A 57,671-nucleotide genomic window follows, 5' to 3' on the forward strand; every position below is an offset into this window, starting at 1 on the left:
CTCTACTTAGGCGAGCCACGGAGAACGCTTTAGCTATCACAATCAAGGGAAACGTAGTCAACAGGTATGAATGAATTGATCCCCAACGGGGTAGTGCCCATTAGCACAAAAAAAATAATAGAGCACACACATTTGCGTAGTTCCCTCCCTTCCCACCGTAATGGGGGAGACTAAAGGTGGGTCAGTGTGCTGCCTATATAAAATTGCTACAAACCTTATTTTCTCTTGTAGACATTATGATAAAACTCATCATATCTCACCCTATTTCACTACTCCAATTTTACAATTAGAAATTAGGTGGCAGAATATTAGCTACTAGTTATAGATATTTTGTGTATCTTTGGGGCTGAAGAGCAGAACTATCTTAGTCCTGCTGATTTGTGACGAGAGATATATTAGAAGTTTAACCCATAAACTGAAACCACATGACAACTACAGTTAAAGGCACGGTAGTAGTGGATCAGGTACGCTGCAAGGGATGTAATCTATGCGCCGTAGCTTGTCCAACTGGTACTTTGGCAATGCACCCCACCGAGATCAACGACAAGGGGTATCATTTTTCTTACATGGCAACCCCCGACACCTGTATAGGCTGCGGTAATTGCGGCTTGGTATGCCCAGATGGTTGTATCACCGTATACAGGGCTAAGAAGTAAAGAAAACAACCTAATAAAAAGGATATGAAAAAGGAAGTAAAACTGATGAAGGGCAACGAAGCCCTTGCACATGGTGCCATCCGTGCTGGTGCGGACGGCTACTTTGGCTACCCTATCACTCCTCAGAGCGAGGTGCTAGAGTGTTTTATGGAGGAGGAGCCTTGGAAGACTACCGGTATGGTAGTACTTCAAGCTGAGAGTGAGACCGCATCTATCAACATGGTATATGGTGGTGCAGGTATCGGTAAGAAAGTAATGACTACGACCTCAAGCCCTGGCTGGTCGCTTATGCAGGAGGGTGCTAGCTACCTAGCCGGCGCTGAGCTTCCTTGCGTAGTAGCCAACGTAATGCGCGGAGGTCCTGGTCTCGGTACTATCCAGCCTAGCCAGGGAGACTACTTCCAGGCTGTAAAGGGTGGTGGTCACGGAGACTATCACTTCCTAGTCCTTGCTCCTAACTCAGTACAGGAGATGGCAGACTTTGTAGGTATCGGTTTCGACCTTGCCTTCAAGTACCGCAACCCTGTAATGATTCTCTCCGATGGTGTTATCGGTCAGATGATGGAGAAGGTAGAGCTCCCAGAGCAAAAAGCACGTCTGACAGACGATGAGATTCGTGCTAAGTATCCATGGGCAGCTATTGGTCACGATGGTGACCACAGAGCTATCATCACTTCTCTAGAGCTTCAGTCTCAGGTGATGGAGGAGAACAACCATCGCTTCCAGGCTAAGTACAAGGAGATGGAGGAGAACGAGGTACGCTATGAGGAGTTCCAGACAGAGGATGCAGAGTATATCATTGTAGCATTTGGCTCTAGTAGCCGTATTGCTTCCAAGGTGGTAGAGCTTTGTCGTGCTGAGGGTAAGAAGGTAGGTCTCATCCGCCCAATCACCCTATGGCCTTTCCCAACCAAGCGTATCGCTGAGCTAGCTAAGCAGGCTAAGGGCTTTATCAGTGTCGAGCTCAACGCTGGACAGATGGTAGAGGATGTACGCCTAGCTGTAGATGGCAAGGTGCCTGTATACCACTACGGACGTATGGGTGGTATGATCTTTGCTCCAGGCGAGATCAAGGACGCTATGGCAAAGAGCTTCGGCTGGTAAATAGAGAAGGAGGCTGTGGCGTATGCGAAACAATAATAGCTTAGACCAACTACTCACCGTAGTATTTATGCTACTGGCGGTAGCTTCGATTGTGCTATTCTTTGTAGTGGAAGATCGCACTTGGTTTTACCGTCTTGGCGGTATTGCTGTAGCCGTAAGGCTATTCCAATACATTTGGAGATGGGTATCCAACCGCAAGAGACGCCAGAAGAAAGCTTCCGAACTAGATATTTGACCAAAAATAGATGAATAACCATGGATAAAAAGCAACAAATCATGGGCGAGACCACTGCTGATGTATCACAGTTGATCAAGCCTGAGAACTTAGTATACGAGAGACCAAAGCTGCTCACCGATGCGGTGATGCACTACTGCCCTGGCTGTAGCCACGGTGTCGTTCACAAGCTCATCGCTGAGATTGTGGAGGAGATGGGCATGAAGGATCGCACCACAGGTATCGCACCTGTAGGTTGTGGTGTATTCGCTTACAACTATATCGATATCGATTGGCAAGAGGCTGCTCACGGTAGAGCACCTGCCTTGGCAACCGCTGTAAAGCGACTAGCTCCAGACAACCTAGTATTTACCTATCAGGGCGACGGTGACCTCGCTGCTATCGGTACTGCTGAGACTATTCATGCAGCTAACCGTGGTGAGAATATCACTATTATCTTTATCAATAACGGTATCTACGGTATGACTGGTGGTCAGATGGCACCTACTACCCTTGTAGGTATGCCTACTACTACCTGCCCTAATGGTCGTAATATTGAGCTCAATGGTTACCCACTGAACATTACCAATCTCCTTAAGGAGCTTCCTGGCGTATGCTACCTGACTCGTCAGAGTGTACAGAACCCAGCTAACATCCGTAAGGCTAAGAAGGCAATCCGCAAGGGCTTTGACAATTCAATGGCTCGCAAGGGGACCTCTATCATAGAGATAGTATCTACCTGCAATAGCGGATGGAAGAAGACTCCTGAGGCTTCTAATAAGTGGATGGAAGAGAATATGCACCCAGCTTATCCTCTTGGAGACCTAAAGGATATCTAATCACCTACAAATTGAGTAATCATTATTATGAAAAGTTACGAAATAGTTATTTCAGGTTTTGGTGGACAGGGAGTGCTCTCTATGGGTAAGATCCTAGCCTACTCAGGACTTATGGGTGGCAAGGAGGTAAGTTGGATGCCTTCATACGGTCCAGAGCAGCGCGGTGGTACAGCTAATGTAACTGTAATCATCAGCGACAACCAGATCAGTTCGCCAATCCTCAATGAGTACGATGTTGCTATTGTGCTCAACCAACCATCAATGGACAAGTTTATGCCAATGGTAAAGAAGGGTGGTATCCTTATTTACGATAGCAACGGTGTAAGCCATGTGCCAGAGCGCGACGATATCAACGTGTACCGTGTAGATGCTGTTGACGAGAGCGTGAAGATGAACAATACCAAGGTATTCAATATGATCGTACTTGGAGGTCTCCTCAAGGTGGCTCCAATGATTGATACTTCATTTGTAGAGGCAGGTCTCAAGAAGACCCTTCCTGAGCGCCACCACAAGTTGATACCGCTTAATATGGAGGCTGTACAGCGTGGTATGGAGATTATCCAGCACGTGCGTGTAGCAAAGTAAGCAAAGTGATAACGGCACCCTAAAGGTGCGTTATTAATAAGCAACAGGAGACGGCTATGCACCCCCTTAGGGAGCCCTGCGTAGCCGTCTCTTATTGTATTCATATCACACTCCCTAGACCATGGCACATGAGGGCAAAGCAGTCATCATTTTTTGGTAAGTTTGCAGGGATAATATATTAAATGGTGAAGTATGAGCAAGGTGAATAAAGGGCGCACTAAGCCAGTAGAGAATAGGCGGGGGCGCTCCTCGGGGCAGCCTGTTGCTGTGGGAGGCTCTATCAAAGAGCGGACAAGTAGATTCTTTCGTGGTTTATTCGGTAAAGAGCGGATGGTTCCAGTAACTATCGGCGCCCTCTTCATGGGGTTTGCTATCTTCATGCTCTACGCTTTCTTCAGCTATTTGCTTAATGGCGCAGCAGACCAGAGTATCTTGCTGGATCAGAATCTTACTTCTATCGAGGCGCAGTCCGAAGCTATGGAGGGCGGGAATGGCGTAGTAGGCATGGGGCTCATGCACCAGATGGTCAATGAGTGGGTAGGCTTTGGCATCCTCTCTATCATCGCAATGCTGATAGGGGTAGGGGTAGGGCTACTCGGAACAGCCAGAGTCAATTACCCTAAGATTATTATCTTCTCTGCTATAGCCACCTTTTGGCTATCCCTCTTCTCTGCCGCAATCTTCAGAGGTATTGCTGGTTGGTTCTTCTTCTACCCAGGAGGCATCCTAGGTGAGACCATCTACCAATGGCTATACATGCGCATAGGGCTATTTGGCACATGGCTACTGATTATCCTCGTGCTATTCCTTACGCTCTTCCTATTCTTTAAGAGCATTCGCCGTAAGTACAACACCTGGGCACAGCACAAGCGAGATGGTATAGAGCAGGGCGCCGAACCACAAGCCAAGCGACCCAATAGGGCGTGGCTGAATTTCAAGAAGTGGTTTAGAAATAAAGAGACAGGGAGTGCAGATGATGACGAACTACTCCTAGTGCCACACAGCGAGGAGGAAGAGCTATTCGACGAACCGGCAGCGCCTACCACGCCAGTAATCACGCTCAACGAAGAGAAGGTAGCCCCAGTAGAACCAATAGTAGTTCGTCCGACTAGACCAGTCACCATGGTCGAAGGGACAACCGATGGCATCGATATTCAGGTTACAGACAACCGGAATATGGATGATGAAGTAACCACAGCTGAGCTAAGAGCACAGCAGCTTGTAGAAGAGCAGGGCGAGTACGACCCTCGCCTCGAACTCTCAAGATTCGAGATGCCCCACGCTGATCTACTCAAGAAGTACGACCAACAGACAGACGGGATTGATATAGAAGAGATAGAAGAAAATAAGCGACTCATCACCAGCACTCTAGAGAGCTTTAGAATCGGTATCAAGTCCATAAATGCCACTGTTGGTCCAGCAATTACCCTCTACGAGGTAGTGCCAGAGGAGGGGATCCTCATTTCGCGCATCCGTAGTCTCGAGGATAATATCTCTATGAGCCTTTCCGCTATGGGCATTCGTATCATAGCACCTATACCTGGCAAGGGAACCATAGGTATGGAGGTCCCCAATAAGAATCCTCAGATTGTAAGCATGCGCTCAGTAATTCTCTCCAAGAAGTTCTCAGAGAGCACAGCAGCGCTACCAGTAGCGCTAGGGCGCACAATCACCAACGACGTATTCGTCTTCGACCTTGCCAAGACACCCCACCTCCTTGTTGCTGGTGCCACTGGTCAGGGGAAGTCAGTTGGGCTCAACGCCATTATTACTTCACTACTCTACAAACTTCATCCTGCCGAACTCAAGTTTGTGATGATCGACCCCAAGATGGTAGAGTTTAGCCTCTATAGTCTTATAGAAAAGCACTACATGGCGAAACTTCCCGGTGAGGAGCAAGTGATAATCACCGAGCCCAAACGCGTACAAGGCACTCTAGAATCGCTTTGTGTGGAGATGGACGACCGCTACGAGCTACTCTCCAAAGCGCATGTGCGCAATATTAAGGAGTACAATCAGATGTTTAAGCAGCGCCGTCTTAATCCCGAGAAAGGGCACAAGTACCTCCCCTATATCGTGCTCATCATTGATGAGTATGGCGACCTCATGCTCACAGGTGGCAAAGAGATAGAAGCGCCTATCACTAGACTAGCTCAGAAGGCTCGCGCGGTAGGTATCCATGCTATTATCGCAACACAAAGACCTATGGCGTCTATTATCACTGGTGCGATTAAGGCCAACTTCCCAGGTCGCTTGGCATTCAAAGTATCCTCTGGTATCGACTCCAAGATAATCCTCGATGCACAGGGTGCCAATCGCCTCATAGGTAGGGGCGACTGTCTCTTCACTACGGGTAACGATCTCACCCGTGTGCAGTCCGCCTTTGTAGATACCCCAGAAGTAAATGACCTTGTCCGTTTCATCAGCGAACAGAGGGGCTTCCCAGAGGCTTATCCACTACCAGAAGTGCTACCAGAAGGGAGTGCTGGTGCGGGATTAGCTACAGGGGAGCTAGACCCTAATGACCGAGACGAGCTCTTCGAGTCAGTAGCAAGACGTGTCGTAGCGGATAAACGTCCGGCCGCCAGTTACATCCAACAGATATTCGGAGTAGGGTACAACCGCGCATCTCGGCTTATGGTACAGCTAGAGTATGCAGGCATCATTGGCCCAGCCGACGGCAATAAGCCGAGAGAACTATTGGTAACAACGGTAGAGCAGCTAGATAATATACTCTACCCAAACAATTGACGACGTATGAAACAGTGCAAATACTTCTCGCTGATAGCCCTCGCCTTAGTCGTATTACCACTACAGGCACAGGAAACTATGCTCAACAAAGCAAAAGCCCACCTCAATGCCACTAAGGGACTACAGATAGACTATCAACTCACTATCGGTGACGACTCTAGCACAGGCAGCTACTATGCGCTTGGCAAAGCCTTTTATCTCGAGAGCCAAGAGCTAAAGGCGTGGCACCAAGATGGCAATCTCTGGGTGTATATCGCACAGAATAGAGAGGTCAACCTCTCACATCCAGTGCAGGAAGATCTACAAGAGCTAAACCCGCTCCTGAACCTCGAGCGTATCTCCAGTAAGACCTTTACCCTTACCCAGAGCCAGTCCGGAGCACTAACCACGATAAAAGCTGTCCCCAAGACCCCAAAGGGCGAGGAGATAGAGTGGCTCACCCTAGTAGTCCACAAGGATGGAGAACCTCAGACACTTACTCTAAAGCAGAGGGGCATGACCTTCCCCGTCCACCTCAAAGTCACTAAGTTCGTAAAGGGAACTACCGATGCCATGAAGCGCAAAGGCTTCTTTAGCTACGATGCAAACAAATTACCAGGTGTATCAGTTATAGATTTAAGATAACATACCAACAGTAAAACATATTGATAATAATGGACAATCTAAAGACAAAGGTGCTGATTATTGGAGCTGGCCCTGCAGGATATACTGCAGCCATTTATGCCTCACGTGCGAGCTTATCTCCGATGCTTATCGAGGGTATGCAGCCAGGCGGTCAGCTTACTACTACCACAGACGTAGAAAACTTCCCAGGCTACCCAGAGGGAATCAACGGCTCACACATGATGCTTGATATTCGCAAGCAAGCTGAGCGCTTCGGCACCGATATGCGCGTGGGCGAAGTTACAAAGATAGACTTCTCCAAGCGTCCATTCCATGTAGAAGTCAATGGCGGCGAATATACCGTGGAGGCAGAGTCTGTTATCATCGCTACAGGAGCCAGAGCTAAGTATCTAGGTTTGGAGGACGAAAAGAAATACATGGGCATGGGGGTAAGCGGGTGTGCTACCTGCGATGGCTTCTTCTACCGTGGTAAGGATGTTGCCGTTGTAGGAGGCGGCGACACCGCTTGTGAAGAGGCTCTATATCTATCGGCTATCGCAAAGAAGGTATACCTAATCGTGCGTCGCGACGAGCTTCGTGCCTCTAAGGTAATGCAGGAGCGCGTACTCAAAGCCGAGAATATAGAGGTACTATGGGAGCACCAAACAGAAGGTCTCTATGGCGACAACGGTGTAGAGGGTGTTCACCTAGTCAAGCGCAAAGGCAAGGAAGACGAGAGCCACTACGATATCCCTGTACACGGCTTCTTCCTAGCTATCGGACACACCCCTAACGTGGGCTTCCTCGACGGTCAGATTGAACTAGACAACCAAGGCTATATCGCCACCAAGGACGGTATGCCTAATACCAATATCCCAGGTGTATTTGCCGCTGGTGACGTAGCTGACCCACACTTCCGCCAAGCTATCACTGCAGCAGCAAGTGGCTGTAAGGCAGCCATGACGGCAGAGCGTTGGCTAGGAGAAAATCCGCTATAAGCGCCAATACACATTACACAGATAGATAATACTGAGCCAAGAGAGACATTTCCCCTGTGGAATAACCTCTCTTGGCTCAGTTATTTCCTGCACATAGAGGAAAAGCTAGGGTTGGTTTCCGTCATGGCATTCAGCCCTAGTTGTCTTACCTTCTAGCTAGTAGGGAACAAGGGAATCCTATGTAAGTTGGTTATTCAATAAGAATATAGTACATTTGTAATACATATTATTTTAGTTGCTAAAGTCCAATTCCATTTTTAACAAGTAGTATATTAGTAGTTACGCATGTATATATTTGAACCCATATCGGCATCTGATATACAGAAAAGCCTTTCGGCAGATTGCCGAGCACGGAGACTGGAAAAAAACATGTCCCAAAAGAGGCTTTCCCAAATTAGTGGAGTGCCACTCGCTACGCTACAGCGCTTTGAGCACACAGGAGAGATTTCCTTGTCGAGTTTTCTAAAAATAGGGAGAGCTTTGGGTTATGCCCAAGAACTCTTAGAGGTAATGAGCAAGCCAAAGTATGAGAGTCTCGACGATATGGTACGAATCAATAAGAACAAGGAAAGACAGAGAGGAACCGATGAAAAAGATTGATGTTATAAGTGTGCTATATCATGACAGATTGGTGGGACGACTAACCATGGGCGCCAACCATTCCTGTCTTTTCCAATATGACAAACAGTGGATTACCGAAGGATTCTCTATCTCACCTCTTAAGCTGCCCTTAAATTCAAATCTGTTCGAGGCGAGCTATCTTCCTTTTCGAGGCAACTTCGGGGTTTTTGAAGATAGTATGCCCGGAGGATATGGAGAGTATCTCCTTCAAAAAGAACTGAGCAAATACGGAGTAAGCTACCAAGCATTAGATCCCTTGCAAAGACTTAGTATTGTTGGGGCATCGGGTATGGGCGCTCTATGCTACGTTCCTAATAACGAAATAAATATCCCCAACAAACTTATGAGTCTTGACGATTTACAGAGAAAAGCACTCGATGTACTGTCGGAAAAGACTGATAAAGAAGCAGGGTGGCTCTATGTACAAAGCGGAAACTCGGGAGGAGTACGCCCTAAGGCACTCATAAAAAACGAGGATGGTAATTGGTTAGTTAAATTTAGACATACCTATGACTCAATAGATTCTGGAATTATTGAGTACCAATATAATATGGCGGCGAAAGAAGCGGGAATCATAGTCCCTCGCTTCAAATTATTTGAGAATCGCTTTTTCGGCGTAGAACGTTTCGATATTTCGCCAGATGGAGATCGTATTCACATGGTAACGGCTAGTGGTCTATTGGATGAAAGCATTAATCCCCCAAAGATGGACTACAAAACGCTTCTCTCTCTTACTGGATACATAACCCAAGATCATAAGGAGGTAGAACAACAATTCAGAAGAATGGTATTTAACTACTATGCGGAAAACTTCGATGATCACGCCAGAAACTTCTCTTTTCTCTTTAAGGAGGGACGATGGAAGTTAGCACCAGCTTACGATATGACGCACGAAAACCCTCTTGGTCAGCATGCTACCACTGTGAATTATAAGTCGAATCCAACAGAAGAAGACTTAATAGAAGCAGGGAAATTGGTGCAGATGAGTAGCGCCCTCTGTATGGACATCATACAGGAGGTAAAACCCATTGCTCTTAATCTATTAAAGGGATTGAAGGCAAAGAAGCTAGTGCGATAACCGCTGTCTCGCTCGTACCCCAACTAGCGACCTATCCCTCACAACCTTTCTACCTAAAGTAGATGACCATTTAATATATACTAATCCACCAATTTAATATATACTAGTCAATCTATTTAGTATATATTAGTCTGGTGGGTTAGTATATATTAAATGGTCACGTACTCTAGGAAGGCAGTTCAAGGGGTTAGGCGAGAACGCCCAAAGAGAGCATATGTAACGGTTGGCGACTACCTTTGGCGTTTATAGTAGGGGATATGCACTTTGAATCTAGGGTGGTGCAACACCACTGTTTGACTCTCTTCTCTAACTTCTTCAACTTTAAGGTGATAGTGATTATCCTTTATTTTAGTTGGTTTCCCAAAGTTTTTGATATCAAGTTCGATTATATCTCCCTCCTTAGGATCGAAGATTTGAGGTGTTATTTGTAATGATGATGCCTGAAATTGGTAGGAGATAGTACCTCCATAAAGAAGGGTGCTATTGTGCAATGTTACGCCAAACCCTGCCTTCTCCACCATAGTAACACATCTCAATATTTCGTTACTACTGTAGTATTTACGATCAGTACCGTATACCCCTGGAGAAATTATTTTATCCGCAGGTTTTATCCGCACATGAAGAGTGGCGCTCTCGCCAGTATCTCCTGTAGCTACAACATCCACTTCTCCTTCATTCAAACCATGCAGCTCCACGATACCTGTACCCCCGTTCCACCGCATAAAGAGCACCTCATCAGAATCAACCTTAGAGAGCTTCACATTCTCTCCTCCTCCGGTCAATCCTACAAAAAAGGCTCTATCATTAGGACAAATCTCTATATCCTTATGGCTAAAACTCAAAGTAGGTACTACAACACTGATTTTAAGCTTCGCCTTCTTATCGTGCGAGATAACCGTAGCAAACGTTTCACCCTCTAGTATACCCTTAATCCTTAGCGTATCCTTGCTGATAGACGCCGTAGCTATACGCGAATTATGGACATTAACCTTGTACTTCCCAGAGCCTCCCGAGAGTAGTATCTTGCGCTCCACTTGACGATTAAGCGCTACTTCACTTAGCATCTCATCTCCCCCAATTTTAATGTCCGTTATTGGCACCAGCACCTCATGCTTACAAGCAGAAAAAGCAATCAGCAGAGTACTCATATAAAGCACAAACAGATAAAATCTATTAGTAGTCATACGTCTCATATTATATATATATCAGTCAGTAACATTTACCCTGTAAGAGAGCTTCCACTTATTGCCATCCTTTTCGTCTATAATGATTACGAGCCAATGAGTACCCTTATTAGGAAATACAATCCAACTATCCTTTGGTTCAAAAGGTTTACCATCTATAGTATAAGTAATCACAGCATCATCAGCGGCAATATCATTAAAATAGGCATTGATTCTACGGGAGCTCTTACCACTCTTTTCAATCGTACGCAAAAATGGGGTTCGGGTAGGATCTGTTCGTTCTCTAACAAGAGACTTAGTTTTTAACGTCTCAATCGAAGAAAAATCCGACATCTTTCCATCACATAGAGTCCGTACCTTAAGTGAAATAGAGGTGTTGGGAATCAGGTGTTCCAGCATACACTTATTCTCCTTTACCACCTTATAGAGCTTGTATTCATCATCAGTGGTATTCTTTACCCATACTTCCCACGACCTGATAGAATCCCCCGATGCATCCCAAGTAATGAGTGCTTCTCTCTGGAATATCTCAGAATCTTTAATCATAATCTTGGTAGGTGGTAAGAGTGGCTTAGACGTAGTGTCTTGCTGGATATATAGTTCTCCTCTACCAAGAGCATCAGACACAGTAAAGCAGGACTCCTCATTTACCCTCTTCTCCATGTCTTTCTTCTTCCCCTCAATGTTCTGAATTGATGCCAACTGATTTGGCATACTCCACTGCTTAGGAGAAAAAGAGGAGAACTCCTCAAATCCCTCATTGGCAATAAGATTTGCGTGAGCTTCTGCCCTATGGCTTGCCAAGAATGAGAGCACCGATAGGAAGCCCAATAATTTATATGTTATCCTCATAATTCGTTACTTCTTAATTTCATCCAACGTCACACCTATCCTGCTCGCTAGGTTAGTAGCTGCCCACAGCAAAGAGCCCTCCCGCTCCGCACTATCCAATAGCCTTTCCTTATCCCATAGTCCATTGCCAGAGCGCATCCCTTCTAGGAGCCCCTGTACCTCCTCCCGTTTGAAGAGTGGAGAACCATCGGCTTTTCGCACAAACTGCGCAGCATAAATCAGTCCATAACCCTGCGAAAGAAGCTGAAAAGCATACTTAGGTCGTTCTCTTAGATTCGTCATCGTATTGGCTCCTACGAGAGCATGAATAGCCCTAATCACTACTACTCTACCTAGTTCCTCCCTGATAATCCGAGCCTGCTCACGTATATCATCATAGCGGAACGTTTCCATCAGCATACGTCCTTCCACAAAAGCCCTAAAGATCCTATCACTACTCTTTCGGAGGGCAGGGATACCCTCCCCCTCAGCCCAAGGTCTCCAGTACCTGTAATAACCATAAGCCAAATCCCAGTGGTGCTCTAGAGCAGTATAATTATGTCCTGCACCTAATACCAAATTATCGTGATTGCTTTGGAGTGTATGATTAGCAAGAAGGTCATCATCAAGGTGTAAATTGAGTATCTTATCTAAGTAAATAGCTCCCATTACTCCAAATCTGAAAAGCTCGGCGACTACCAATCCTTTCTCCCCTACAAAAGCTATATTCTTATCTCCGATATTCACTCCCACATACCCCCCTTTTCCTACTTCCGCCTCTTGGAGCCTACGCTTATAGGGGACCTCAGCTCCATAGCCCGACAACTGAGCACTCGTCTCTATCAATTCATCCATATACCTCTGCACCTCCGACCTGAAAGGCTGCGCATAAGCCGAACCTGCAAGCTCGGAACGAGGTTTGAGACCAAACTCTCCTTCAGTAAATAACTTTTTAGTATCCGTATAGCTCTCTTCAGTCTGGATTTGGGCTGAGCGCATCTTCTGCTCATAAATATAATTGATAGGCGTACTAAGCAACTTACACTCCTGAATATCTACACTGCTTCGTCCATTCCGTACGAAGCGATACTCAGGCTCAGCAGAAATTGGCAAGACATAAGCACTCTCCACAACCTCTCCCGTTTTGTGCCCACAAGCACCAGCCAGCACCCATACCGCTAGCACTAGAATATACCTTATCTTCTTATTCATCTGTTTGAAATACATTACACCCCCTTAGGGCAAAATCATAAATTCACAGTAAGGGTTCTTCAGCCTATAAATTCCCTCCTCGTTCTGGTACAAATGCACAGCCAATGGCAATACTTCCACCACTTCATCTTTAGAGACAGCCTCTATCTTCGCCTCTACATGTGAATTTCGTGGACCTGAACCAGTTACAGAAAGGTATAGAGGGAAACCCGAACGCACCTTGAAGGTTACACGATACTCATCAAAATTCTTCATCTTCGGAGCGTTAGTATTATTCTTGGAGTCTTCTCCCTTGTCACATACGACTTGTACTAGCTGCTTATGCTCATTGATATATGATACCACATACTTAGATTGAGGTTTCTTTGCCCTGCTACCATCCCTATCACTCTCTTCGAAAGAGCAACTCATGGTTATTGTATACTCTTCTCCCGATAGATTATCCTCCTCCCCAGGGTAAGTATAGGCTTCTAGTGCCAAATCGGGGTCGCAAGGGCGCACTACGATATTACCATTCATCTGTTCAGGAGCCTCTATCCCAGTAAAAGGGAAAAGTGTATCATAATCCTCAGGCTCCACCTCTTCGCACTGCTTATTACAGGCATACAACGTTGGTACTAGTATCATTAGTAGTAGCCATCGTCGTAGTATTATACCGTCTCTCTTTTTCATTACCTTCAGTAGTATGTATTATATCAATCGCGCTTATTATCATAGATCTCAGCAATCATTCCGGTAGGTTCTCCATCGGGAGCCAAATGCTTGCTCACGTACCGCCAACTACGAGTCTTAGGATGATACATACGTACTAATTCGCATACGAAGTGATCGCCCACACGCTCAAAGTCGCAGAAGACTTCATTTTTACTATACCTAATTCCTGGTCGAAATGATAGTCCTCGATCTGTACCTGTATAGCCTGAACCTAAGCCAGTCAGTTCGATTTGCACATCGACCAAACTTGCATTGTATATGAATACACGATAGCGTCGATCCTTACTTTGCTTAAGCCATTTTTTAAAGTTGCTCTCTTGTGCAATTATATAGTTACTCCCAAAGTATTCTCGATCTCCTTTGTGAATTCTTAGCTGAGGATAACGCATCCCTTCAAAGCAGTTTCTATTCTCCACCGATTTCTCTACCGCATGTGTCATTTCCTCAGGCGAAGTCACCCGTTCAAACCGAATAAATGTCTTCGATTTCGTACTATACATAGGGGTTTCGAAGACCAAGCGATCATCTATATCCTTGAATCGGAAAAGAAAGTCGGACGAAGCCTGGTAGAGGTCGTTGACCAGCTGATGGAGGTACCCATACGAAGTAAAACTAAGTTGCACACCTGAGACTTGCTTAAGCTCATAGGCACACACACTTGATGTTGTAGCCGATTTGCTATCAAAATCTGACCGCATCTCTACACGCCCTTCGGGGTCGAACTTCATCCAAAAGTAGTGACCTCCTACACCATAATCCTGCGAATAATCTTTTTTGGTAAACTTTTCCAACGGATTGGCAAACAGCAGAGAGTCTGTATTGGAGAAATAGGTTACCTTCCAACCATAGGGTGCTTCCACCAACTCTGATCTAAGATCCGATATGCTCTTCGCACTACGCTCTGCTGGTGTCTCAATGAATACAGACTGCTGTGTACAGGAGCCGAGTAAGCAAAATGCCCCAAGCCACACAGATACTATGTTAATCTTATATCTCATGATTCTTTTTCTTTTTCTTCCTTGGATGTATACAACTTCATTAGCTTATGGGCAGAGCGTTGCATCTGCACCAGATTAACTCCTAGGTTTTTTGAGTAATAGTTCCTGACAAACTCTAGTTTCTCTGCCAGCTCTTTGTGTGCTTGCTTAGCCTCCTCCATAACCTTCTGCTTTTCTTCTTCATCATATCCGGGAGGGGGTGTATTGGCATTCTTAAGAGCTTGCTTAAGCTCTCGAGGCGTATGCAAAAGTGATACACTTACCATTTCCGCAAAATCATCCGGTGCAGATAACAAAGCATTTAGTGTGATGCAGCCATACCTATTTGCATATTTGCTAATCTTCCAAATATCATTTCGGTTTTTAATAGTCGTCTGCACCTTAGCTAAGTAGTCGGCAGTAGAGTAGTGGTATCTATGAGAGCTAATGGATAAGAATACATCCCTATCATAAGGAAAAAGCTCAGAGAGTCGATGTGCGAACTGATGATGTACGCTCCTCATAAGTGCGTATACCTTAGTTTCATCTTTGGCATCGAAGTCATTTACGTTATAAAGGTGCATTTCCGTACCAGTAGCAGCCCTATTAGCAAGGTGTTCAAAGCCATAAAAGTCTATATTCTTCCCACCATACAGATAGAGCTTAATAGGAGCTTTGCCAAACAAATACTTACTGCCACCAAAGGTGTCTTGGCTGTAAAGGTCTATCCAGAGCCTCTTGGCAGTCTCTAATACTTCCCTTACCTTATCCTCTTTGGGCGGGTAAGTGTAGCTTCCCACCTCAGCCGCATTTCGATCCCAGTGATAAACCACCTCTATACCATATGGTAATGTAAGCGTCTCTTTAATCCATTGATCTAGATCCGTATGGCTTCGTAGCACCTTATTCTGCTCCACGGCACTCACCTCTGAGAGCTTATCCCTAGTACAAGAAATAGAGAGTAGAGCACTCAAGAGTATGAGCCCTAATAGTCTTTTATTCTTTATCATCATACCTTTATATTGTTTCATAAGATTTATCGAATATTAGGCTCTAACCCCCTATTAATAGCCTCCACAGGGATTTGTAGGAGCTTTCGGGGATCCTCCTTGAGTAGCGGTCTGTATAGTGCACTCTTGGAGTCTCGCTTTACCGGCATATAGAAACGACGAATATCGAACCACCTCATGCCCTCATGTACGAACTCCTTCTGGCGGAAATCCGTGATAATCTTGATGAGCGCTAGTTGCTTGATGGTCATGCCATAGAAGGGGGTGTAGATATCGTAGTTCTTACTATCTGTCCAGGTATAATCCGTCCGCCCACAGGTGAGATCTATCCCAAACTTTGAGCGGAGGTAGACCAAGAGATCATCTATAGAGCGCTCGTATTCCCCTAACATTGCATACGCTTCCATCCTATTGAGCATCACCTCATCGGTAGTTAGAAGCACATTGGTTACGTATAGTCCCCTGGGCTTGCTCCCTTCATGACCATAGATCGATAGTTCATCGAACTTTGCCACATACTGTCCGTCACTTATTGGAGCAGTACTATGCCTGAAGAGATATGATTGATACATATTGAGGTTCTTTGCGCTGTTACAGCTCTCTATACCCTTCTTATCGAAAATATATCTCATCCCGTGAGTAGTTATACCGTATTTATCTGTGGCTATACTCCTAGCCCATCTCGACTCAGTAGCAGTCATCAGAAGGTTTGCAGGCTCTTCAGTACTGGTGTAGAGCCTATATAAGCGCCCTCGGTCGTTAGAGAGTTTCTCCGCATACCCTTTCCAGCTCCTCAAGACTTGACCTGGGTCGTAACCCAATACATAATTGGCATAGGCGACTACTGTCTTCCATTCCCCCTTCATCAGATAGAAGCGACTAGCAAAGGCGTACGCAGCCTTCTTATTGAAGTGGAACTTTGGGTGCTGGTAATACTGATCATTAACCAGCGAAATACCTCTCTTTAGATCCTGTTCTATGTGAGCATAGACCTCCGCTACCGTACCACGGTTATACGTGACCAAAGCGTGCTTTTCCGGCTGTATACTATAGGGGATGCCAAGTGCCGTTTTCGACTTACCAGGACTATAGGGCTCCGACCATATATTTACGAGCATGAAGTGTAGGTAGGCGCGCAATAGAAACGCCTCTCCATACAGCGCCTTCACCCTATCGCTCTTGGGGTACTTGGCCAGTAGTTCAAGCGCTTTATTGGCTTGGGCTATACCTCTATAGCAGGCATTCCAGTAGTTGAGCGGAGTATCCAAGTCTTCGTGGTCATAGTCCTCCCAGAAGTACATCGCCTCATTGAGCCTCGTGTGCGACCCATGGACACGTTCGCTCACATTATCGGTCCGCGCCTCTAGAAAAGCAAAGTAGCTAGCATCGGGATACGCACCAGCCAGTAGCTCAGCTATCTTTTCCTCACTATCTATATCCACATCCAGCGATGAATTGGGGCTTTGGCTCAAGAACTTCTGGCAAGAGCTGAGTGCTATAGTTACTATTAGCAGAATAAATATCTTCTTTATCGGCATAGTTGCAGGGGATTAGAAAGAAACATTCAATGTCATAGTCAGCTGCCGTGGTGTAGGCAGAGAGACCCCTCCAGAACGGTAATACTCAGGGTCTTGGTTCTTCAGCTTCTTATCGGCATAGATAAGGAAAGGATTGGTCATATTTACCCTTAGACCAGCACTCTGTAGCTTCAGCTGTTCGGTAATACTATGAGGGAGCGTGTATCCGAGGGATATATTCTTCATACGTACAAAGCTCCCGTCTGCCACTCGTACCTGAGAGTAGTTGTAGGTGTTATAGGCACGCTCAATATTCTCGGTGCCTATCTGTCGTATCAGGTCTTGAGATGGGAGGGTAGGCACATCGGTCTTCAGCTCGTCGCCTGGATTGAGCCAACGGTCATAGTATCCCTTGGAGAATACATTGAGATCTGCGAAGGAGGGGTCGAAGGTCGGATTGAGCCTAATCTTATTCCCTGCCTGCATGGTGATGAAGAACGATAGTTCCCAACTCTTATACCTCAAGGTGTTGGAAAGCCCACCGATATACCTAGGCTCTACTGAACCGTGATAGATGAGGTAGGTCTTAGAGTACTGAGCATCGAGGAAGTCAGCCCCATGCACGTGGGCATACTCGCTCTTATTGGAGGGATACAGACCGAAGTCAAAAGTAGGGAGACCATCTCGGCTGAGTCCTTGGAAGTTGAAAGAGAAGAGCGACCCTCTAGGGAAGTCTACTATATTACCTCTTCCAGCACCCGATACCATATCGAAAGTATTCGGGGTATTGAGCAAACGGGTTATCTTCTGGTCCATAGCACTAAGCGTGAGGCTTGTAGACCAAGAGAAGTCCTCAGTATCTATATTCTTAGAGTGAATCATAAGCTCTACCCCTCTTGTGCGCATGTCTCCGAAGTTGGCATACTTGTAGTATTGCCCACCTACACCCGAAGTACGTACTAGGTCGATGAGGTCAAACGAATTGCGTTGGTACACATCGATAGTGGTATTGATTCGTCCTCCGAAGAGCTTAAGGTCGGCTCCTATATTTAGCTCATACATCTTCTCCCAAGTGAGATCCCTATTCTCCAAGTGTAATATCCTAAGTGCGTTCTCTCTATCGCCAATATTGTACCTATTGGTAACAAAGTTTTTATACACCGCTGTAGAGTTGATTGCCTCCTCGTTCATCTTAGCAGTAAGACCATAACTAGCCCTAAGTGCTAGCCCTGATATAGCGGTGAAGTCCTGCATAAACTCCTCCCTATCTATATTCCACTTCGCCCCGATATTCCAAGTGGGGAGCCAACGTGATACAGCAGACTTCCCTGCCGTATTTGATCCCTCGTAATTGAGGATGGCATTCAAGATATACTTATTCTGATACCCATAGGTAGCGCTTCCCGAAAATGTGACCCCGCGCTCATAGGTATCGAGCAAAGAGAAGTAGCTCTCCCCCTCATTGGTCAGCTTCTGGAAGATCCGGGCATCGGTAAAGATTTGATTCCCTCTGTCATACTGTATGCCATAGCCTTGGAAGGGATTGATGCGCCTATCGGTAGAGCGCACCTCGGTAAAGGCGAAAGCTCGCACATCGTGTGCCCCATACCGCTTGTCCCACTCTACAGCAAAGCGCCCCAAGTAGCTCTTTAGCGAAGTCTCGACCTTATTAAAGATACCACCGTGTGACAGTGCCACTTGTGGCTGAAGTAAAGGATTGTCCTTATCCTTCAGGAGGTAGATGTTTTGCTGCGCCACCACGGGCGTCTCATTCGCCCGAAACGCTTGTATTACATTCGAACGCTCCTTAATGAAGTGCGCGGTACTAGTATTCGCCTGTCGCACCACCCCTAGGGCAGTCAGCTTAAGTTCGGGCATTACGGTATATTCCACCTCACCCTGTACCTTGAAGTCCAAGACATCTGTCTGCATATAATTATTGTCGTACTCATTGAGGATATTAAATGGCGCCCAATTATTACGATAGTAGGCTAGTGAACCATCGGCATTGCGTGGCGAAAGTGTGCGGCTCGTACCCACCGCATAGGAGAAGGGGTTGATATCGAAATCTCGCTCAAAGGCTCCTATTACCACGTTCTTCCTTTGTGTAATCGTGCCTGGTGCTTTCTGATGGCGCATATTACCCTGTGCCGATAGGGTTGTCTTGACCTTATCACCCCAGTGAAATACATTCTTGAGGTGGGCAGTAAGCCTGCGCACACCATCGGCACGCGTCCACCCTTTATCGTTATAGAACCCTACCGAAGCATAGGTCGAAGAGTGCTCACCGCCCGAGGTAAAGCTCACGGTATGGCTGTGGATAGGACGGTAGGTGAATAGTTCCCTAAACCAATCGGTATTGGCATACTCGCGCTCCTTTAAGAATGCCAGCTTCGCCTCCTCCGTATTCGGCAAATAGAAGGTACCTGTCTCGGGATTAATCGTACTCAGTGCCTTGTACATCTGATAGTACACCCCACTACGCCTACCATAGAGAGCGTCACTAAAGCCAAAGTAGCCCTTCTTCTCCATCTCCATATACACCGACATGGTCTCTTGGGAATTGAGGAGGTCAAACTGTGCGTACTTGGGCATCATCCTAGTACTCAGCTCATAGGTATAGGAGACTCTGTTGGGCGTATTGCGCCTACCCGACTTGGTGGTAATGACCAGCACGCCATTGAGTGCACGGGCTCCATAGATAGAGGTCGCTGAAGCGTCCTTAAGCACCTGTATATCCTCTATATCGGAGGGATTGAGACCAGCGACCGCCGAACTAATCAGCGTCACAGCATCACCCGAAGCCAATTGATCTAGTGTAAGCGATACTAAGTCCTCATATACCGCACCATCGATTACCCACAAAGGTTGCACGTTACCCATAATAGAGGCTCCACCTCGGATATTAATGCGTGGTGCGGAGCCAAACGACCCCGAGATATTCTGTATAGAAAGCCCTGCCACACGCCCCTCCAGCATACGCGAGACATCGCTCACACCTTCGAGCTTAATATCCTGTAGTTTTACAGAAGTAGCAGCACCGGTATACACTCTATTTTTAATCTTCTGATACCCCGTAACCACCACTTCGTCTATCACGGTGGTATTCTCCTCGAGTATTATGGTCATGTGCTGAGAAGCTATCCTTACCTTCTGAGTAATCATACCCACAAAGCTCACCTCGAGCACTTCACCCTTCTGAGCTATTATCTCGAACTCCCCCTTCGCATTCGTCACTGCTCCTCGCTCCTTAGTCACCTTTACTGTAGCCCCAGGCAAAGGAGCTTTATCAGTCGTGTACACTACGCCCCTTACCTTCATCGGTTGCTGAGCTAGGGAGGGAAGTATCCCGACCATTATGATGACTGTAAGGGCAAGCAGTTTCCCTATCATTTTGTAGCTATTCATATTCTATACTTTTGCGGCTGTGATACTATCAAAAATGGTATGTGAACCCTCCGAAAATACCTCGTGGATGACCTGCACGTACGCCCGAGGGGTGACGCGAGGTGATATACACCTTATTGGCAAGGTTGATGGCATTCAGAGAAATTGTAAGTTTATCGGTAGGGCGCCAGTTGAGAGAGGCATCAATAATAGTATGCGCTGGCACACACTCCGTGTGCGCTATGGCACCTTGCCCAGGGGTCGTGCGCATATCGCTATTGTAGCGCATGCTTACAGTGGCATCCACACGCTTGTACTCCGCTCCTAGCTGCACATTCAGAGCATGCTTATAGATATAGGGTATCTCATCGCCCACGTGCACGCTTCCCCAAGAGCTACTCTCAAACTCATTTTTCATCTCGGTATCAGTGTAGGTGTAGGAGAACTGCAGGGGAAGTCGGAGATCGTGACGCTCGCCAATCAATTGAGCTTGAACTAATACCTCTACCCCCTTGACCACCGCAGCGCCTACATTAAACTGTTCGAGCGTACCTTGTCCACCGGCGGCCGATAGGTCGCTTCCTAACATATTGCTATAATCATTGTAGAAACCAATAACCTCGGCCTTTATGAGCGATGTATTGAGACGAGTGCCCACCTCTATATTGACACTACTCTCAGGCTTCTGGTAGAGGACAGCACTAGGAGGCGCAAAGCCCTTGTGCACGCCTGAAAATAGGGAGAGCCACTTCAGGGGATCGTAGCTCACACCAAGGCTTGGGATAATTGCTTTTGCACTATTGCGGGTCTCGATACGTACCCCTCCTGTACGGCGAAGGTCGGCAGAGGTATAGTCTTTCTTGAGTAGCGCCACATCCTCGTATCGCAAACCGGCTGTTACGGTTAGCTTTTCCCATCTTACTTTATTGAGGATATAGGCTGCAATAGCTCGGGCTGAGGTCACTCTATTGGCCTGGGTGCCAGGTATCCCTGGATAAAATAACGATACCTCTCCGCCCTTGATAGCGTAACCATCATCCCACTGAAACCTATCCTCCTCATCGGCATGCAAGCGTACCGCACCCTCTAGGTTGTTGTATACACTCCCCAGACTAAAGTTGTACTCTACACGGGTCTGTATACCTCTCGACTTATAGCCCCTATTATTGGCACGTGCCATTAGTGCTTCACCCTCATAATCCCTTCTACCTGATAGGATATCATAGTAGAGGGCATTGGTCTCAGGGTCGGCAAGGACAGCGTCTATACCTCGCTTCTCGCCCTTGGAAGCACCTACACGCACGTCATTGAGCTTGTACCAATTACGGTGAAAAGTATTGTAATAAGCTTGTGTGGTGACCTTGAGATTAGGCGTAAACTCCAGTAGATAGGTGGCTACCGACTGTGTGTATCTCGACTTCATATTATCCATCCTAGAGCCAGGATAGCGGAGATAGGGGGTGAGACCAAAGTCGGACTCTGTAAGACCCACGTAGCTCTCATGCGAGTACTCGTCGGCATACCCCCACTTTAGTTCGAGTGCATGTTGGATTCCCTCAGAATCTCTATCGGTATTAAAGAGTAGCTTGGCGAGCACATCATTGCGGTGAAATCCGAGTTTGTTGCCATTGGCAAACTGTCGATAGCCATCCGATTGGTGCCTTAGGTATTCTACAAGATACCCGAAGTGGGTAGAGCGATTACCCATATTTACATGACCCTTCAGCGTATTATTACTACCATAGGATAGCGATACCTTTCCCCCAAAACTCTGAGGGATAGGGGTAGAGACCATATTGATAGCCCCACCAGTAGTGAAAGGACCATACTGCACTTGGCTACTACCCTTGAGCACTTCTACTGCGTGCATACGCGCTGCATTAGGGAAGTAATAGGCGGCAGGCGAAGAGTAGGGCGCTGGGGCTGCCAGGACACCATCCTCCATGATAGAGACACGCTCGCTTCGCTCTGCTGTGGTACCACGCAGACTAATATTAGGGCGAAGGCCATAGCCATCCTCCTCATACATATTTACCCCGGGGACGGAGCGTAGCATACGTATCACATCGGTGTAGCCCAGTTTCTGTATCTCTCTTGGAGATAAGAAGTAGGCAGAACCTGTGCGATGACGTGCTTGGAACTTACTGCCCAGAAGAGGTCGTGATACCACGACAAAGTCTTTGAGCATATAAGTGGTGTCGGGCTCAGCCTCTGTCTTGTGTTGGGCTAGAAGAGTGTGTGGCACCATAGCCACAGCACATAGGGAGAGTAATAACTGCAATCGTTTCATTGTAGTAGGTCCGAAAACCTTAGTCCTCAGCGCTTATTGTTTTGAAATCTTAAATGAGTAACCTAAACCCTTCGCTCAAGTATACCACACGCGTGGTAATCGGCACTACACACATCTCGAGCCAAAAGTCTATGATTTATCGAGCACAAAGGTACCCAAATAGGATGCCTCGAATGATCACAACATTTAGGGTATTTAACCGGAATTTTCTACCTACTATTAGGTATTTTTGCACTCTGATCCTTTCATTGTGTACTCCCATTCCTATAGCAATCGTTAAAATGAGTGTTACCTAGCTTGGGTCTGCTACATGCCACATAGTATACACCCAAATGCTAGTAGCTAGCGCACATCATATGGCTCGCCAGAGTAGCGAAATTTATTCCTAGGAATAAATAAATTTATTTGTACAGATAAATATTTTTATTCCTAGAGAAAAATAAATTTATTCCTAGGAATAAATTTGGGTGCTTTCGCGAGCCAAGACAAGTGCTCCCCTGAGCGGATTTTGGTGGTTGCTCTATCTCGTGTTGTGCAGTAAGGTTTCCTGCATGTCTATGAACCGCTTAGGATGTGGTTACGTGCTATTTGTGTTGCGAGTATGCTTGAAGGGAGAGCGTTCAGAATAGGCTCAGTTTTATGGTTTTTACCTAGCTCCCTTTCCTCCCCTATCCCTTTGCGGGATCCCACTACTGCCATGGTGGCATTGGCGTGTATAGCTGTACAATGTTTTTAGTAAATTTGCAGCTAGGAAATAATTTCAAGATGATATACTTATTATGAGTAAGGAAGGATTTAAGCGGACTTTGGTGACTACGGCATTGCCCTACGCCAATGGCCCTGTGCATATCGGTCACTTAGCGGGTGTATATGTACCTGCCGATATATACGTGCGCTACCTTAGGCAAAGGGGCGAGGAGGTATTTTTTGTGGGTGGCTCGGATGAGCATGGGGTGCCTATTACTATCAAGGCTATGAAAGAGGGGGTGACCCCTCAGGATATTGTGGATAGGTATCACACGCTAATCAAGGAGTCGTTCGAAGAGTTCGGTATTGCCTTTGATGTCTACTCTCGTACCTCTAGCAAGATGCACAGGGAGACTGCGAGCGACTTCTTCCGTAAGCTCAATGAGGAGGGTAAGTTTATAGAGCAAGAGACGGAGCAGTATTATGATGAAGAGGCAGGGCAATTCCTCGCTGACCGTTATATTACTGGTACTTGTCCTATCTGTGGTAATGAAAATGCCTACGGTGATCAGTGCGAGAAGTGTGGTTCGTCACTCAATGCTACCGATCTTATCAATCCTAAGTCTGCGATTAGTGGTTCCCCCCTTGTTATGAGGAAAACTAAGCACTGGTATCTCCCTCTTGGGACGTACGAAAGCTGGTTGAGGGAGTGGATCCTAGAGGGGCACAAGGAATGGCGCCCCAATGTATATGGTCAGTGCAAGAGCTGGCTCGACCTAGGCTTGCAACCTAGAGCAGTTACTCGTGACCTAGACTGGGGTATTCCTGTGCCTGCTGAGGGTGCTGAGGGGAAGGTACTTTATGTATGGTTTGATGCGCCTATTGGCTATATCTCCAATACTCGTGAGGCTTTACCAGAGACATGGGAGACTTGGTGGAAAGATAAGGAGACCCGCCTTATCCACTTTATCGGTAAGGATAATATTGTATTCCACTGCATCGTCTTCCCATCTATGCTACATGCTGAGGGTAGCTATATCCTTCCTGATAATGTGCCAAGTAATGAGTTCCTCAACCTCGAGGGCGATAAGATTTCTACCAGTCGCAACTGGGCGGTTTGGCTACATGAGTACCTCAAGGATTTCCCCGGGAAGCAGGATGTACTACGCTATGTGCTCACCGCAAATGCGCCAGAGACCAAGGATAATGACTTTACTTGGGGCGATTTCCAAGCCCGTAATAATAACGAGTTAGTAGCAGTACTAGGCAACTTTATCAATCGAGCTCTTGTACTCACTCATAAGTACTTCGAGGGCAAGGTGCCAGCGATAGCAGGGCTTGTGGGGGACGATCAGGCGACGCTCGATGAGATAGCTGTGATTCGTAACGATGTGCAGCGCCTTCTAGAGGAGTTCCATATCCGTGATGCTCAGCGTAGGGCAATGGACTTGGCTCGCTTGGGTAATAAGTATCTTGCCGATACTGAGCCTTGGAAGCTCGCCAAGACTGATCTAGAGCGTGTGGGTACTATCCTCAATATCGCACTACAGATAAGTGCCAATCTATCGCTCTTGATGGAGCCATTCTTGCCATTCTCTATGAGCAAGCTCCGTACTATGCTTCAGCTGGAGGGCGAGGTTACTTGGGAGCGTATTGGTAGAGCAGACCTCTTGGCTACAGGGCAACAACTAGAGCAGCCTGTATTGCTATTTGAGAAGATAGAGGATGAGGTCATCCAAGCTCAGCTGGATAGACTAGAAGCCATTAAGAAGTCCAATGCGGAGGCAGCACTCAAGGCAGCCAAGCCTATGCCTATTGCTCAGGAGATTCCTTTTGAGGACTTCGAGAAGATAGACCTCAGGGTGGCTACAGTTAAGGCGTGTACTAAGGTACCTAAGACAGATAAGCTACTCCAATTTACGCTGGATGATGGCTTTGGAGAGCGTACGATTATTTCAGGACTTGCCAAGCACTATGAGCCAGAAGCGCTTGTGGAGCGTCAGGTGATATTTGTGGCAAACCTCGCGCCTCGTAAGATGCGTGGTATCGTGAGCCAAGGGATGATTCTCTCTGTGATGGAGGGCGATGGTTCGCTCTCTGTGCTCACTACGAGCAAGGAGGTGAAGCCAGGCAGCAAGGTTTCGTAAGCGAGATGAAAAGAGCACTACTCCTCTCTGGCGGTGTCGATAGCTCCGTTGCGCTCCATCTGATGATGGAGCGGGGCGAGGAGCCCGACCTCTTCTACATTTACATAGGAGCGGACGAAGAGGGGTTTGAAGACTGTCCGAGCGAAGAGGATATGGAGATGGTGCGCTGGTTGGCTCGCCATTATGGACGTCCTCTGGAGGTAATCAACCTACACCGTGAGTACTGGGACTATGTGGTACAGTATATCATAGATACGGTAAGGGCAGGGCGTACGCCCCATCCCGATATGCTATGTAACCGCATCATCAAGTTTGGGTATTTCAATGAGTATGCTGGGCGTGACTACGACCAGATAGCCACTGGGCACTATGCCAGCAAGCGCATCGTAGGGGATAAGCACTACTTAGCTACCGCTGTAGATGCGCTGAAAGACCAGACCGACTTCCTTGCACAGATTACCTATCCTCAGCTGGTCAAGGCGCATTTTCCTCTTGGGGAACTCCCTAAGAGCGAGGTTCGGCGTATCGCCTCTATGGAGCATCTTGTGACCGCTAAGCGCAAGGATAGTCAAGGGATTTGTTTCCTAGGGAAGGTAGACTACAACCAGTTTATAGAAAAGTATCTTGGCACTCAGCCTGGCGCTATTGTAGAGCTAGAGACGGGTAGGGTAGTGGGTGAGCATAGGGGCTATTGGTTCCACACGATAGGTCAGCGCAAGGGACTGGGGCTATCGGGTGGCCCTTGGTTCGTGATTCGGAAGGATATAGAGAGCAATACCTTATTTGTGAGCCGCGGCTACGATGTGGAGACTCAGTATGGTAATGTGGTGGAGATGCCCGAGATGCACTTCATTACTGAGAACTCAATGGAGGGGAATGAGCAGGAGGTGACTTTTAAGGTGCGCCATACGCCCGATTTTACCCGTGGTGTACTGCGCCATGAAGGGGGTATATACACGCTCTTCTCAGAGGAACTCATACAGGGCATCGCTCCTGGTCAGTTCTGCACAATCTACGATGTGGAGCATAAGATATGCCACGGTTCGGGTGTGATTGCCCGAGGAATGAGATTGGCTAAGTAAAAAGGGTAATGCCCCTACTAAATGGGGCAATAACCATACAGCGTACTCCTAGGGCTGCAATTGTAGCCTTAGGAGTACGCCGTATGTGGTTCGGCGGTAAGGGAAGGTGTAATTGGAGACAAGGGGGGTGCGCTGTTGCCTTTCGAAAAAGGCTCTTACGCTGATAGCACTTGATAGCCCGTATTCGGCAGAGAACTGTAGGGTGTGCCCCTTGAGCCCCTGTAGGGCAGTATTGTTTTGGTGGAGTAGGGTGTGGGTATAGGTGTGGTGCAGCTGGAGCTGAAGGCTTTGCTCACTAGAGCGTAGGAGTGCTATCTTGCTTTGGAAGATAGGAGCGAAGGTAAGACGGTAGCTTAGCCGAGTAAAGAGTTCTTGATCTGTTTGGTAGAGCATCCTTTGCGCTGTTGTGAGGAGGGTAAGCATGCGACGGCGGTTGTACCGCTCCTCGAGCGTAATACCCTGTTTGGTGCGTAGCTCTAGCCCTATGAGCGGACTTAGATCTTCGTTGATCACGATGCTTTGTAGGTCTACATGGCTGGGTTCTATGTAGTAGGTGGGGACTTCTAGAGTAGAGCGATAGGCATGGCTCAGCCTTAGACTGGAGAGGTGGCTCTGGAGCCAGTCGCTGAGGTGCCCTATTTCATAGGTGATTTGCCAGTTGGGGAGTGTATTGAGGAGGCTAGGAACCTTCCCTTTGTCGATAGATGCTAGGGGGTCTTTCCTAAGGAAGGCTATAGTGCTGTAGCGAATAGAGCCCCGGAGTATGGGTGGAAGCTCTGGCTGGTAGGGGGTGAGGGAAGTATGGCGCTGGTGTTTGTTTTGGTAGGATAGGAGTAGCTCCATGCCCTTGACTGGGTGGAGGGTGAGGACAATATCTAGCTCGTTGCGCCAGAAGGTCGTGAGGGGTTGAGTACTGCCTGCCTCTTGGGTGAGCCAACCTCGCTCTTGTGCTTTTTGAAAGGTGCCGTTGGGGCTATCTATTGCCAGCATGAAGGGCAAGCCAGGCACTAAACGCTTCTCGAATAGAGCGAGACCGAAGGCTTTGCCAGCGCCTGAGAGGAGCCCTGATATACTGCTGCCAGCTGTACGCCGGAAGTGGATCGCTACGGGCTGATAGCGGAGGAGAAGGTCGAGATAGCTACTATTCTCTGCCCTATTACCGAGTTTTCGATCGGAGTAGGTGGCTCCAAGCTGCCACTGATAGTTACTGCGCCAAGTGGCAGTACCCTGTAGGGGCTTGAGCCACTCTCGCTCAAAGGCTGGCAGGCGGTAGCTGAGCTCTAACTGCCCGCGGTAGCTTTGGGTCTCGCCGAGGGCAAAGATGTCGCGAAGTATCTCGTGAGTCAGCCACTGGAATTGGGTGGCTTTGGTCTGGCGATGTTGCTCCTCGAAAGGCTCCCTTATGAGCGCTTGTGTAGTGCTTTGGAGGGAGAGGGTAAGCCCTTGGTAGCTTTGTCGTATCTGTAGACCACGTACCCAGTCCCAACGGCTCTGCAATGTGCTGAGAGGTGTATCGTGTGATAGGTACTTTTGGTAGTGATAGATGCGGTGCCAAAGACTATTCAGACGGATGTAACTCTGAGGGGACGACTCATAGCTGTAGCTCAGTTCGCTCTCCGCTTCTCGCTTAACCAAGCTTTGGATATCTGGAGCATACCCTGTGTGGTGCTCCACTCTATAGCGCAGTAGTAGATTGTCTAAGCTCCAAGCATTATGCTTAGACTGAGTAGGCAGTACCCGAAGCTCCGACAGTTCTAATAACTGTCGTTTCTGGTAGGAGCCCCCTTGGCCGTTATTGAGGAGGTCATTTTGGAATGGGTCGTAGTATGGTGTGGTTCGGAGTGTATTATAGCTGTAACGAAGGGGTGCCCGAAGGTGCCACTCCTTGGGGAAGAGTAGCCCTAACTGTAGTTGGGTCTGAAGAGCTAGGGAGCGGTGGTCTTCCAACTGCCCATGGCGGGCATCGCTGGTGATACTCCCGAAGCCAGCACTTCGGTATTGACCATCTAGATAGAGGTTCGCTAGCTCTCCCACAGAGGCTTGTAGGCTCCCCTGAGCCGCTTTCCCTCCCATGGCTCTGGCTCCACTTACAGAGAGTTCGTTGACCCATACCGTAGCCTCTACGGTGCGCTGACCTTTATTCCGAATACCTATGAGTACTGAGGAGATCTCTCCGAGGGTAGGGAACCCTTGGATAGCTAGTGTCGCATCGGGGCGTGCACTGTAGGGTAGGGTGAATGGTTGATTAGTATCGGCACCTGTTCTATCCCTTTCTTGCTTGAGTTGTGGCAATAGTTCGAGCTGTAGGTCTACCCTATTGGCATTGCGCCAGAGCTCTCCCCGCACCTGCTCTTCGTCCATACTGCCATAGTCGATAAGCGGAGAGGGCTCAAGTGGTAGCCGATATTCATAGAAGTTGTGTGTGAAGTCTTGCCCAAGCCTAACGAATAGTTCTAGTTCTCCTGGAGCGACCCCTTGCAAGGACTCTAGGTGGCTCCATAGCTCTAGCTGTCGGTAGTGGCGGAGGTCGAGCGCGAGCTCTTTGTAGAGCGCTATGGGTTGCCCCGGTTCTAGGTGGGTAACCTCCATGGAAAGCGCTTGCTCATCCTCCGCCTGCATAGCCCATTTCATGTCGAAGCGTTCGCGGATTACCTGCGGAGGAGAGAGGTAGGGCATGGGTTGTCGGTCTCCATCTTCCTCTAGTGATAGTTGCCCTACTGAAACAGTTGCAGTGCGATGATCACTGGGCTCGATGCTACTTTGGTACTCTGCCCAAGCGGTAGAGACAAGTCTGAACTGAGCGAGTCGGAGCTGGGCTTCACGGCTGAAGCCTTTTAGCGATAGCCTCAGTGCCCTTACGTCTTGTAGCGAAACCCCGCTGCCGATTACCTCTGTAGGCTCGGCGAGAGGGATTCTCAGTTTAATCCACCTTTCCCTTTCGCTAAGTCGTTTCTCGCCTATAATCATTTTGGACTCTAGCCCAGAGCGGGTTAGAGGTAGTAGATAGCGGAGGTAGCCTTGCTCTTCTTCCTCTATTAGATCTCTATTCAGATCCTCTGTATCAGGGAGAAAGGTGCGTGCGCTTTGGGCACCTTGTACAACCCGGGGGAGCGAGTTGCCCTCTAGCCCATTGATGTACTTGTAGCGTCCGAGTATAGGTTCCTGCTGGATATCCCAATCCTCTCCGAGATAGAAATGGTAATCGTCGCGAGCTGGGTCAGGCTGATTGGCGAAAGCGGAGTAACGAGGGTGCTGTCGCTCCTCCACAGAGGAAAGACCATCTAGCCCTATATCTTGTCTTTCTATAGGTAATTTGCCAGTGCTATCGAAGCCGTACATCTGTGGCAGCGTAGCGGCTCGCCTTCCCCATTGGGTGTCTATCTTATCCTCTGCGCCCTCATAGTAAATCCCTTTATCAGGCAGAATGCGATCGGCAAATCTACCGAGGTCGAGGTACAGCATGCCTTCTGGGGCGTCAGGATCAAGGGTAAACGGATCTAGTAGCCATACTTCTATGTAGCTATACCTCTGGCTCTGCAGGTCGGTAGTAGGTAGAGGGAAGCTCATGCTGCCCCACATCTGCGACGGTAACTGTACGGCCTCAGGATTGTATGGTCCTCGCTCCTGAGGATAGAAAGAGAGGTTCAGCATCGGCACGCTTTGCATGATCATTGGCGATGCATCCCTTTTTGGGAAGAACTCCTCTTGCTTCACCTCTCTCACGAGAGGGTGTTTTCTCTGCGCTTCATCCTGTCTTAGGTGCTGAGGCTGGCGCTCTGCTCCGTCACGCACAAGGGTTGGCTCCACAGCGAACCACGCCATCTGTGCTCTCATCTCTGGCTTAGGAAGGTTGCCCAATTGCCAAGCTAGAGGGTAGGTAAGGTCTATAAACCTATTACCTTGCTCGAAATCCTCGACAACGATTTTATCACTCCCGCCTTTCGGGGTATTATAATTGCTACTTAGCTCGGCATAAGATGCCTGAGCCGATAGCCGCATGGGTTCACGCAGCTCTAGCCCACTCCATTGATTGAGCCAAGCTGTTGCCCTTTTGCTCTCCCCTATGTAGCTTGCATGAATACCCCACATACGATTGCGTAGAGCCTCTTCCCCCCATCGGATTCTTTGCCTGCGGCTATCCTCCCTGTAGCTGAGGAGCGTGCCGCCTACGTTGAGTCCATTTATTGGCGACCAGTTGATCTCCGCCCCCACAAGCGACTTTTCCTTCCTCCTAACCCGTTCGCGCTCTTGGATAGTAATCTCTATGCGTTCCGTGCTATTGGTGGTAAGGGAGAGTGTGCCGCCAGTATAATCTATTCGATAGTCTACGCCTTCAGTGAGCTGTCTCGTGCCAGCCTGCACCCGCACACTACCTGGTTGCACTCCATTATGCCCTAGTTGGATAATCTGAGTAGCGACACCACTGACCTCCGCTCTTATCCTGAAAAGGTCTTTGTCCCTCTCCTCTGCTGCTTCCCTCCGACTCTTGCGGTAAAGACTCTCGAAGATAGGATAGTCCCCCTTGGGGACCTCTACCATTGGCTCACGAAAGGGGAGAAATAGCGTACCGGTACTCCTTTGGTAGGTGACCCCATCTACCAAGTCAAAAAGTCCATCAGGGCTACCACTCCTCCCTGATGTATCGGTTTTATCCCAGCCAAATAGCTCTAACCAACTGCGCCCAGCATCGCTCCCTCTGTCTATGATTGGTCGTTCTATACCACTTCGTGGGTCTTTGTAGACTAGCTCTATCCTTAAATCCTCGGGCCTAACGTCTTGCCTTACACCCGATAGAGAGTAACCGTTCTTCATCATCAGGGGCCAAAGCTTAGACTGAGGAGAGCGGTCTTGTTCGGAGAGGAGCGCGACCTTTCTGTCTCCTTCAGCTGCCGTGATATCCCCCACCTGATACCTTGCACCCCTGTAGCGATAACTATAGGCTACTGCCAATACCTGCCCTTCTCCTAGAGGCGCATGGAGCGATATGAAACCTAGGGTTGGATGCAATGTATAGGCCGAAGCGGGCAATCTCTGTGCCGCAGATAGTGTTATCCCTTCCCCTACGAGCATATCGCTCTTTGGCGGGTCGGAAGTCAATGATGCGCCCATAAAGGCCTTTACGGGCTCTACATTGGGCATTGCCTGAACTTGTCGGGGCGTTGTTATCCATACCTCTACGCGCTCTACAAATACGTCGCTAGAGACGAGGGGGATATCCTTTAGTGCCTCGCTATATCTATTGGCAAAAAACTCAGAAAGGAAGAAGTGCTGAGCTACATCGTATTCGCTTCCTCTTAGCTCTGTCTGTCGCAGCTGTCGTCCTCCTTGGACAACTATCTTGCGCTCTTCGGAGTGCTGACGACTAGCGACCACTTGCAGCGATACCGCTCCTAATAAGAAATCTCCCCTTAGTCCAAATAGCTCCTGCCCTGTATCAATCAAAGGATTACGGCTATCCATTCGGATATTTCCCGCTTCTAGCTTTTGGATAAAGTCGAACTGCTCGCCCTCATACCTTAGCCGCACCCTACTTCGTCTATTGGTTAGTGCTGTAGAGGTGTCGTAGCTCATATCGAGCTTCAGGCGATCTCCATAGCTGCCTTGGAGATGTATATTCATCTCCGGGCGTATTTCAATATGGCTCCTCCGCCGTAGCCCAAGGGGCAGTAAGGGATTATCCTCTTCTATGGTTGTGTTATTGACGTTGAGGGTGAGGTAGCCGTTGGCTTTGAGTCCGAGTTGAGGTCTCGGCTTGAGGGGTACCGCCTTAGTTGGCTTTCCTAGTTGGTAGAAGCGGCTGGCGGTCAGCTGCTCAGCTCGGAGTTGGTAGTATTCCGAAGGGCGCAGTAATTGTCTCAATTGCCAAGCCCCAACACTGTCCCTGCCATAGAGTAGGTAGTACCCTCCTTGCGCATTGTAGGCGACCGAATCGGGTTGCCATACTGCAGCGCTCCCCGATAGCGAGGAGAGCAAGAGCAATAGTACTACGTATCTCCAGCGCATCACATATCACGCTACAGTAGTTGGAGCCCCTTTCTAATCATATCATTGATACTCATGTCTGGGTCAGCCTTAGCTAGCTTTGCCACTACCTTCTTAGCTGCTGTGGCGGGATAACCTAGAGCAACAAAGGCTTTCTCCGCCTCTTCATAAGTAGACTTATGCTCAGGCGAAGTACTAGCTTCTACAGAAGAGCCACCTACGGCATATTCCCCCATTGCCTCTTCTATCTTATCCCTTAGCTCTACAATGATTCTCTGAGCCGTACGCGCACCTACGCCCTTGATACCTTTCAGTCCAGCTTCATTGCCTTCCCTTATCAGTCGGGTGAGCTCCGAGGGTGTAAAACTAGAGAGCGCCAGTCTCCCCATTGCGGGACCGATACCATTTACCGTGATGAGCAGTCGGAATAGTCGGCGCTCGGGCTCCTCAGCGAAGCCGAATAGATCGTGTGTATCCTCTCGAAGCACTTCGTGTACAAGTAGTTTCACTTCCTCATCCACCTTTATTTGGTTGTAGGTGTTAAGAGAGATAGCCAGTAGATAGCCAATGCCCCCTACCTCTAGTACTGCCGAAGTAGGAGTGCGCTCTACTACACGTCCACGGATATATTCTATCATAATATACTCTATCTAAGTCGTTACAATACCCAAAGGTACAAAAAATTACCCCAAGTCTCACGACTCGGGGTAACGACAATAAACCTTAAAATATTATGAAAAACTAGAGGTTCGTGGCGGAATCGAACCGCCGTACACGGTTTTGCAGACCGTTGCCTAACCACTCGGCCAACGAACCATGGCTATTGCTTACGTGTGCAAAGATACATATTTTTTATACTTCCTCCAAATATAGTTGTCAGAAATGCGCAGTATTCGCATTATCCCTATTGTATACAACAAGATAACCGCGTGCGAAGACTGAAGTTTTGCGAGTAGTACATAGTAGGTAGGATTAAGATTTTGGGTAGTAAGAGAAGAAATAGTAATATATTCGTGAATATAGTAGAATGTATGTAACCCCTTATTTGGGATTAGTGTGGGTGTTAGGGGGAAGGGGGGAAGGATTGGAGGGTACGGGAGATGGGTTGGTAGATGTGCCGATACTGCTCTGCTGTAGGACGTACTGTGAGGGTAGGGGTAGAGAGACGGTCGGAGCGCTCCATCACCCAATTGTCTACATTGGTGACATTGCCCCATACCGCACGGAAGCTCCCTTCTCTCGGTGCTATAGGCATTGTGTTTTGGGTTGGTGTCTCGGGTGCTTCGTAGCGCGCTAAGAGCTCAACCTCCTTTTCAAACTCTAAGACTTGGTAGTAGATAGGGTAGCTTTTCGCCATTTCCGGTAGCTCTTTTGCTACCCTATAGAGTTCTACCCACAGCTTCTCCGCTATAATATGAGGGATAAGCTGTAGTAGTGCATACTGTCGCCATGGGGCTGTGGGTTGAGCAAGGAGCAGCTGTGTAGCCTTTTTCGTTCGCAGACTATCTGGTTGCTCCATCGCTGAAACGTAGCTTACATAGGCGACTTCCCTAGGGGTACTAGCCGTGCGGTTGCCCAAACGTGTTGCTGCCATAAATCGTTCCCATTCCGAAGGGCTATGCTTCATCAAGTAATCCCAGCCACCCTTGCCCAGTAAGCTCATGAGTCTTGCTGCTCGGAGCTGCACATCCGCATGGGCACTCTGCCTTATCAATTGCTCCAATAGAGCGATGCCCTCATCCATCCTTTCTTGTCGTATATGGATGATCGCCTCGGTGGCTAGATCTCTAGTCGCAGATAACCCCATAAGCCGATCCGCCTCCACTATATTTCCCATCAATAGATGAGCATTAGCAAGGAGTATGGTGTCAGATGTTTTATGCAATAATGCTTCCCCATTGCCCATAAGTAGCGCTATCTTGGCCCCCATTGGTTGCGAGGTAGTGGTGATGTTGAGTAGCTTCTCTAGCTCCTCAGTGTACTTGCCATAATCATCTGTAAGGTATAAAGTAGAGGGGACTTCGAAGCTCGGTTCCTGTGCCTGTAATTCTTGAGTGATTCGCTGCAGTTCCCCAGCGGCATAGTGTCGCTGATTAATGCCTTTAGCTTGTTGTAACAACTGACAACCTGGGAGCAGCAGGATAATAGCCAGGAACGGGAGCAGGCGGTACATTTATTTGCTTTTCAAAGCGACACCCCCTTTTGTCACGAGAAATACTACCGAGAGGAGCAGTACTGAGAGCACGCCAGTGGGGAGGTTGAAGTAATAGCTCCCGAAGAGGGCGGTTAGCACTGTGAATATACTGAGGAGCGAGCTCCCAATAATCAGATGCTTGAGACTGGAGGTAAATTGGCTCATCGTCATCTGCGGGAGCGTGAGCATACTCATGAGCATCATTACCCCCATTACTCTAATACTAAGCACAATACCGATACTTATCCAGATAATCATAGCATACTGGTATAGGCTTCGCCTGAGCCCTCTTACTTGCATAAACTCTGGGTCGAACGAGATATAGAGTAGGGGACGGTAGTACCGTGCTACTAGTAGGATCGTCAGCAATGAGTAACCGACAAGCCCCCAAAGCTCCATAGGCGTTACCAAAAGGATATTGCCAAAGAGGAATCCTGTAAGACTAGGGGTATAACCTGGGGTAAGGAATACGAAAAGAATGCCAAGCGCCATGCCTAGTGACCAAATGGCTGCGATAGCGGAGTCCTCTCGTACCTTCCCTTTTTGGCTTAACCACTCTACTCCTAATGCACTAAGGACAGCGGCACCAATGGCATAGAAAAGGGGATTGTGCCCCATAAAGAAGCCTAACCCTAGCCCTGCAAAGGAGCTGTGGGTAATGCCTCCTGATACAAATACCATTCGGCGAACTACAATGAAGCTACCTATAATCCCTGTGATGAGCCCTGTGAGTAGCACAGCTATTGCCGACTGGGTAAAGAAGTCGTAGCTAAAGAGTGACATATCCTATTGGGCTTATGCTTATGCTTGTGCAGCAAGCTGCTGCTCTAGTTCGTCTCTGATCTCCTTGGGCATTGGCAGTCGTCTTAGGGTGATGCTCTGCTTCCAAGGTGCTAGCTCATTGGGACTCAACGTATGCAGTACCTCGCTCCACTCTGCTAGTTCCGTCTCGGTATAGTCCTCTCCGCTTCTTCTGCGAAAACGGTCCAATTCCTGATCCTCAAAGTAGACCAATAGGGGGCGCTCCTTGTCCTTAGCATTGAAGCAACTGGTGCCACCACAACATCCGCTACAGCTGTGCCCTGGGGCGCACTCCTTTATCTCTGGTACCTCTCCGCCATTGTCTTCCCTTATCTTGCGCAGGCGTTTCGCCCCGTAGATCACTACCACAGCGAGCACTGCTATCACTAGAATACTTATCCAATCCATGTTATAAACTATCTATAGTCCAATTACAAAGATACAAATTTGAGGGCGTTGCACAAAGAGAGGAACTGAAATGAATATAGGCTACTTAGGTTGCGCCCCCAAGTAGCCTATGCTTTATTATTGATGTATTGCTTATTCTAGCACTACTCTAGTTCCGATCTCTTTGCCTTCAATAAGGAGCTTGGTGAGATTGCCTGGGGTATCCATGTCGAAGACCACTATAGGCTGGTTATTTTCCATGCACATGGCGGTAGCCGTGATATCCATCACCTTGAGGTTGCGGCGGAGAATCTCCTGATAGGTGATTTCGTCGAACTTCGTGGCGGTTGGGTCTTTCTCTGGGTCGGCAGTGTAGATACCATCTACACGAGTCCCCTTGAGCATGGCATCGCACTCCAATTCTATCGCTCTGAGCGAAGACCCTGTATCAGTGGTGAAGTATGGATTGCCTGTACCTCCTGCGCAGATAGCCACTTTGCCCTCTTGGAGCGCCTCAAGTGCGTCCCACTTATTGTAGTGCTTACCAATCGGCATCATTGGCGTAGCGGTAAATACTTGGCTCTTCTGCCCCTTTGCTTCGAGTGCAGAACTGAGCGCTAGGCTATTGATGACTGTAGCCAGCATCCCCATTTGGTCGCCCTTGACCCTATCGAACCCCTTGGCAGCGCCGCTCAATCCGCGGAAGATATTGCCCCCACCGATTACGATAGCCACCTGCACGCCACTCTTCACAACCTCCATTATCTCTGTAGCGTAGTCATCTAGGCGTTTGGGATCTATGCCGTAGCCCTGACCACCTTGGAGCGATTCGCCACTCAGCTTGAGTAGCACACGATTATACCTCTTCATTTTTATGCTCGTTATCTGAAGTTATTACATCCAAATTCTATTCTACAAAGGTAACGAATAAATCCTTTGATACAGAGGGAGTAAAACGTCTCCCCTAGAGTGGTCAAATTTATTTCTAGGAATAAATTTATTTTTCTCTAGGAATAAAAATATTTATCTGTACAAATAAATTTATTTATTCCTAGGAATAAATTTCCTTACTTCCGCGAGCCGTAACAGACGCTCGCCTGAGAGCGTTTGGGGTAGGGTATATAGAGTAAAAGAAGATTTAGTGCACTTTAGTCCTTTCCGTCACCATTAGTATACGTTGCGAATATCTTCGGGGGAGAGTTGGGTGAGTCTGCATTGTATTTTTGAACTAGCACTGGCTATTTTTGTGTATCTTTGTTTGTGTTAGAATGATTTACTAAGCATAGAAAGGAGAGCGTTATGAGTAGACAAAGGGTGGTGATTCCAATCATTGATGTACCTCAGCGATATGCTGAGAATTACCCCAAAGAGTGTTGCCTGATGGTGCGCAATCAATTGTCGGGGGTATGGGATGAGATTAACTGGAGCACCTTCGGTGCTATGGCGCACGATCTAGCTAAAGCTTTGGTTGAGGCTGAAGTGCAGGAGGGAGATAGGATCGGAGTATTCTCTGAGAATAGCGATAAGTTCCTCGCTGCTGACCTGGGTATCTTTAGAGCGGGCGCTATTGCTATTCCTTTCTATGCGTCTAGTTCGCCATCCCAGGTGCAATACATGGTAGAGCACAGTGGTATGAAGCTTCTCTTTGTAGGGGAGCAAGCTCAGTATGTCGTTGCTCGTGCCGCTATGAAAGAGATGGTAAGACCGCTTAAGTTGGTGCTATTTGACCGTACGATTGACCGTGATGGTGAAGATATTGATTCTATCTATCTGGAGGACTTTTTGAGACTCGGTAGCGAGGGCGAACATGATGTAGAGCTTTCTCTGAGGAGGAGTAGGTGGAGCTTAGACAAAACAGCACTCATTCTCTACACGAGTGGGACGAGTGGGACACCAAAGGGAGTGGAATTGACCTTTAGGAGCGTGCAGGCGGCTATTGAGCGACATGCAGAGGAGCTTCGACTACTGAAGCCTGGCAAGGTGAGTATGAACTTCCTGCCGCTGACGCATATCTTTGAGAAGATGTGGTGCTATGTTTGTCTCACCATGGGCGTGCGTATTGCGGTAAACCGTAACCCTAAGGAAATCCTCAAGGCACTTACGGAGGTACACCCGCACTATATGTGTAATGTCCCTCGTTTTTGGGAGAAGGTGTACGTGGGTGTGTATGAAAAGATACAGAGTTTTCCCCTTGTGCTGAGAAAGATGACCGATGAGTGTATCAGAGTGAGTAGGAAATACCACTTTGAGTATAGAGCAAAGGGGAAGAAGCCGCCAACGGCACTCAAGATGCAATATAACTTCTACTCGCGAACGTTCCTTAACCTCCTAAGGAAGAAGGTAGGTATAGAGAGAGGTCTGATTTATCCTGTGGCCGGAGCAGCGCTAGCGGATAAGGTGCAAGCCTTCTTGCTCAGTATTGGAGTGCCGATTGTTTATGGCTATGGTCTTACAGAGACTACGGCTACGGTTTGCTACTGTCGTCAGGATGGATTTGAGTTCGGGTCTATTGGTCGCGCTCTTGGAGGGGTCTCCATACGTATAGATGAAGCTGCAGGAGGAGAGATCCTTGTGAAGGGGGATACGGTGATGAAGGGGTACTACCTCAATCCGGAGGCGAATGCTGCTGCCTTTACTGAGGACGGTTGGTTCCGCACAGGAGACCTTGGCTCTATGGATGCTGAGGGGAATGTGTTCTTTAAGGAGCGTGCCAAGGATCTCTTTAAGACTGCCAACGGCAAGTATATTGTGCCTAATCAGATTGAAAATATGCTCACTTCCGATGGTATGATTGAGCAAGCTGTGGTGATTGCCGATGGGCGTAGCTTTGTGAGTGCTCTGATATTGCCTAATTGGGAGAAGCTGATTAGTAGGCTTACTGAGTTGGGCATAGCTAATCTGCCAGAAGATAAGTCAGCTTTAGCAAAACACCCTGAGGTCAATAAAGTACTACAGCAAAGGATTGATGAACAATTGGAGTCGTTGGCTTCGTATGAGAAGGTGAAGAAGTTCTATGTCCTTACAGAGCCACTCTCTATCGATAACGGCATGCTTACCAATAGTTTGAAGACCAAGCGGCTAGTGGTAGAGAAGTACTACGAGGATGCCATCCGTGACCTCTACTCTTACCATAAACTTCCTGACCTCACAGAGTAAGCTTGATGGCAAGAAAGCTTAGGATAGAGGAGATGGGGCGTATGAGTCCCAAAGAGTATGCCCTCGCACGAAAGAGAAGGATTGTGGTGGTGCTGGATAATATCCGTAGCATGCACAATGTGGGTTCGGTCTTCAGAACAGCAGATGCCCTACGATTAGAGAGACTTTATCTCTGCGGTATTTCTGGGGTGCCTCCGCATGCGGAGATACACAAGAGTGCGCTTGGTGCTGAGGAGGTAGTGGAGTGGCACTATTTCAAGGAGACCAAGGATGCGGTTCTCCAGCTCAAGGAAGAGGGCTATATGGTATGGTCTTTAGAGCAAGCAGAGCACTCGGTGCTTCTCCCCAATGTGCAGGAGCATATTGGCAACAGCCAACCCATAGCGATTGTATTAGGTAATGAAGTGGAGGGTGTACAACAGGAGGTAATAGACCTCTCGGATGGGGTGATTGAGATAGAACAATACGGGACTAAGCACTCGATGAATGTAAGTGTGGCTGCTGGTATTGTGATGTGGTATCTGAGTCAATACAGAGAGATACAATAGGTGTATAGTATGAAGGAACTTTCTATAATCATTGTAGCAGGAGGTAAGGGCCTGAGGATGGAGAGTAATCTACCCAAGCAATACCTAATGCTCCACGTGAAACCTATTTTGGTTTGGACAATTGAGCATCTATTTGAGGCCGTAGATAAGTCTATTGATACAGAGTTTATATTAGTTCGTCCGAAGTCTGATGATGATTATGTCCAAGATATGATGTCTCGTTTCCTGAAGAAAGGGATAGAGCTGAAGTATGCAGACGGAGGGCGTGAGCGTGCAGAGAGTGTACGAAATGGTCTTGATGTGGCTTCGGGGTCTTTTGTGATGGTGCATGATGGTGTGCGACCATTTGTAACGAATGCTTTGCTCAATCGTATTTGGGATGCTAAGATGAGTGGGGCAGTGGTGCCGGCATTGCCTCCTACTGACTCCACAAGGATTCTTACTGAAGAGGGGTTGTATAGGAGCATTCCAAGGAATAGTGTTCGTTTGATACAGACACCGCAGCTTTTCGAACGAGAGTTATTGAGAGATAGTTATAAGGCGTATTTCTCAAAGCCTGATAGTTCTTGTACTGATGATGCGAGTATAGTAGAACTTTATGGGGGATTGGCACCTTCTATCGTAGAAGGAGAGGAGCAAAATTTCAAGATTACGACACCTAAAGATTTGGCTTTGGCTACTTGGTGCTTGTCTAAAAGGGAGCTAAATGAATGATATCCTAAAGCGTGATATTACTTTCCTAAAAGGAGTAGGGGAGCGTAAGGCTGCCGTGCTTGCCAAAGAGCTGGAGGTAAAAACATGGGGCGATCTACTCTATAGGTTTCCCTATCGTCACGTGGATCGTACTCGTATATATACGATTAGTGAACTGCTAGAGGATATGCCTTATGTGCAGTTGCAGGGGGAAATAGTTGGTTTTGTAGAGGAGGGAAGTGGTTCGAAGAAGCGACTAAAGGCGTACTTCAAGGATGCAACAGGAGTGATGGAGTTAGTTTGGTTTAATAGTACCACCTATATGCTCCGTACTCTAAAGCTGCACACACCGTATGTGGTCTTTGGAAAGCCTACACGCTATGGTAGTACGTTTTCTATTGCTCATCCTGAGGTGGAGCTAGCGGGTAGCCCTATGAGTTCGGTAGGGCGTCTATATCCTATGTACTTTACTTCTGATCGAATGAAGAAAGCGGGGCTTTCGTCCAAGGCAATCAGTGAACTTATGAAAGTTATTCTGGCGGAAGTGAGGGGAAAGATAGAGGATACACTCCCTGAGTATATAGTCTATAACTATCAGATGCTGCCACTTGGGGAAGCCTTAGAGATGATTCACTTCCCAATGGATGCTAGGATGCTACAAAGGGCTCAAGCGAGGCTTAAGATGGAGGAGTTGTTTTTCCTTTCTTTACGCCAGCATTATATCCATAAGTCTAGGAAGGAGGAGAGCACTGGCTTTGTCTTCAAACCAACTGGAGCGCAATTTGAAGCGTTTAGAACCGAAGGGTTGAAGTTTCAGCTTACTGGTGCGCAAGAGCGCGTAGTAAACGAGATACGCGCAGATATGGGGAGCGGGCACCAGATGAACCGCCTTGTGCAGGGGGATGTAGGTAGCGGCAAGACGGTAGTGGCTCTTTTGGCTATGCTGGTGGCTATTGATAATGGCTTTCAGGTAACGATGATGGCACCGACTGAGATATTAGCTGCCCAGCACTACCAATCGTTATCTAAGATGCTTGCTGGACAGAAGGGGATAAGGGTAGCGCTACTTACGGGTTCGATGAAAGCGAAGGAGCGCAAGCCGGTACTTGATGCCCTAAAGAAGGGTGAGATAGATATCCTTGTGGGGACACATATCTTGATTCAAGACTATGTGAAATTCCATAACCTAGGACTTGCTGTAATAGATGAGCAACATAGATTCGGGGTATATCAGAGGAGTGTGCTTTGGGAAAAGAGTAGGGGGCAGATTAACCCCCATGTGCTTATCATGAGTGCAACACCTATTCCTCGTACGCTGGCCATGACTTTATACGGCGACTTGGATATCTCGATCATCGACGAATTGCCGCCTGGACGTTCGCCTATTGTTACAAGCCACGCCTATGACTCGCAGCTTACAGATGTACTTCAGTTTATCCATAGTCAACTTTTGGAGGGTCGTCAGTGTTATGTCGTTTATCCTTTGATTGAGGAGAGTGAGAAGAGCGATATGGTGAGTTTGGAGCAAGGGTTTGAGGAGTTTCGTCTCGCCTTTCCTGTGCATAATGTGGGTATGGTTCACGGGAAACTTAAGCCCGATGTAAAAGAGGCAGAGATGCAGAAGTTTGCTGCTGGAGAGACTCATATTCTAGTCGCGACAACGGTGATAGAAGTGGGTGTTGATGTCCCTAATGCAACGGTTATGGTGATTACTAGTGCCGATAGGTTCGGTTTGTCGCAGCTCCACCAATTACGGGGTAGGGTAGGGCGAGGAGCCCATCAGAGCTATTGTGTGCTGATGAGTGACCACTCAATTAGCGAGACTTCCTTGAGACGTATCAATATTATGTGCCAAAGCACTGATGGCTTCTATCTTGCAGAAGAAGACCTCAAGATGAGAGGTGCTGGTGATTTGGAGGGGACACAACAGAGCGGGGAGGGTATTTCTCTCAAGATTGCGAACCTCTCCGAGGATGGTAGGTATGTGCAGTTTTGTAGTAATCTTGTGGAGTTTATACTGGGCGAGGACCCAGAACTTAAGGATCCTAAGAATAGGTTGCTTAATGAGCGCTTACAGAGGATGTTGGTTAATGATAAAGATTGGGGCTTGATAAGCTAGATGAAGAAAGAATACGATATAATAGTTGTAGGTGCAGGACATGCGGGCTGTGAAGCTGCGCGTGCTGCGGCGTTGCTGGGTTCGCAAGTGTTGCTGATCACAATGGATATGGAGCGTATAGCTCAGATGAGTTGTAATCCAGCTATAGGCGGTATTGCGAAGGGGCAAATTGTGCGCGAAATAGACGCTCTAGGAGGTTTTATGGGTATTGCTACGGATGAGAGTACAATACAGTTTAGAATGCTCAATATGAGCAAGGGAGCGGCTATGTGGAGCCCGAGAGCTCAGACGGATCGTAAACTCTTTTCCCGCCTTTGGCGTAATGAACTAGAGCAGACGCCCAATCTATTGATCTGGCAAGACAGCGTTGTGCAGCTTATTCTTGATGAGGATGGAAAGTCGGTGAGAGGTGTATATACTCACTTAGGTGTGGAGTTTATCGCTCCTAAGGTGGTTCTCGCTAATGGGACTTTTCTGAATGGCTTGATGCACTTTGGAAAGGTGCAAATAGAAGGCGGTAGAATAGCCGAACCAGCGGCACATGGGCTTACTGAACAATTGCGTGAGCTGGGCTTTCATACTGACCGTATGAAGACGGGTACGCCCATGCGTCTGGATGCGTCTACTATCGACTATTCTCTTTGTCAGGAGCAAGCGGGAGACGATACATGGTATCACTTCAGTTATCTTCCACGTGTAACGAATAAAGCGCTACCGCAACGATCTTGCTACATAACGTATACTAATGCGGAGGTGCATAAGGTGCTTAATGATCATCTAGACGAAGCACCACTCTATAATGGTCAGATTGTCTCTATTGGTCCTAGGTATTGCCCGAGTATTGAGACGAAGATAAAGACTTTTGCTGAGCGTAATCAACATCAGTTGTTTATTGAACCCGAAGGTGTAGAGACAACTGAGGTGTACCTTAATGGCTTTAGTAGCTCTATGCCCTATGAGGTTCAGCTTGAAGCTATAAAACACGTCCCTGCGCTCGCCAATGCTCATGTACTGCGTCCCGGTTATGCTATAGAGTATGATTTCTTTGATCCTACTCAGCTTTACCATACTATGGAGACGAAACTAATATCCGGCCTATACTTCGCTGGTCAGATTAATGGGACTACTGGGTATGAAGAGGCAGGGGGACAAGGATTAGTCGCTGGTATTAATGCTCACCTGTCGCTCCACGTGAAACAGCCTTTCGTGCTTAGTAGAGACGAGGCTTACATTGGAGTGATGATTGATGATCTTGTGACGAAGGGTGTAGACGAGCCTTATCGAATGTTTACCTCACGAGCTGAGTATCGCATCCTCTTGAGACAGGATAATGCGGACGAGCGTCTCACGGAAAGGGGATATGATTTGGGTTTAGTCGATCAGGGGCGAATGGAAGTTTTACGAAACAAACTTGTACTTAAGAAAGAGTTGTTGGAACTGACCGCAACAACCTCTATCGCTCCTAGTGAAGAGCTCAATGCCTTTTTGGTGGCATGTAATAGTAATCCACTCTCTGGCTCTGTAAAATTGCGTGATCTTATCCTTCGTCCAGGGGTCTCTTATAATTCGCTTAAATCGTTCAGTGAAAAACTTTCGCAATTCTATACGAAATATGGAGCGGTACAAGAGGTGGTAGAATCAGCAGAGATTACGATTAAATATGCAGGGTATATTGAGCGTGAACGTCAGTTAGCGGAGAAGGCGAAGCGACTTGAGGATATTGAGATTGGTGGTCGCTTTAAGTATGAAGACCTCCATAGCCTTTCTATTGAGGCGAGACAGAAGTTGGAGAAGATCAATCCGCAGACTATTGGTCAGGCATCTCGTATCCCTGGAATATCTCCTGCCGATATCAATATATTATTGGTACTATTAGGCAGATAGAGTGTTTCACGTGAAACTTAGTATATGATTATACGCAAAGAGGAAATACAAGAGAGCTTAAGCGTGATTCCAGAAAAGCCTGGTTGCTACACCTACCGTGACTCGGGGGGTGTGGTTATCTATGTGGGTAAGGCCAAGAATTTACGAAAGCGTGTCTCCTCTTACTTTCAAAAGAATCATAGTGATCGGAAAGTGCGTGCGCTTATTCGAGCTTTTGCCACTATTGAGTATATGGTGGTGGAAACGGAACTAGATGCTTTGCTTCTCGAGAATAACCTTATCAAGCAACACCAACCGCACTATAATATTCTACTTAAGGAGGGCGACTTGTACCCGCATATCTGTGTTAAGAAGGAGCCATTCCCTCGAGTCTTTGTTACCTTTAAAGTGATCCGAGATGGTAGCCTGTACTTCGGTCCTTATCCGAATAAGGGTATGGCTTGGACACTGATTAATCTCTTCAATAGGATATTCAAGTTCCGAACTTGTAGCCTGAAGCTCAATGAACAGCAGATAGAGGAGGGAAAATTCCGAGCCTGTCTTAAGTATCATATCAATAGATGTCAGGCACCCTGCGAAGGGCTTCAGAGTAAGGAGTCTTACGACGAAAGTATTCGACAGGCGATAGAGATTCTTCGCGGTAATATCTGTTATGTACGAGGAATCTTAGAGGAGAGTATGGCTCAGGCAAGTAAGGATTTGGATTTCGAACGAGCTATGGAACTTCAGCATACGCTCCAAGAAATATCTTCCTATCAAGCCAAGAGTACTATCATTAGTAATGTTATAGGGAATGCGCTAGTGGTAAGTGCCGCAAGTGATCTAGATGCCTACTATGTTAATTACCTAGAGGTACACAATGGAAATATTATTGCTGGTCGCACTCTAGAGTTTAAGCGACAGTTGATGGACGATGACGACCCTGAGAGTGACTTCCTCTCTACCGCAATAGTACAGTTGCTCAATGAGACGAACTTCAAGGTGCGAGAGCTAATTCTCGAAGAGGCGCCCTCTTTTGGCGACTTCTCGCACCTAACCATAACCATTCCGCAAAGGGGAGAGAAGCGCAAAGTACTTGAGCTGAGTCAGCAGAATGTGCAACAGTATATGAAGGATAAGCATAGGCAGTCCGAAAAGATGAATCCTGAGCAGCGTAATACGCAGATTCTGCGAGAGCTGATGTCGGCAGTAGGATTGCCCAAGCTTCCGTACCATGTGGAGAGCTTCGATAACTCGAATATTCAAGGAAGCGATCCCGTTGCTAGCTGTATTGTATTCAAAGGGGCTAAGCCGAGCAAGAAAGACTACCGCCTCTATAAGATAAGGGGAGTCTCAGGTCCCGATGACTATGCCTCTATGCACGAGGTAGTCACCCGACGATACCGACGGATGATTGAAGAGGAGCAGCCCTTACCTGATCTTATCGTTACCGATGGCGGTAAAGGACAGATGGGGGTCGTTAAGGCAGCCCTTAGGGAGGTGGGTGCCGATATCCCTGTGATGGGACTAGCTAAGGATGATAGGCACAATACCAATCAGGTACTCTATGGAGACCCTCCACAGGTAGTCGGTATCATGCAGCGCAGTCAAGTCTTTTATCTCCTAGAGCGAATACAGAATGAAGTACACCGCTTCGCTATCACCTATCACCGTAAGCTAAGGAGCAAGCGACAAACCCAGTCAGCACTAGATGAGATACCCGGTATAGGACCTGCGTACAAACAGAGACTTTTGAAGTCGTTCAAGAGCGTTAAGAATATCCGATCGGCTTCCCTAGAACAGCTCCAAGAATCTATCGGAGTAGCGAAAGGGCAGACGGTCTATAACTATTTTAGAGAGCAGCAAGAATGAAAGTAGTCATACAGCGTGTACAGCACGCTTCTGTAGTCGTCGATGGTCAGTTGGTCAGTGAGATTGGCAACGGAATGATGGTTCTCCATGGGGTAGAGGTCGGAGATACAGAGAAGGACTTGCAGTACCTTCTCAAGAAGACCATCAATCTCCGTATCTTCGATGATGCCCAAGGAGTGATGAATGAAAGCATCCTCCAGCATGGCGGAGAGATACTCTGCGTATCTCAGTTTACCCTCCTTGCCGATACGCACAAAGGCAACCGCCCAAGTTATATCAAGGCTGAACGCCCCGAAATCTCTCAGCCTATGTATGATAGATTTTGTCAGCTCTTGGGGGAGAATTTGGGTAAACCAGTACAAAAAGGTATCTTTGGTGCTGATATGAAGGTAACCCTTCTCAATGATGGTCCCGTTACCATTATTATGGATAGTAAGAATAGATGAATAGTCCTACGATAGCTGAAGTGCAATCCATTGTAGACCAGTGGATAAAGACGTATGGCGTCCGCTACTTTGATCCCCTAACTAATATGGCAATCCTTACCGAGGAAGTGGGTGAAGTGGCGCGTGTCATGGCTCGTTTGTATGGTGAGCAGAGCGCTAAGCTTGGAGAGGAGATGAGTCAGGAGCGTCTGGCAGACGAGCTAGCGGATGTCCTTTGGGTCGTTGCTTGTATCGCCAATCAGACCGGCTGCAACCTTACCGAAGCTCTTCAGAAGAATATCCAGAAGAAGACATCGCGGGACAAGGATAGACATATAAACAACCATAAATTGGATAAGTAAGATAGTTTTATGAGTAAAGAGCACATTCACGATCACAATCACAACCATGATCACGACCACAGTCATGACCATGTAGGGCAGAGCAAGTTTCAGGCCGCTTTCGATTCCTTTACCCCTTCGTTATCATCGGAGCAAATTCAGGTAGAGATCAAGAAACTGATCGATCATCACTACGATAGTCTCAATAATAAGCAGACCATCAAGTTTCTGCATAGCACTGTAGACCTCACCTCTCTTGGGGCTGAGGATAATGCGGATCAGATATACAATTTCGTGAAGGGCGTCAATGAGTTGGACGACACCAATCCCGAGATACCACCAGTAGCAAGTATCTGTGTGTACCCTAACTTTGCCAAGACTGTGCGCGAAGCACTCGTGGTTGAGGGCGTCAACGTATGTTGCGTCTCTGGTGCTTTCCCTTCCTCACAGACTTTTCCCGAGATTAAAGTGGCTGAGACCTCTCTGGCTCTCGCTGATGGTGCAGATGAGATTGACATCGTTATGCACCTAGGCAACTTCTTTAGCGGTGACTACAAGGCTGTGACTGAGGAGATTCAGGAACTGCGCGATGTTACTAAAGGGCATACCCTTAAGGTTATCCTTGAGACGGGAGCGCTCAAGACACCTGAAAATATCCAGCGTGCAAGTATCCTAGCACTGTATAGCGATGCCGACTTCATCAAGACCTCTACAGGTAAGGGTTATCCAGGCGCTTCTATGGAGGCTGCCTACGTTATGTGTAGTGTGTTGAAGCAATACAACGATCTCTTCGGTATCAAGCGAGGCTTCAAGGTCTCTGGTGGTGTACGCACTACCGAAGAAGCTATTCAGTACCTCTGTATTGTTAAGGGCATCCTTGGCGAGGAGTGGATGACCAACAAACTCTTCCGTATCGGAGCTAGTTCTCTCGAGGGAGACCTACTCAAGCACCTCGGATAATCCTCTTTAGTCACCCGCTCTCTACTCGAGATGAAGCAGTTAGCTCTTACCTATCGCTCCTTTCTTGGGCGTCAGCGTATAGAGCTCCCCTATAGTAAGAGCATAGTAGCCCGCCAGCTACTACTCACTTACATGCAAAATAAGCCTCTTCCCTCTCTGCCTGAGAAGGAAGAGGCTTATGCACTTTGTAATGAAGATATCTTGGTGATCTGGCGCGCTGTTCACCTGCTTAGGCAGCGTCCCAATGGTGAGACCATACAGCTCGATTGTGGTTCCAGTGGTACCGCTATGCGCTTCCTAATGATTGCTGCCATCTATGAGCGTTGCGAGACCTTCCTTGTCGGCTCTCCTCAACTCATGGAGCGCATCAAGCAAGACGATCTCTCCTTCTTCCCTAGTATGGGTGCCAAGTGTACACTACACGACTGTGGTGTAGCCATAACTCCGCTTATCCCCGTAAAGCAGGTGCACCTCCATACCGAGTGGAAAAGCAGTCAGTATTGTAGCGCTATCCTTATCTGTAATAGGGCGTTAGGCAATATGGTCACCTTCGATTTTTCCGAGCAGACGCCCTCCTATACTTATCTGCAGTTAACAAAAGGCGTTCTGCAGCAAGAGCAGAACGCCTTAGAGAGGGATTGGAGCGCAGCTACCTTCTGGTACCAGCTCGCTATGAGTCATCCAGAACAGCTAAGTATACAGTTGCCAGGGCTCCATAGAGAAAGCCTACAGCCCGATGCGCTAATACAGCAAAGCGTTGTGCCGTTAGGCATCACCACTTCCTCTATGGGCAATATCCTAGAGGTCAGCGGTGCAAAAACCGACCAGTGTACAGAGGAAGTGGTACTTCATATTGACCAACACCTCGATAGCTTTCTCCCGCTTGCCCTTGCCTTCATCCGCAATCGTAGACCATTTACTTTTAACGGTACCCGCAACCTTAGGTACAAGGAGAGCAATCGTATAGCCTCTTTCCTTGAGGCTGTGGAGTGGTACAACGTCGGGGGCTTCTCCATTACCGACAATGCCATCAGCTGGGATGGCACATGGGGCAAGCTCCCCGAAATGGTGATGATTAACCCGCATGGAGATCACCGTGTGGCTATGGCCTTTGCCGTCTTTGCTGTTACCTTGCCAGAAGTCACTACAGTCCTTCTCAATCCCGGATGTATCGCCAAGAGCTATCCTCGGTTCCTCGAGCAGCTCCTCGGCAAATAGCTCCTCTTAGTGCCCGTGTCCGTGGTGCGAACAGGTGCAGGAGCAGCCGCTTTCACCGTAGGTTATAGAGCTATTTAGATACTGTTCTATTATCTCCTCGATTGGCAAAGCTGGTGCACCGCTATGTACCTGTATGCCCAACTCATTGAGCATTTCCTTGGCGTGCATTCCTAGTCCACCACAGATAACATCGGTACATCCGTGTCCAGCGATAAACTTCGGCATAGAGCCATGTTCATGTTCTGGAGCTACAACTACCTCTGTCTTTGTTGCTTTACCATTTTCTACAGTTACAATAGTCACTTGTGGCGCCTTGCCAAAGTGCCCAAAGAGTTTTCCCTCATTGGTTGGAATCGCGATCTTCTGATTCATAATCCTGATGTTTACTTTCTGTTCTTTGAATTGGTCAAAACCGAGATTATCGCCCTGTATCGTGATGGCTCTTCCCTCTACCAAGGCTTTTCCCACGTTCTTCCGCGCATTATCATAGATTCGGGAAAGGGTAGGGCGCGACACCCCCATGGCTTCAGCCGCATCGGACTGCTGCATCCCCTCATAATCTACAAGACGGATACTTTCGTATTCATCCAGCTTCAGTTGGATGGGTCGATCGTCTCCGCAGACTTTTCCGCACGGCTTGAAGCCGGTATGAGTTGGCGCCTTCATTACTAGGCGATTGGATTTTGGTCTTGCCATAATACTTCTATCTATTCACCGCAAAGATAACGATTATTCTGAACATTGGTTCATAATTACTGACTCTTTCGTTAAAATCGTGTGCTAGTTTACCTGTCACCCTGTTTTTGTGTGGCTTATAGATTTGGTGATTACAAAATATTGTGTATCTTTGCAGTCGCAATTGAGTAATCTCGATTGAAATGGTGGACGTAGCTCAGTTGGCAGAGCACTGGATTGTGGTTCCAGTTGTCGCGGGTTCGACCCCCGTCGTTCACCCTCTGTGTTTAGGTGTTATACATTTTGTATTGTTTAAGAGGAATCAAGGTCATATTTACCTTGGTTCCTTTTTTCGTTTGCCCCTGTAGTTCATAGGAAATAGTTAACTTTGTAGCACATGATTTTAATTACTTACAATAAATTACGTATGAAGCATCTTAGATTTTCTCTGATCGTACTTGCGCTTATGCTTATAGCTCCTATGGCGAAAGCAGATAAGGGTATGTATCTCATCAGCATGATCAAGCAGGAGAACATGGATCGTATGCGCGAGCTAGGTCTTAAGCTCAATGCCAATGATCTTTACAGCCAGGATGGCACTAGCCTATCCAGTGCAGTGGCAGCCTTTGATAATGGCTGTACCTCTATCACAGTATCGGACCAAGGTCTACTTTTCACGAACCACCACTGTGGTTACCGCTCTATCCAGAGCCAGAGCTCAGTTGAGCATGATTACCTCAAGAATGGTTTCGTTGCGGGCAATAAGAGCGAAGAGCTCCCTATCCCCAACCTTACCGTTATGTATCTCCGCGAGTTCGTAGATGTCACCGACCAAGTGCTAGCCTCTGTCGCTGGTATCGACGACGAGATGAAGCGTATGCAGGCGATCCAGATGGCTGCGAGTATGATAGAAGCCAAGTATGAGGGCGATCCACATACTGCAGTAGCTGTTTATCCATTCTACGAGCACAATGCTTATTACCTCGTGATATACGATGTATTTACCGATGTTCGTTTGGTATTTGCACCACCAGTATCCATGGGTAAGTTCGGAGGCGACACAGACAACTGGATGTGGCCTCGCCATACCAATGACTTCTCTGTCTTCCGTGTATATGCAGGCAAAGACAATAAGCCTGCCGATTACTCAGCCGATAATAAGCCATACAAGCCACGCCACTATGCTAAGGTATCCACTATTGGTGTTAAGGAGGGCGATTACGCAATGACCATTGGTTTCCCTGGTAGCACCGATCGTTACCTCAGCTCTTGGGGTGTTGTTAATAGGATGGAAAATGAGAATGCACCACGTATCCTCGTTCGCGGACTTAAGCAAGGGGTTTGGACTAAGTACATGGAGAGCGACCCAGCCATCCGTATCCAGTATGCCAATAAATATGCGAGCAGCTCTAACTATTGGAAAAACTCCATAGGTATGAATAAGGGTCTACGTGCGCTTGATGTAGTCAAGAATAAGCAGGAGATCGAGCGCAAGTTCTCAGAGTGGGTTGCTGCTGATGAGGCGCGCACTGAGAAGTATGGCTTTGTCCTCGATAGCCTAAGGATTCCTCTAGAGGCTCGTGGCAAGATTATGAAGAACTTCACCATCCTCTCAGAGGCACTTAGTGGTACAGAGTTCCGTGCTTTCTCTGCCATGCCATCAGAAGATCTCAAGGCTTTCGATGCCGATGCCCTTTATAAGGACTTTAATCCAATCGTTGGTAAAGCGGTACTCCCAGTGATGCTCAAGGTGACTAAGGAGCGGGTCGATCCAGCCTATTTGCCATCTATCTTCGCTACTATCGATAAGGACTTCGGTGGCGACTACGAGAAGTTTGCCGAGTACGTGTACGATAATTCTGTAGTTCTTCATAAGGATCGTATGGTCCAGGCACTCAAGAATTACGAGATGCTCAAGGCAGCACACGAAACCGACCCAGCTGTACAGGTAATGAAGAGCTATTCAGAGCAGATCAATATCCTCAGAGGTAAGCTGATGAAGACTGGCGCTATGTATCAGAAGGGACGCCGCCTCTTTATGGCTGGCCTACAGGAGATGAGCGACGAGTATCTACCTAGTGACGCCAACTTCACTATGCGACTCAGCTATGGCAATGTAGGCGGTTACAAACCATACGATGGTGCTTGGTACGATTACTACACTACTCAGCAAGGTATCTTCGAGAAGGAAAACCCACAGAGTAGTGAATTCGCAGTACAACCTGAGCTGCTCAAGAAGTTCAAGAATAAGGAGTTTGGCGAGTTCGCCGATAGGGATGGCAACCTACACCTCTGCTTTATCTCTAATAACGACATCACCGGTGGTAACTCAGGTAGCCCTGTTTTCAATGGCGATGGTAATCTGATCGGTCTTGCTTTCGATGGCAACTGGGAGGCAATGAGTGGCGACATAGAGTTTGAGCCCAACCTCCAGCGCACCATTAGCGTAGATATCCGCTATGTCCTCTGGGCTATTAAGTACTGGGGCAAGGCTGATTACCTTGTTGATGAGCTGACACTAGTAAAGTAATATAGGTCCAAACGAGAGCCAAGGAGGAGCTATGTGGTAGCGCCCCTTTGGCTCTCGTTTTCTTTTATCCTATGAAACCCATATTTCTTATCGGATTTACCGCAGTGGGCAAGTCCACTGTCGGTCGTAAGCTAGCTGCCAAGCTCGGTCTTCCTTTTGTCGATACGGACGTCTACATTGCTCGGAAGTACCACTCTTCTATCAGTGATATGATGGCGTGTTGTGGCGTAGATAAGTTTCGTAAGCGCGAAAAGGTCATCCTACTAGAGCTAGCGCAGTATCAAGATGTCGTCATTGCTACTGGAGGAGGAATGGCAGCCAATGATGATAATATCCAGACCATGAAACTTCGTGGTACGGTCATATACCTACAGGCTTCGACCGAAGCTCTCTCCAGCCGTCTTTTCTCCGTGAAGGAGAGTCGCCCATTGGTGGCTGATCTCGACGAAGAGGGCGTAAAGGGGTATGTGGCTGCTACACTCCCTATGCGTTCGCCTTACTATGAGCAAGCGCATCATACCATACAAGTTGAGCACCTCGACACACCAGAGGATGAGGATAGAGTAGTAGAAGAGATTCTCAAGTTACTATAAAATAATAGCCCCCAAACTCTTAGGAGCTTGGGGGCTTGCTTTGCTTTAGAACTGGTAGCCGAAACCAGCTTGTAGATAAATAGGATACATATTGAAGCTAATGGCTTTGAAGTCCTTCTTGAAGATATTGGTAAATCCCCAGTTTAGGTCGGCATTGACGTGGAAGTGCTTGTAAGCCCTCCAAGAGAAGCCTACTTCCAGTCCGCTTTGCCACCTCTGCATGTGTTCGGTAAAGTCGTAGAGCGCCTGCTGATCGCCCTCAATAGGCATCTTAATACACGTAGGTGCACCATTACGGAGGTAGCCGTCATAGACAGCTCCACCAAATTTCCCATCCAATTGGTAGCCCACGTATAGACCTGCTCTTACCTTCCAATCCCTATTAAAACGGTAGTTTGCCAATACTGGTATACTGAGCAGGGTGGAAGCGTAATCCATGTCTACTTTACCTGTCCAGTAGCCCGATACGTCTGTATTATTCACAGGGACACTTGTAAAGAAACTCTTGACCGTTGCCTTGGTGCTCATCCCGCGGTTTTCGATACGGAGACCAGCGGAGATACCCCACTCAGCATCGCCATGTCGCTCCCCAAACCATCGGGTGGCAACCCCTCAAAAGAGCCGCCAAACTTAGGCTTATACCCATCGATAGAGCGAATCTCCACCGGCAGTCCCATGGGTGCCGTTCCTCCTAAGAAGTTAAGACCAGCCTTGAGCTCAAATTCGTAGTTGTTCTTGGTTCTAATGATATCTTGTGCCACTACCGATACACTTGTAATAGGTCACATCAGTCCACGCATTCACCATAATCTCTACCTTGTCATTAGAGACAGAGGGGCTCCTAAAGAGCAATTCCTTTGCGACTTCGCAAGTGAGGATGTCTGCCTCTGCATTAGGCGCCTCAGGCTTAATGCATCCGCTAATCCCTAGGGCAAGCACAAGCATTGCTGACAGGGCTGTGCTTGCTGTGTTAAATCTCTTCATCATGATTATGTGTATTTGTTGCTTGAAAATTTCAGCGCAAAGATACTACTTCCTTACCAAATTGGCGCTCTATGACCTTCTCTGGAAGGTCAACCAACTAGTGCGCTTAGTCAAGCAAAGCAGAATGCCGTAGTCAATAGCCCAGTACTAGTTCGTGCACATAAGGTCAAGTAAGATAGTAGATACACCCTGAAAAATCCAACGATATTCAAGCCGTAAACCTCTATAGTAGAGGTAAAAAGACGTTTTCCCATAGGCATTGAGCGGCATTGGTATATCCCATGACCATTTAATATATACTAAATGGTATATTTAGTATATATTAAATTGGGTAATTAGTATATATTAATTGTAGCAATTAGTATATATTAAATGGTCATGGGGTATATATAGAGCGGTCAACGGGTATGGGTGAACGATTTTTCGCCCCTGCGGTACTGGCTCGCCCTAGTTTAGTTGACCTTTTTCGGAGACTATTTTACTAGATAGTTGACCTTATGTGTCTGAGGTTTTTCTGGTCTATTGACTACGGCACTCTGATTTACTTGACTCTGCACACTAAGTGATGTGGGCTTCAGCAGTACGCAGGATATCACTAAAGACCCCTTGGGCAGTCACAGCAGCGCCTGCACCAGCTCCTCTAATGACGATGGGGAGAGAGCCGTAGTTCTCTGTGTAGATTTCAAAACAACCGTCTGCCCCTCGGACTTGACCAAAAGTACTATTGTTAGGCAGTCGCTCCAAACCACAGAAAAGGTGTGCTGGCTCATTTCCATTAGGCATCATCAGGGTACCTACATACCGGACTACCTCCCCCTCCGCAACCTTTGAGATTTCTGCTATATGCGACTCGAAAACCGTGATTTGCGACCACATCTCGTCAGTTGTTTTGCTTTGTAGTACTGGAGGCACGAGGTTTTGTATCTCTACTTCATCAAGTTCGGCAGAGAGGTCTAGTTCTCTTGCAAGGATCAGTACCTTCCGTGCTACATCGATACCGCTAAGATCAATACGTGGGTCAGGTTCGGTAAACCCTTTGTTTACAGCTTCTTTTAGTACTTCGCTAAAAGCACGTCCCTCGCTGAGAGCATTGAATATGTACCCAAGAGAACCACTAAATAAACCACGTATCGAGGTAATCCGATCTCCCGAGAGGTGCAGTAGTTTGAGGTAGTCGATAAGAGGCAAACCTGCCCCCACATTAGTTTCGTATCGGTAGCTTTTTCTATGCTGGCTAAGCACCCTTCTCAATGCCAAGTAGCCCTCGTAGGGCTGCACATTGCTCACTTTATTAGAGCTTACTAGGTCAAACCCTGCCTGCACTAGTTCGGTATACCGTTCTGAGATAGGAGTGGAGGAAGTGTTATCGACAAAGATGAGATTTTCGAGGTGTTCTTTTTTCGCATATCTAATGATGGCGCTTACTGCATCCTCCATAGGCTCAGCTTGTGCTATCTGTTCACGCCACGTCGCATCTATATCGCCTTTGGTAAACCATAGTCTACGGGAATTGCTTATAGCGAATACCGTAATATCTAATCCCTTTCTACGCTTCAACTCCTCTCGTTGGGATACGATCTGATCAAGAAGTGCACCTCCTACAGTGCCGTGCCCTACAACTGCAAGGTGTATCTTTCGTTCTTTATCAAAAAGCACACCGTGCATTACGTTGAGGGCAAGGGGCACCTCCTTCTCATCTATTAGCAGACATAGGGTGTTGCTAGGAATGGCGATATTGATGAGTTTTGGTACAATGCCATGTCGCACAAGGGCGCTATAGGGTTTGTCAAACTGGGAGAGGGGTACGCCTATCAGTGCCACCACAGCTTGGTCTCTTGTCGCTTTCACAGGGCAGGTAATTCCCGCTATTATCTCTTGCGCAAATGCCCCATTGAGTGCTGCTATGGCTCTATCTGTCTCAGCACTATCCAACACTATCCCTATTCCTCGCTCCGAACTACCTTGAGATACGAGACTAACACTCACTCCGGCTTTGCTCAATGCCCCGAAGATACGAGCATCTATTCCAGAGCGCCCCATCATCTCATGTCCTTCAAAGCGAATTAGGCTCTTGCCTTTCTGAGTAGCCAGCGCCCTCACGCTGCCATTGCCCTGTACGTCTTCTGTCGAGGTGATGAGCGTACCCCTCTGATGAATACCTAGTGGGCTATAACTATTGCGAATCTCCAAAGGAATCTTTTTGTCGATTAGGGGATCAATCGTCTGGTGATGGAGAATCTCAGCACCATACTGTGCTAGTTCTGTCGCCTCTGAATAAGACAGATGACTAATCTTTTGTGCTTCTAGTACAAGGTTGGGATTGGCGGTATAGATACCATCTAGAGGAGTATAAATCTCTATTCGCTTTGCCCCTAGTGCGCTTCCCAACCAAGTCGCAGTATAATTGCTCCCATTACGCCCAACAGTGGTACGTTTGCCCTGTCTGGTTCGACCTATAAAGCCAGTTACTACGGGTAGGACACCAACGCCTAAACGGCTAAAGTACTGCTGAGCTAGTCGCTCAGACTCTGGAAGGATAGTAGCATCTCCATGTTGATCAGTAGTAATGATGAAGTCTCCGGAGTCAATTGGAAGTGCCTCTATCCCCTGTTGTCTTAATTCGTGTGCTACAAGCTTAACCGTCAGAAGTTCCCCATAGGAGAGTACTCTATCTTGCACCACTGGAGTACACTCCCTGAGGTACGAGATGCTTTCTAAGAGCTTCAGAAGGTCTGCTAAATCGTTGTCAAAACGGAAGCTACTTCCATTAAGTATCTCCTCCACGAGAGTTTCCCATTCAGACTCAAAAGGCTTACTACTCAGTGCTAACTGTATGATATCTAGTAGTAAGTCAGTGGTATTGCCCCTTGCCGAAAGGACTACGACCGGCTGCTCTCCTTGATGGAGGCTGTCGCTGATTAATTCTATAGTGCGATCTAGTCCTGCTCTATCTGCGAGCAATTGCCCGCCAAACTTCATTACTATCATGCAAATATCTCTTTAATAATCTTCGAGAGCTGGTCATAATCCATCAAAAAGGCATCGTGCCCATGCTCTGAGTGAATTGTATGGAGCGTCGCTCCTATAGCTTCAGCAGTCTCCTTACCTAAGTAATGAGGAAACAAAAGGTCGCTATCTATGCTCACAATGTGTACCTTTTCTCGAAGGGGCTTCAGTGCTTCCGCATTGTCTGCTACCCCTATCGTACTTGTGAGGTACGTCATTACTCGATAGGCATGCAGCTGAAAACGCTCTGCGAGTACCCGTCCATGATAGTGCAACCAATCTAGTACTTTGGGCGTGCCATCCTCTAGCTTTGATCCGCCAAATCGATGATCCAACGACCAAGGGGTACGATAGCAAAGCATAGCATGTATGCGGGCATGCTCCAAAGGGTGAGAACCTTCTAGAAGGAGGTGTTGGACTTCTGTCTGTGCAAGCAACCAGTCATTGGTTCTGTAGTGGGAGGCAATTGGGATTAAGTAACGACACTGGTCGGAGATAAGAGCTCCGATTTGCCATGCTAGACCTCCTCCTAAGCTTGCACCAATCACCAACTCTAGCTCTGTGATGCCTAGATGCTTCGTTCCGAGGATAAACAGCCGAGCCACATCTTTTACATCAAATGTGTCGAAGTCGTACAGCACACGCCCATCGTAGCAATTCCCCGGGATATTGAAACTAAGGATGGTGTACACTGTGGTATCTATAGCTTTGCCCTCCCCAATCAAACTCGCCCACCAACCTCTTGGTCCAGCCACAGAAGAATTGCCTGTGAGGGCGTGGCACACCAAGACTACAGGAGCTTCACCCAGAGGTTGACCAGCTAACTCATAGCTTAGC

General features: G+C 47.6%; 45 protein-coding genes and 2 tRNA genes (1 of these 47 running past the window's edge). 25 read left to right on the top strand and 22 right to left on the bottom strand.

The annotated features are described in order from the left end of the window. Positions 1-425 precede the first annotated feature (425 nt). The 10 genes from IX315_RS01100 (at position 426) to IX315_RS01145 (ending at position 9,449) form a co-directional block, all read left to right on the top strand. Positions 426-656, top strand: coding sequence for a 4Fe-4S binding protein (locus tag IX315_RS01100; protein ID WP_083900360.1), 231 nt, complete (start codon positions 426-428; stop codon positions 654-656). A gap of 24 nt (positions 657-680) precedes the next feature. Then, positions 681-1,760: a 3-methyl-2-oxobutanoate dehydrogenase subunit VorB gene (locus IX315_RS01105; RefSeq protein ID WP_211635191.1), complete on the top strand. Its 1,080-nt coding sequence runs from the start codon at positions 681-683 to the stop codon at positions 1,758-1,760. A gap of 22 nt (positions 1,761-1,782) precedes the next feature. Further along, a complete protein-coding gene (locus tag IX315_RS01110) occupies positions 1,783-1,995 on the top strand; it encodes a hypothetical protein (protein WP_018357522.1) in 213 nt (70 codons plus the stop codon). Positions 1,996-2,015: 20 nt separating this feature from the next. Then, on the top strand, positions 2,016-2,813 hold the full coding sequence (locus IX315_RS01115) for a thiamine pyrophosphate-dependent enzyme (protein ID WP_018357521.1): 798 nt from the start codon (positions 2,016-2,018) through the stop codon (positions 2,811-2,813). Positions 2,814-2,840: 27 nt separating this feature from the next. Next, positions 2,841-3,398, top strand: a complete 558-nt coding sequence (locus tag IX315_RS01120; RefSeq protein WP_211635189.1) for a 2-oxoacid:ferredoxin oxidoreductase subunit gamma family protein — start codon at positions 2,841-2,843, stop codon at positions 3,396-3,398. A gap of 192 nt (positions 3,399-3,590) precedes the next feature. After that, a complete protein-coding gene (locus IX315_RS01125) occupies positions 3,591-6,149 on the top strand; it encodes an FtsK/SpoIIIE family DNA translocase (RefSeq protein ID WP_211635188.1) in 2,559 nt (852 codons plus the stop codon). Between the two features lie 6 nt (positions 6,150-6,155). Next, a complete protein-coding gene (locus IX315_RS01130) occupies positions 6,156-6,773 on the top strand; it encodes a LolA-like protein (protein WP_018357518.1) in 618 nt (205 codons plus the stop codon). A gap of 29 nt (positions 6,774-6,802) precedes the next feature. Beyond that, the gene (gene trxB / locus IX315_RS01135) at positions 6,803-7,750 is read left to right on the top strand and encodes a thioredoxin-disulfide reductase (protein WP_134849961.1); all 948 of its coding nucleotides are present in this window, start codon (positions 6,803-6,805) and stop codon (positions 7,748-7,750) included. A 285-nt stretch (positions 7,751-8,035) separates the two neighbouring features. Continuing rightward, on the top strand, positions 8,036-8,350 hold the full coding sequence (locus IX315_RS01140) for a helix-turn-helix domain-containing protein (RefSeq protein ID WP_018357516.1): 315 nt from the start codon (positions 8,036-8,038) through the stop codon (positions 8,348-8,350). Then, positions 8,337-9,449: a type II toxin-antitoxin system HipA family toxin gene (locus IX315_RS01145; RefSeq protein WP_211635187.1), complete on the top strand. Its 1,113-nt coding sequence runs from the start codon at positions 8,337-8,339 to the stop codon at positions 9,447-9,449. The genes IX315_RS01140 and IX315_RS01145 overlap by 14 nt, the downstream gene beginning before the upstream one ends. A 230-nt stretch (positions 9,450-9,679) precedes the next feature. Here the strand turns inward: IX315_RS01145 and IX315_RS01150 are convergent, their stop codons facing one another. From IX315_RS01150 to IX315_RS01190, 9 genes are read right to left on the bottom strand one after another with little or no spacing between them, the layout of a single operon-like run. After that, positions 9,680-10,633: a hypothetical protein gene (locus tag IX315_RS01150; RefSeq protein ID WP_211833365.1), complete on the bottom strand. Its 954-nt coding sequence runs from the start codon at positions 10,631-10,633 to the stop codon at positions 9,680-9,682. Between the two features lie 21 nt (positions 10,634-10,654). Next, on the bottom strand, positions 10,655-11,485 hold the full coding sequence (locus tag IX315_RS01155) for a fibronectin type III domain-containing protein (RefSeq protein WP_211635185.1): 831 nt from the start codon (positions 11,483-11,485) through the stop codon (positions 10,655-10,657). Between the two features lie 6 nt (positions 11,486-11,491). Continuing rightward, positions 11,492-12,676 carry a DUF4856 domain-containing protein gene (locus IX315_RS01160; protein WP_211635184.1) on the bottom strand — a complete coding sequence of 395 codons (1,185 nt, stop codon included), beginning with the start codon at positions 12,674-12,676 and terminating at the stop codon, positions 11,492-11,494. 24 nt (positions 12,677-12,700) lie between these two features. Beyond that, entirely contained in the window at positions 12,701-13,348 is a 648-nt protein-coding gene (locus IX315_RS01165; RefSeq protein WP_211831666.1) for a hypothetical protein, read from the bottom strand. Between the two features lie 23 nt (positions 13,349-13,371). Beyond that, positions 13,372-14,388, bottom strand: coding sequence for a DUF4302 domain-containing protein (locus tag IX315_RS01170; protein ID WP_018357510.1), 1,017 nt, complete (start codon positions 14,386-14,388; stop codon positions 13,372-13,374). Beyond that, entirely contained in the window at positions 14,385-15,380 is a 996-nt protein-coding gene (locus IX315_RS01175; RefSeq protein WP_167620634.1) for a putative zinc-binding metallopeptidase, read from the bottom strand. Before IX315_RS01175 ends, IX315_RS01170 begins: the two co-directional genes overlap by 4 nt. Before the next feature lie 23 nt (positions 15,381-15,403). After that, a complete protein-coding gene (locus IX315_RS01180; protein WP_018357508.1) occupies positions 15,404-16,915 on the bottom strand; it encodes a RagB/SusD family nutrient uptake outer membrane protein in 1,512 nt (503 codons plus the stop codon). A gap of 12 nt (positions 16,916-16,927) precedes the next feature. Further along, positions 16,928-20,302, bottom strand: coding sequence for a SusC/RagA family TonB-linked outer membrane protein (locus tag IX315_RS01185; RefSeq protein WP_211642098.1), 3,375 nt, complete (start codon positions 20,300-20,302; stop codon positions 16,928-16,930). Between the two features lie 28 nt (positions 20,303-20,330). Next, the gene (locus tag IX315_RS01190; RefSeq protein WP_211642096.1) at positions 20,331-22,571 is read right to left on the bottom strand and encodes a TonB-dependent receptor family protein; all 2,241 of its coding nucleotides are present in this window, start codon (positions 22,569-22,571) and stop codon (positions 20,331-20,333) included. A gap of 779 nt (positions 22,572-23,350) precedes the next feature. Between IX315_RS01190 and metG the strand changes: the two genes are divergently transcribed. Together metG and mnmA are read left to right on the top strand one after the other, a co-directional pair. Beyond that, entirely contained in the window at positions 23,351-25,405 is a 2,055-nt protein-coding gene (gene metG / locus IX315_RS01195; protein WP_134849792.1) for a methionine--tRNA ligase, read from the top strand. Positions 25,406-25,410: 5 nt separating this feature from the next. Next, entirely contained in the window at positions 25,411-26,487 is a 1,077-nt protein-coding gene (gene mnmA / locus IX315_RS01200; protein WP_134849791.1) for a tRNA 2-thiouridine(34) synthase MnmA, read from the top strand. A gap of 48 nt (positions 26,488-26,535) precedes the next feature. On the opposite strand, the gene sov is transcribed toward mnmA, so the two are convergent. From sov to pyrH, 7 genes are all read right to left on the bottom strand, one after another. Next, complete coding sequence (sov, locus tag IX315_RS01205) at positions 26,536-32,490, bottom strand: T9SS outer membrane translocon Sov/SprA (protein WP_211837094.1); 5,955 nt, start codon at positions 32,488-32,490, stop codon at positions 26,536-26,538. An 11-nt stretch (positions 32,491-32,501) separates the two neighbouring features. Then, complete coding sequence (ruvA, locus tag IX315_RS01210; protein ID WP_018357367.1) at positions 32,502-33,107, bottom strand: Holliday junction branch migration protein RuvA; 606 nt, start codon at positions 33,105-33,107, stop codon at positions 32,502-32,504. A gap of 107 nt (positions 33,108-33,214) precedes the next feature. After that, positions 33,215-33,285 (bottom strand) — tRNA-Cys (locus IX315_RS01215). 247 nt (positions 33,286-33,532) lie between these two features. Then, a complete protein-coding gene (locus tag IX315_RS01220) occupies positions 33,533-34,642 on the bottom strand; it encodes a hypothetical protein (protein WP_211837095.1) in 1,110 nt (369 codons plus the stop codon). Continuing rightward, positions 34,643-35,446 (bottom strand): metal ABC transporter permease, encoded by an 804-nt coding sequence (locus IX315_RS01225; protein ID WP_211640939.1) that lies wholly within the window; start codon positions 35,444-35,446, stop codon positions 34,643-34,645. It abuts the gene before it with no gap. 18 nt (positions 35,447-35,464) lie between these two features. Continuing rightward, positions 35,465-35,872: a hypothetical protein gene (locus tag IX315_RS01230; protein ID WP_018357364.1), complete on the bottom strand. Its 408-nt coding sequence runs from the start codon at positions 35,870-35,872 to the stop codon at positions 35,465-35,467. Positions 35,873-36,004: 132 nt separating this feature from the next. Beyond that, complete coding sequence (gene pyrH, locus IX315_RS01235) at positions 36,005-36,721, bottom strand: UMP kinase (RefSeq protein ID WP_211637764.1); 717 nt, start codon at positions 36,719-36,721, stop codon at positions 36,005-36,007. A 429-nt stretch (positions 36,722-37,150) separates the two neighbouring features. Between pyrH and IX315_RS01240 the strand changes: the two genes are divergently transcribed. The 10 genes from IX315_RS01240 to IX315_RS01285 are packed head-to-tail and all read left to right on the top strand — an operon-like array spanning position 37,151 to position 49,046. Continuing rightward, the gene (locus IX315_RS01240; protein ID WP_018357362.1) at positions 37,151-39,007 is read left to right on the top strand and encodes an AMP-dependent synthetase/ligase; all 1,857 of its coding nucleotides are present in this window, start codon (positions 37,151-37,153) and stop codon (positions 39,005-39,007) included. A gap of 5 nt (positions 39,008-39,012) precedes the next feature. Next, on the top strand, positions 39,013-39,555 hold the full coding sequence (locus tag IX315_RS01245) for an RNA methyltransferase (protein ID WP_211635521.1): 543 nt from the start codon (positions 39,013-39,015) through the stop codon (positions 39,553-39,555). A gap of 9 nt (positions 39,556-39,564) precedes the next feature. Continuing rightward, positions 39,565-40,269 (top strand): 2-C-methyl-D-erythritol 4-phosphate cytidylyltransferase, encoded by a 705-nt coding sequence (gene ispD / locus IX315_RS01250; protein WP_018357360.1) that lies wholly within the window; start codon positions 39,565-39,567, stop codon positions 40,267-40,269. Next, positions 40,262-42,367, top strand: a complete 2,106-nt coding sequence (gene recG, locus IX315_RS01255; protein ID WP_211639424.1) for an ATP-dependent DNA helicase RecG — start codon at positions 40,262-40,264, stop codon at positions 42,365-42,367. Before ispD ends, recG begins: the two co-directional genes overlap by 8 nt. Beyond that, complete coding sequence (gene mnmG / locus IX315_RS01260; protein WP_018357358.1) at positions 42,368-44,251, top strand: tRNA uridine-5-carboxymethylaminomethyl(34) synthesis enzyme MnmG; 1,884 nt, start codon at positions 42,368-42,370, stop codon at positions 44,249-44,251. It begins immediately after the preceding gene. Between the two features lie 24 nt (positions 44,252-44,275). Next, the gene (gene uvrC / locus IX315_RS01265; protein WP_018357357.1) at positions 44,276-46,102 is read left to right on the top strand and encodes an excinuclease ABC subunit UvrC; all 1,827 of its coding nucleotides are present in this window, start codon (positions 44,276-44,278) and stop codon (positions 46,100-46,102) included. Beyond that, on the top strand, positions 46,099-46,548 hold the full coding sequence (dtd, locus tag IX315_RS01270) for a D-aminoacyl-tRNA deacylase (RefSeq protein ID WP_018357356.1): 450 nt from the start codon (positions 46,099-46,101) through the stop codon (positions 46,546-46,548). Before uvrC ends, dtd begins: the two co-directional genes overlap by 4 nt. Further along, positions 46,545-46,889, top strand: a complete 345-nt coding sequence (locus IX315_RS01275; RefSeq protein WP_211635516.1) for a nucleotide pyrophosphohydrolase — start codon at positions 46,545-46,547, stop codon at positions 46,887-46,889. The genes dtd and IX315_RS01275 overlap by 4 nt, the downstream gene beginning before the upstream one ends. Before the next feature lie 9 nt (positions 46,890-46,898). After that, a complete protein-coding gene (gene deoC / locus IX315_RS01280; RefSeq protein WP_211837096.1) occupies positions 46,899-47,828 on the top strand; it encodes a deoxyribose-phosphate aldolase in 930 nt (309 codons plus the stop codon). A 30-nt stretch (positions 47,829-47,858) separates the two neighbouring features. Next, positions 47,859-49,046, top strand: coding sequence for a hypothetical protein (locus IX315_RS01285; RefSeq protein WP_211639425.1), 1,188 nt, complete (start codon positions 47,859-47,861; stop codon positions 49,044-49,046). Between the two features lie 6 nt (positions 49,047-49,052). Here the strand turns inward: IX315_RS01285 and IX315_RS01290 are convergent, their stop codons facing one another. Next, on the bottom strand, positions 49,053-49,742 hold the full coding sequence (locus IX315_RS01290) for a DUF134 domain-containing protein (protein WP_211830092.1): 690 nt from the start codon (positions 49,740-49,742) through the stop codon (positions 49,053-49,055). A 185-nt stretch (positions 49,743-49,927) separates the two neighbouring features. Between IX315_RS01290 and IX315_RS01295 the strand changes: the two genes are divergently transcribed. The 3 genes from IX315_RS01295 (at position 49,928) to IX315_RS01305 (ending at position 52,844) form a co-directional block, all read left to right on the top strand. Then, positions 49,928-50,000 (top strand) — tRNA-His (locus IX315_RS01295). Between the two features lie 148 nt (positions 50,001-50,148). Then, positions 50,149-52,251 (top strand): S46 family peptidase, encoded by a 2,103-nt coding sequence (locus IX315_RS01300; protein ID WP_211837097.1) that lies wholly within the window; start codon positions 50,149-50,151, stop codon positions 52,249-52,251. A gap of 71 nt (positions 52,252-52,322) precedes the next feature. Next, on the top strand, positions 52,323-52,844 hold the full coding sequence (locus IX315_RS01305; RefSeq protein WP_018357350.1) for a shikimate kinase: 522 nt from the start codon (positions 52,323-52,325) through the stop codon (positions 52,842-52,844). A gap of 45 nt (positions 52,845-52,889) precedes the next feature. On the opposite strand, the gene IX315_RS01310 is transcribed toward IX315_RS01305, so the two are convergent. The 5 genes from IX315_RS01310 to IX315_RS01325 form a co-directional block, all read right to left on the bottom strand. Further along, positions 52,890-53,405: a porin family protein gene (locus IX315_RS01310; RefSeq protein ID WP_342356939.1), complete on the bottom strand. Its 516-nt coding sequence runs from the start codon at positions 53,403-53,405 to the stop codon at positions 52,890-52,892. Next, entirely contained in the window at positions 53,369-53,605 is a 237-nt protein-coding gene (locus tag IX315_RS09705; RefSeq protein ID WP_244973046.1) for a hypothetical protein, read from the bottom strand. Before IX315_RS09705 ends, IX315_RS01310 begins: the two co-directional genes overlap by 37 nt. Beyond that, the gene (locus IX315_RS01315) at positions 53,586-53,831 is read right to left on the bottom strand and encodes a hypothetical protein (protein WP_211837098.1); all 246 of its coding nucleotides are present in this window, start codon (positions 53,829-53,831) and stop codon (positions 53,586-53,588) included. The genes IX315_RS09705 and IX315_RS01315 overlap by 20 nt, the downstream gene beginning before the upstream one ends. Positions 53,832-54,386: 555 nt before the next feature. Then, positions 54,387-56,816, bottom strand: coding sequence for an aspartate kinase (locus IX315_RS01320; protein ID WP_134849176.1), 2,430 nt, complete (start codon positions 56,814-56,816; stop codon positions 54,387-54,389). Continuing rightward, positions 56,813-57,671, bottom strand: the 3' portion of a protein-coding gene (locus tag IX315_RS01325; protein ID WP_211635511.1) for an alpha/beta fold hydrolase. It continues 68 nt past the right edge of the window; 859 of the gene's 927 nt are visible here — the last part of the coding sequence; the start codon falls outside the window, past its right edge; its stop codon occupies positions 56,813-56,815. Before IX315_RS01325 ends, IX315_RS01320 begins: the two co-directional genes overlap by 4 nt.

The organism is Porphyromonas levii, from assembly GCF_018206105.1.
GTDB lineage: Bacteria > Bacteroidota > Bacteroidia > Bacteroidales > Porphyromonadaceae > Porphyromonas_A > Porphyromonas_A levii.

Bases quoted from the DNA above. Each gene is read 5' to 3' on its own strand.
- IX315_RS01315 (WP_211837098.1), bottom strand. From the start codon at position 53,831: ATGATGAAGAGATTTAACACAGCAAGCACAGCCCTGTCAGCAATGCTT.
- IX315_RS01175 (WP_167620634.1), bottom strand. From the start codon at position 15,380: ATGATGATAAAGAATAAAAGACTATTAGGGCTCATACTCTTGAGTGCT.
- IX315_RS01275 (WP_211635516.1), top strand. From the start codon at position 46,545: ATGAATAGTCCTACGATAGCTGAAGTGCAATCCATTGTAGACCAGTGG.
- recG (WP_211639424.1), top strand. From the start codon at position 40,262: ATGAATGATATCCTAAAGCGTGATATTACTTTCCTAAAAGGAGTAGGG.
- IX315_RS01155 (WP_211635185.1), bottom strand. From the start codon at position 11,485: ATGAGGATAACATATAAATTATTGGGCTTCCTATCGGTGCTCTCATTC.
- IX315_RS01145 (WP_211635187.1), top strand. From the start codon at position 8,337: ATGAAAAAGATTGATGTTATAAGTGTGCTATATCATGACAGATTGGTG.
- IX315_RS01290 (WP_211830092.1), bottom strand. From the start codon at position 49,742: ATGGCAAGACCAAAATCCAATCGCCTAGTAATGAAGGCGCCAACTCAT.
- IX315_RS01220 (WP_211837095.1), bottom strand. From the start codon at position 34,642: ATGTACCGCCTGCTCCCGTTCCTGGCTATTATCCTGCTGCTCCCAGGT.
- pyrH (WP_211637764.1), bottom strand. From the start codon at position 36,721: ATGAAGAGGTATAATCGTGTGCTACTCAAGCTGAGTGGCGAATCGCTC.
- IX315_RS01190 (WP_211642096.1), bottom strand. From the start codon at position 22,571: ATGAAACGATTGCAGTTATTACTCTCCCTATGTGCTGTGGCTATGGTG.
- IX315_RS01125 (WP_211635188.1), top strand. From the start codon at position 3,591: ATGAGCAAGGTGAATAAAGGGCGCACTAAGCCAGTAGAGAATAGGCGG.
- metG (WP_134849792.1), top strand. From the start codon at position 23,351: ATGAGTAAGGAAGGATTTAAGCGGACTTTGGTGACTACGGCATTGCCC.
- IX315_RS01160 (WP_211635184.1), bottom strand. From the start codon at position 12,676: ATGAATAAGAAGATAAGGTATATTCTAGTGCTAGCGGTATGGGTGCTG.
- IX315_RS01170 (WP_018357510.1), bottom strand. From the start codon at position 14,388: ATGAGATATAAGATTAACATAGTATCTGTGTGGCTTGGGGCATTTTGC.
- IX315_RS01245 (WP_211635521.1), top strand. From the start codon at position 39,013: ATGGCAAGAAAGCTTAGGATAGAGGAGATGGGGCGTATGAGTCCCAAA.
- mnmG (WP_018357358.1), top strand. From the start codon at position 42,368: ATGAAGAAAGAATACGATATAATAGTTGTAGGTGCAGGACATGCGGGC.
- sov (WP_211837094.1), bottom strand. From the start codon at position 32,490: ATGCGCTGGAGATACGTAGTACTATTGCTCTTGCTCTCCTCGCTATCG.
- IX315_RS01110 (WP_018357522.1), top strand. From the start codon at position 1,783: ATGCGAAACAATAATAGCTTAGACCAACTACTCACCGTAGTATTTATG.
- IX315_RS01165 (WP_211831666.1), bottom strand. From the start codon at position 13,348: ATGAAAAAGAGAGACGGTATAATACTACGACGATGGCTACTACTAATG.
- ruvA (WP_018357367.1), bottom strand. From the start codon at position 33,107: ATGATAGAATATATCCGTGGACGTGTAGTAGAGCGCACTCCTACTTCG.
- IX315_RS01100 (WP_083900360.1), top strand. From the start codon at position 426: ATGACAACTACAGTTAAAGGCACGGTAGTAGTGGATCAGGTACGCTGC.
- IX315_RS01180 (WP_018357508.1), bottom strand. From the start codon at position 16,915: ATGCCGATAAAGAAGATATTTATTCTGCTAATAGTAACTATAGCACTC.
- IX315_RS01120 (WP_211635189.1), top strand. From the start codon at position 2,841: ATGAAAAGTTACGAAATAGTTATTTCAGGTTTTGGTGGACAGGGAGTG.
- uvrC (WP_018357357.1), top strand. From the start codon at position 44,276: ATGATTATACGCAAAGAGGAAATACAAGAGAGCTTAAGCGTGATTCCA.
- IX315_RS01150 (WP_211833365.1), bottom strand. From the start codon at position 10,633: ATGACTACTAATAGATTTTATCTGTTTGTGCTTTATATGAGTACTCTG.
- IX315_RS01305 (WP_018357350.1), top strand. From the start codon at position 52,323: ATGAAACCCATATTTCTTATCGGATTTACCGCAGTGGGCAAGTCCACT.
- mnmA (WP_134849791.1), top strand. From the start codon at position 25,411: ATGAAAAGAGCACTACTCCTCTCTGGCGGTGTCGATAGCTCCGTTGCG.
- IX315_RS01320 (WP_134849176.1), bottom strand. From the start codon at position 56,816: ATGATAGTAATGAAGTTTGGCGGGCAATTGCTCGCAGATAGAGCAGGA.
- IX315_RS01115 (WP_018357521.1), top strand. From the start codon at position 2,016: ATGGATAAAAAGCAACAAATCATGGGCGAGACCACTGCTGATGTATCA.
- dtd (WP_018357356.1), top strand. From the start codon at position 46,099: ATGAAAGTAGTCATACAGCGTGTACAGCACGCTTCTGTAGTCGTCGAT.
- deoC (WP_211837096.1), top strand. From the start codon at position 46,899: ATGAGTAAAGAGCACATTCACGATCACAATCACAACCATGATCACGAC.
- IX315_RS01300 (WP_211837097.1), top strand. From the start codon at position 50,149: ATGAAGCATCTTAGATTTTCTCTGATCGTACTTGCGCTTATGCTTATA.
- IX315_RS01185 (WP_211642098.1), bottom strand. From the start codon at position 20,302: ATGAATAGCTACAAAATGATAGGGAAACTGCTTGCCCTTACAGTCATC.
- IX315_RS01225 (WP_211640939.1), bottom strand. From the start codon at position 35,446: ATGTCACTCTTTAGCTACGACTTCTTTACCCAGTCGGCAATAGCTGTG.
- IX315_RS01230 (WP_018357364.1), bottom strand. From the start codon at position 35,872: ATGGATTGGATAAGTATTCTAGTGATAGCAGTGCTCGCTGTGGTAGTG.
- IX315_RS01140 (WP_018357516.1), top strand. From the start codon at position 8,036: ATGTATATATTTGAACCCATATCGGCATCTGATATACAGAAAAGCCTT.
- IX315_RS01240 (WP_018357362.1), top strand. From the start codon at position 37,151: ATGAGTAGACAAAGGGTGGTGATTCCAATCATTGATGTACCTCAGCGA.
- trxB (WP_134849961.1), top strand. From the start codon at position 6,803: ATGGACAATCTAAAGACAAAGGTGCTGATTATTGGAGCTGGCCCTGCA.
- IX315_RS01130 (WP_018357518.1), top strand. From the start codon at position 6,156: ATGAAACAGTGCAAATACTTCTCGCTGATAGCCCTCGCCTTAGTCGTA.
- IX315_RS01105 (WP_211635191.1), top strand. From the start codon at position 681: ATGAAAAAGGAAGTAAAACTGATGAAGGGCAACGAAGCCCTTGCACAT.
- IX315_RS01285 (WP_211639425.1), top strand. From the start codon at position 47,859: ATGAAGCAGTTAGCTCTTACCTATCGCTCCTTTCTTGGGCGTCAGCGT.
- ispD (WP_018357360.1), top strand. From the start codon at position 39,565: ATGAAGGAACTTTCTATAATCATTGTAGCAGGAGGTAAGGGCCTGAGG.